At 73.2% G+C, this 56,766-nt stretch carries 51 protein-coding genes and 1 pseudogene (1 of these 52 only partly in view); 21 read left to right on the forward strand and 31 right to left on the reverse strand.

The window, feature by feature from the left end; genetic code table 11:
- The 4 genes from ABZ881_RS23700 to ABZ881_RS23715 form a co-directional block, all read left to right on the forward strand.
- Positions 1 to 522 carry the 3' portion of an ABC transporter permease gene (locus tag ABZ881_RS23700; protein ID WP_358487714.1) on the forward strand. The gene continues 336 nt to the left of window position 1, outside the view, so only the last 522 of its 858 coding nucleotides appear in the window; its start codon lies beyond the left edge, outside the window; it ends in the stop codon at positions 520 to 522.
- Complete coding sequence (locus ABZ881_RS23705) at positions 519 to 2,231, forward strand: ABC transporter ATP-binding protein (RefSeq protein WP_358487715.1); 1,713 nt, start codon at positions 519 to 521, stop codon at positions 2,229 to 2,231. The genes ABZ881_RS23700 and ABZ881_RS23705 overlap by 4 nt, the downstream gene beginning before the upstream one ends.
- 80 nt (positions 2,232 to 2,311) lie before the next feature.
- On the forward strand, positions 2,312 to 3,820 hold the full coding sequence (locus ABZ881_RS23710) for an ABC transporter substrate-binding protein (protein WP_358487716.1): 1,509 nt from the start codon (positions 2,312 to 2,314) through the stop codon (positions 3,818 to 3,820).
- A gap of 23 nt (positions 3,821 to 3,843) precedes the next feature.
- The gene (locus ABZ881_RS23715; RefSeq protein WP_358487718.1) at positions 3,844 to 5,178 is read left to right on the forward strand and encodes an NtaA/DmoA family FMN-dependent monooxygenase; all 1,335 of its coding nucleotides are present in this window, start codon (positions 3,844 to 3,846) and stop codon (positions 5,176 to 5,178) included.
- Positions 5,179 to 5,210: 32 nt separating this feature from the next.
- On the opposite strand, the gene ABZ881_RS23720 is transcribed toward ABZ881_RS23715, so the two are convergent.
- Positions 5,211 to 6,161, reverse strand: coding sequence for a zinc-binding dehydrogenase (locus tag ABZ881_RS23720; protein WP_358487720.1), 951 nt, complete (start codon positions 6,159 to 6,161; stop codon positions 5,211 to 5,213).
- 232 nt (positions 6,162 to 6,393) lie between these two features.
- On the opposite strand from ABZ881_RS23720, the gene ABZ881_RS23725 reads away from it, so the two are divergent.
- Positions 6,394 to 7,137: a MerR family transcriptional regulator gene (locus ABZ881_RS23725; RefSeq protein ID WP_358487721.1), complete on the forward strand. Its 744-nt coding sequence runs from the start codon at positions 6,394 to 6,396 to the stop codon at positions 7,135 to 7,137.
- Positions 7,138 to 7,147: 10 nt separating this feature from the next.
- On the opposite strand, the gene ABZ881_RS23730 is transcribed toward ABZ881_RS23725, so the two are convergent.
- The 3 genes from ABZ881_RS23730 to ABZ881_RS23740 all read right to left on the reverse strand — a co-directional run bounded on the left by ABZ881_RS23730 (position 7,148) and on the right by ABZ881_RS23740 (position 10,383).
- Positions 7,148 to 8,440 (reverse strand): acyl-CoA dehydrogenase family protein, encoded by a 1,293-nt coding sequence (locus ABZ881_RS23730; RefSeq protein ID WP_358487722.1) that lies wholly within the window; start codon positions 8,438 to 8,440, stop codon positions 7,148 to 7,150.
- Positions 8,441 to 8,506: 66 nt separating this feature from the next.
- Entirely contained in the window at positions 8,507 to 8,956 is a 450-nt protein-coding gene (locus tag ABZ881_RS23735) for an Rrf2 family transcriptional regulator (protein ID WP_344025857.1), read from the reverse strand.
- A 119-nt stretch (positions 8,957 to 9,075) separates the two neighbouring features.
- Positions 9,076 to 10,383: an acyl-CoA dehydrogenase family protein gene (locus tag ABZ881_RS23740; RefSeq protein ID WP_358487724.1), complete on the reverse strand. Its 1,308-nt coding sequence runs from the start codon at positions 10,381 to 10,383 to the stop codon at positions 9,076 to 9,078.
- 221 nt (positions 10,384 to 10,604) lie between these two features.
- On the opposite strand from ABZ881_RS23740, the gene ABZ881_RS23745 reads away from it, so the two are divergent.
- The 3 genes from ABZ881_RS23745 to ABZ881_RS23755 all read left to right on the forward strand — a co-directional run bounded on the left by ABZ881_RS23745 (position 10,605) and on the right by ABZ881_RS23755 (position 14,944).
- Positions 10,605 to 11,357: an FkbM family methyltransferase gene (locus ABZ881_RS23745; RefSeq protein ID WP_358487725.1), complete on the forward strand. Its 753-nt coding sequence runs from the start codon at positions 10,605 to 10,607 to the stop codon at positions 11,355 to 11,357.
- Between the two features lie 29 nt (positions 11,358 to 11,386).
- Positions 11,387 to 13,864, forward strand: coding sequence for a CDP-alcohol phosphatidyltransferase family protein (locus ABZ881_RS23750; protein WP_358487726.1), 2,478 nt, complete (start codon positions 11,387 to 11,389; stop codon positions 13,862 to 13,864).
- Positions 13,865 to 14,014: 150 nt separating this feature from the next.
- On the forward strand, positions 14,015 to 14,944 hold the full coding sequence (locus ABZ881_RS23755) for an SAM-dependent methyltransferase (RefSeq protein WP_358487728.1): 930 nt from the start codon (positions 14,015 to 14,017) through the stop codon (positions 14,942 to 14,944).
- Positions 14,945 to 15,134: 190 nt separating this feature from the next.
- Here ABZ881_RS23755 and ABZ881_RS23760 read toward each other — a convergent pair whose 3' ends face one another.
- Positions 15,135 to 15,590, reverse strand: coding sequence for a GNAT family N-acetyltransferase (locus ABZ881_RS23760; protein ID WP_358487729.1), 456 nt, complete (start codon positions 15,588 to 15,590; stop codon positions 15,135 to 15,137).
- Positions 15,591 to 15,668: 78 nt separating this feature from the next.
- Here ABZ881_RS23760 and ABZ881_RS23765 point away from each other — a divergent pair, with 78 nt between their 5' ends.
- Both ABZ881_RS23765 and ABZ881_RS23770 read left to right on the forward strand, forming a co-directional pair.
- Entirely contained in the window at positions 15,669 to 16,316 is a 648-nt protein-coding gene (locus tag ABZ881_RS23765) for a TetR/AcrR family transcriptional regulator (protein ID WP_358487730.1), read from the forward strand.
- Positions 16,313 to 17,572: a DUF418 domain-containing protein gene (locus tag ABZ881_RS23770; RefSeq protein WP_358487732.1), complete on the forward strand. Its 1,260-nt coding sequence runs from the start codon at positions 16,313 to 16,315 to the stop codon at positions 17,570 to 17,572. Before ABZ881_RS23765 ends, ABZ881_RS23770 begins: the two co-directional genes overlap by 4 nt.
- 109 nt (positions 17,573 to 17,681) lie before the next feature.
- On the opposite strand, the gene ABZ881_RS23775 is transcribed toward ABZ881_RS23770, so the two are convergent.
- Positions 17,682 to 18,659, reverse strand: coding sequence for a LysR family transcriptional regulator (locus ABZ881_RS23775; RefSeq protein ID WP_358487733.1), 978 nt, complete (start codon positions 18,657 to 18,659; stop codon positions 17,682 to 17,684).
- Positions 18,660 to 18,787: 128 nt separating this feature from the next.
- Here ABZ881_RS23775 and ABZ881_RS23780 point away from each other — a divergent pair, with 128 nt between their 5' ends.
- The 4 genes from ABZ881_RS23780 to ABZ881_RS23795 are packed head-to-tail and all read left to right on the forward strand — an operon-like array spanning position 18,788 to position 23,923.
- Positions 18,788 to 19,267, forward strand: coding sequence for an NAD(P)H-dependent oxidoreductase subunit E (locus ABZ881_RS23780; RefSeq protein WP_358487735.1), 480 nt, complete (start codon positions 18,788 to 18,790; stop codon positions 19,265 to 19,267).
- Positions 19,264 to 20,889 (forward strand): NADH-ubiquinone oxidoreductase-F iron-sulfur binding region domain-containing protein, encoded by a 1,626-nt coding sequence (locus tag ABZ881_RS23785; protein ID WP_358487736.1) that lies wholly within the window; start codon positions 19,264 to 19,266, stop codon positions 20,887 to 20,889. The genes ABZ881_RS23780 and ABZ881_RS23785 overlap by 4 nt, the downstream gene beginning before the upstream one ends.
- A 2-nt stretch (positions 20,890 to 20,891) precedes the next feature.
- Positions 20,892 to 23,711 (forward strand): formate dehydrogenase subunit alpha, encoded by a 2,820-nt coding sequence (gene fdhF, locus ABZ881_RS23790; protein WP_358487738.1) that lies wholly within the window; start codon positions 20,892 to 20,894, stop codon positions 23,709 to 23,711.
- Between the two features lie 2 nt (positions 23,712 to 23,713).
- Positions 23,714 to 23,923 (forward strand): formate dehydrogenase subunit delta, encoded by a 210-nt coding sequence (locus ABZ881_RS23795; RefSeq protein ID WP_358487739.1) that lies wholly within the window; start codon positions 23,714 to 23,716, stop codon positions 23,921 to 23,923.
- A gap of 188 nt (positions 23,924 to 24,111) precedes the next feature.
- Here ABZ881_RS23795 and ABZ881_RS23800 read toward each other — a convergent pair whose 3' ends face one another.
- From ABZ881_RS23800 to ABZ881_RS23840, 9 genes and pseudogenes are all read right to left on the reverse strand, one after another.
- Positions 24,112 to 24,522, reverse strand: a complete 411-nt coding sequence (locus ABZ881_RS23800) for a hypothetical protein (protein ID WP_358487740.1) — start codon at positions 24,520 to 24,522, stop codon at positions 24,112 to 24,114.
- Between the two features lie 63 nt (positions 24,523 to 24,585).
- Positions 24,586 to 24,891: a hypothetical protein gene (locus ABZ881_RS23805; RefSeq protein WP_358487782.1), complete on the reverse strand. Its 306-nt coding sequence runs from the start codon at positions 24,889 to 24,891 to the stop codon at positions 24,586 to 24,588.
- Positions 24,892 to 24,898: 7 nt separating this feature from the next.
- Positions 24,899 to 25,213, reverse strand: a complete 315-nt coding sequence (locus ABZ881_RS23810) for an STAS domain-containing protein (protein ID WP_358487784.1) — start codon at positions 25,211 to 25,213, stop codon at positions 24,899 to 24,901.
- An 82-nt stretch (positions 25,214 to 25,295) separates the two neighbouring features.
- Positions 25,296 to 26,153, reverse strand: a pseudogene (gene glsA / locus ABZ881_RS23815) (glutaminase A); the annotation flags it as partial.
- Positions 26,153 to 26,635, reverse strand: a complete 483-nt coding sequence (locus tag ABZ881_RS23820; RefSeq protein ID WP_358487742.1) for a hypothetical protein — start codon at positions 26,633 to 26,635, stop codon at positions 26,153 to 26,155. The pseudogene glsA and the gene ABZ881_RS23820, both read right to left, overlap by 1 nt.
- 63 nt (positions 26,636 to 26,698) lie before the next feature.
- Positions 26,699 to 27,367, reverse strand: coding sequence for an ElyC/SanA/YdcF family protein (locus ABZ881_RS23825; RefSeq protein WP_358487743.1), 669 nt, complete (start codon positions 27,365 to 27,367; stop codon positions 26,699 to 26,701).
- Positions 27,368 to 27,470: 103 nt separating this feature from the next.
- The gene (locus tag ABZ881_RS23830; RefSeq protein ID WP_358487745.1) at positions 27,471 to 29,123 is read right to left on the reverse strand and encodes an AMP-binding protein; all 1,653 of its coding nucleotides are present in this window, start codon (positions 29,121 to 29,123) and stop codon (positions 27,471 to 27,473) included.
- Positions 29,124 to 29,133: 10 nt separating this feature from the next.
- Positions 29,134 to 30,099, reverse strand: coding sequence for a cyclase family protein (locus tag ABZ881_RS23835; protein ID WP_358487746.1), 966 nt, complete (start codon positions 30,097 to 30,099; stop codon positions 29,134 to 29,136).
- A gap of 175 nt (positions 30,100 to 30,274) precedes the next feature.
- Positions 30,275 to 31,159, reverse strand: coding sequence for a TetR family transcriptional regulator (locus ABZ881_RS23840; RefSeq protein WP_358487748.1), 885 nt, complete (start codon positions 31,157 to 31,159; stop codon positions 30,275 to 30,277).
- A gap of 83 nt (positions 31,160 to 31,242) precedes the next feature.
- Here ABZ881_RS23840 and ABZ881_RS23845 point away from each other — a divergent pair, with 83 nt between their 5' ends.
- Entirely contained in the window at positions 31,243 to 32,898 is a 1,656-nt protein-coding gene (locus tag ABZ881_RS23845) for an AMP-binding protein (RefSeq protein ID WP_358487749.1), read from the forward strand.
- A 64-nt stretch (positions 32,899 to 32,962) separates the two neighbouring features.
- On the opposite strand, the gene ABZ881_RS23850 is transcribed toward ABZ881_RS23845, so the two are convergent.
- The 6 genes from ABZ881_RS23850 to ABZ881_RS23875 form a co-directional block, all read right to left on the reverse strand.
- Complete coding sequence (locus tag ABZ881_RS23850; RefSeq protein ID WP_358487751.1) at positions 32,963 to 33,151, reverse strand: hypothetical protein; 189 nt, start codon at positions 33,149 to 33,151, stop codon at positions 32,963 to 32,965.
- Between the two features lie 273 nt (positions 33,152 to 33,424).
- Positions 33,425 to 33,709 carry an MmpS family transport accessory protein gene (locus ABZ881_RS23855; RefSeq protein ID WP_358487752.1) on the reverse strand — a complete coding sequence of 95 codons (285 nt, stop codon included), beginning with the start codon at positions 33,707 to 33,709 and terminating at the stop codon, positions 33,425 to 33,427.
- 126 nt (positions 33,710 to 33,835) lie between these two features.
- Positions 33,836 to 35,014, reverse strand: a complete 1,179-nt coding sequence (locus ABZ881_RS23860; protein WP_358487754.1) for a helix-turn-helix domain-containing protein — start codon at positions 35,012 to 35,014, stop codon at positions 33,836 to 33,838.
- An 86-nt stretch (positions 35,015 to 35,100) separates the two neighbouring features.
- Complete coding sequence (locus tag ABZ881_RS23865) at positions 35,101 to 36,651, reverse strand: long-chain-fatty-acid--CoA ligase (protein ID WP_358487755.1); 1,551 nt, start codon at positions 36,649 to 36,651, stop codon at positions 35,101 to 35,103.
- 18 nt (positions 36,652 to 36,669) lie between these two features.
- Complete coding sequence (locus ABZ881_RS23870; RefSeq protein WP_358487756.1) at positions 36,670 to 37,662, reverse strand: LLM class flavin-dependent oxidoreductase; 993 nt, start codon at positions 37,660 to 37,662, stop codon at positions 36,670 to 36,672.
- A gap of 32 nt (positions 37,663 to 37,694) precedes the next feature.
- Complete coding sequence (locus ABZ881_RS23875) at positions 37,695 to 38,231, reverse strand: cupin domain-containing protein (protein ID WP_358487758.1); 537 nt, start codon at positions 38,229 to 38,231, stop codon at positions 37,695 to 37,697.
- A gap of 181 nt (positions 38,232 to 38,412) precedes the next feature.
- Between ABZ881_RS23875 and ABZ881_RS23880 the strand changes: the two genes are divergently transcribed.
- Genes ABZ881_RS23880 through ABZ881_RS23895 form a run of 4 tightly spaced genes read left to right on the forward strand, consistent with a single transcriptional unit; the run spans position 38,413 to position 43,172 of the window.
- On the forward strand, positions 38,413 to 39,558 hold the full coding sequence (locus ABZ881_RS23880; protein WP_358487759.1) for an acyl-CoA dehydrogenase family protein: 1,146 nt from the start codon (positions 38,413 to 38,415) through the stop codon (positions 39,556 to 39,558).
- Positions 39,555 to 40,466 carry an enoyl-CoA hydratase gene (locus ABZ881_RS23885; RefSeq protein WP_358487760.1) on the forward strand — a complete coding sequence of 304 codons (912 nt, stop codon included), beginning with the start codon at positions 39,555 to 39,557 and terminating at the stop codon, positions 40,464 to 40,466. Before ABZ881_RS23880 ends, ABZ881_RS23885 begins: the two co-directional genes overlap by 4 nt.
- Positions 40,463 to 42,055 (forward strand): AMP-binding protein, encoded by a 1,593-nt coding sequence (locus ABZ881_RS23890; protein ID WP_358487762.1) that lies wholly within the window; start codon positions 40,463 to 40,465, stop codon positions 42,053 to 42,055. Before ABZ881_RS23885 ends, ABZ881_RS23890 begins: the two co-directional genes overlap by 4 nt.
- Before the next feature lies 1 nt (position 42,056).
- Complete coding sequence (locus ABZ881_RS23895) at positions 42,057 to 43,172, forward strand: CaiB/BaiF CoA-transferase family protein (protein WP_358487763.1); 1,116 nt, start codon at positions 42,057 to 42,059, stop codon at positions 43,170 to 43,172.
- A gap of 273 nt (positions 43,173 to 43,445) precedes the next feature.
- Here the strand turns inward: ABZ881_RS23895 and pcaD are convergent, their stop codons facing one another.
- The 7 genes from pcaD to ABZ881_RS23930 all read right to left on the reverse strand — a co-directional run bounded on the left by pcaD (position 43,446) and on the right by ABZ881_RS23930 (position 49,286).
- A complete protein-coding gene (gene pcaD / locus ABZ881_RS23900; RefSeq protein ID WP_358487764.1) occupies positions 43,446 to 44,231 on the reverse strand; it encodes a 3-oxoadipate enol-lactonase in 786 nt (261 codons plus the stop codon).
- Positions 44,228 to 44,725: a nuclear transport factor 2 family protein gene (locus tag ABZ881_RS23905; RefSeq protein ID WP_358487766.1), complete on the reverse strand. Its 498-nt coding sequence runs from the start codon at positions 44,723 to 44,725 to the stop codon at positions 44,228 to 44,230. The genes pcaD and ABZ881_RS23905 overlap by 4 nt, the downstream gene beginning before the upstream one ends.
- Positions 44,722 to 45,009: a muconolactone Delta-isomerase gene (catC, locus tag ABZ881_RS23910; protein ID WP_358487767.1), complete on the reverse strand. Its 288-nt coding sequence runs from the start codon at positions 45,007 to 45,009 to the stop codon at positions 44,722 to 44,724. Before catC ends, ABZ881_RS23905 begins: the two co-directional genes overlap by 4 nt.
- A gap of 2 nt (positions 45,010 to 45,011) precedes the next feature.
- Positions 45,012 to 46,133, reverse strand: a complete 1,122-nt coding sequence (locus tag ABZ881_RS23915) for a muconate/chloromuconate family cycloisomerase (RefSeq protein ID WP_358487769.1) — start codon at positions 46,131 to 46,133, stop codon at positions 45,012 to 45,014.
- An 85-nt stretch (positions 46,134 to 46,218) separates the two neighbouring features.
- Positions 46,219 to 47,073: a catechol 1,2-dioxygenase gene (gene catA, locus ABZ881_RS23920; RefSeq protein WP_358487770.1), complete on the reverse strand. Its 855-nt coding sequence runs from the start codon at positions 47,071 to 47,073 to the stop codon at positions 46,219 to 46,221.
- Between the two features lie 19 nt (positions 47,074 to 47,092).
- Complete coding sequence (locus ABZ881_RS23925; protein WP_358487772.1) at positions 47,093 to 48,676, reverse strand: 4-hydroxyphenylacetate 3-hydroxylase N-terminal domain-containing protein; 1,584 nt, start codon at positions 48,674 to 48,676, stop codon at positions 47,093 to 47,095.
- A 52-nt stretch (positions 48,677 to 48,728) separates the two neighbouring features.
- A complete protein-coding gene (locus ABZ881_RS23930; RefSeq protein ID WP_358487773.1) occupies positions 48,729 to 49,286 on the reverse strand; it encodes a flavin reductase family protein in 558 nt (185 codons plus the stop codon).
- A gap of 151 nt (positions 49,287 to 49,437) precedes the next feature.
- On the opposite strand from ABZ881_RS23930, the gene ABZ881_RS23935 reads away from it, so the two are divergent.
- A complete protein-coding gene (locus tag ABZ881_RS23935; RefSeq protein ID WP_358487774.1) occupies positions 49,438 to 50,214 on the forward strand; it encodes an IclR family transcriptional regulator C-terminal domain-containing protein in 777 nt (258 codons plus the stop codon).
- Positions 50,215 to 50,549: 335 nt separating this feature from the next.
- Complete coding sequence (locus ABZ881_RS23940; protein ID WP_358487775.1) at positions 50,550 to 53,630, forward strand: DUF3427 domain-containing protein; 3,081 nt, start codon at positions 50,550 to 50,552, stop codon at positions 53,628 to 53,630.
- A gap of 22 nt (positions 53,631 to 53,652) precedes the next feature.
- On the opposite strand, the gene ABZ881_RS23945 is transcribed toward ABZ881_RS23940, so the two are convergent.
- The 3 genes from ABZ881_RS23945 to ABZ881_RS23955 all read right to left on the reverse strand — a co-directional run bounded on the left by ABZ881_RS23945 (position 53,653) and on the right by ABZ881_RS23955 (position 56,610).
- On the reverse strand, positions 53,653 to 55,170 hold the full coding sequence (locus tag ABZ881_RS23945) for an MmpS family transport accessory protein (protein ID WP_358487776.1): 1,518 nt from the start codon (positions 55,168 to 55,170) through the stop codon (positions 53,653 to 53,655).
- Between the two features lie 219 nt (positions 55,171 to 55,389).
- Positions 55,390 to 56,280 carry a MerR family transcriptional regulator gene (locus ABZ881_RS23950; protein WP_358487777.1) on the reverse strand — a complete coding sequence of 297 codons (891 nt, stop codon included), beginning with the start codon at positions 56,278 to 56,280 and terminating at the stop codon, positions 55,390 to 55,392.
- A gap of 33 nt (positions 56,281 to 56,313) precedes the next feature.
- On the reverse strand, positions 56,314 to 56,610 hold the full coding sequence (locus ABZ881_RS23955; protein ID WP_358487778.1) for a WhiB family transcriptional regulator: 297 nt from the start codon (positions 56,608 to 56,610) through the stop codon (positions 56,314 to 56,316).
- Between the last annotated feature and the right edge of the window lie 156 nt (positions 56,611 to 56,766).

Genomic DNA, 56,766 nt, shown 5'->3' on the forward strand with positions numbered 1-56,766 from the left:
GGGCTCATCGGCCGGGTCGCCGACGTCCAGCTGGCCGTCCCGACCATCCTGATCGCGCTGGTCGTGCTGTCCTTCTCCGGCTCCGGCACGATCCCGCTGATCGGCGTGCTGACCGTCGGCAGCTGGGTGCTGACCTTCCGGATCCTGCGCGCCCAGCTGGCGACCGTCGTCGCGCTGCCCTACATCGAGGCGGCGCGGCTGGCCGGGGCACAGGGGCCCACCCTGCTGCGCAGGCACGTGCTGCCGGCCGCCGCGCCGCTGCTCGTCGTCGCGCTGACCCTGAACTTCTCCACCGCGCTGGTCCTGGAGTCGAGCCTGGGCTATCTCGGGCTCGGCATCGCGCCGCCGCGGCCGGACTGGGGGCAGATCGTCGCCTCCGGGCAGGCCCAGCTCGCCGGGGCCTGGTGGATCTCGCTGGTGCCCGGCGCGTTCCTGGTCGCGACCGTCGTCAGCATCCAGATCGTCGGCGACCGGATCGCCGACCTGCTCACCCTCCCCGGCTCCCAGGACGGCACCCGATGACCCTCTCCCGTCCCCTCCCCGCCGGCCCCGGCACTGCGCCCGGGCCCGGGCCCGGGCCCGATCCGGACGCCGGTCCGCCGCTGGTCTCGGTGCGCGGGCTGCGGATCGCCACCACCGGCGGGACCCCGCTCGTGCACGGCGTCGATCTCGATCTCGTCGCCGGCGCGACCGTCGGCATCGTCGGCGAGTCCGGCTCCGGGAAGACGCTCACCGCGATGGCCGTGGCCGGCCTGCTGCCGCGCGGCGTCGCCGTCACCGGCGGGCGGATCGCCGTCGACGGCCGCGACGTCACCGTCCGCTCCCCCGCCGAGCGCCGTGCGCTGCTGCGCGACACCTTCGGCGTGGTCTTCCAGAACCCGGCGGTCTCGCTGAACCCGCGGCTGACGATCGGCCGGCAGCTGCGCGAGGCGCTGCCCGACGCCGACCGGCGCAGCCGCGCACGGGCTTGGCGCCGCTCGCTGGAGCTGCTCGAGCACGTCGGTGTCCCGCGCGCCGCGCAGCGGCTGCGGGCCTACCCGCACGAGCTGTCCGGCGGCCTCAACCAGCGGGTGGTTATCGCCACCGCGATCGCCCGCGATCCGCGGGTGCTGGTCGCCGACGAGGCCACCACCGCACTCGACGTCAGCGTCCAGCAGCAGGTGCTGGACCTGCTCGACCGGCTGCGCGACGAGCTGCGGCTCGGCGTGCTGCTGGTCAGCCACGACATCGGGGTGATCGCCGACCGGGCCGGGCAGGTCGTCGTCATGCAGGACGGCGCGGTCGTCGAACGGGGCGGCACCGGCGCGGTGCTGGACCGCCCGCGGGAGGGCTACACCCGGCGGCTGCTGGCCGCGGTCCCGCGGCTCGACGTCCCGTCGCCCGCCGGTCCGCCCGCCGACGCACCGGTGCTGCTGGCCGGCCGCGGCCTGGTCCGCGACTTCCCGGTCGCCGGCCGGCGCGGCACCCGGTTGCGCGCCGTCGACCACGTCGACATCACGCTGCGGGCCGGCCAGGCGCTCGGCGTGGTCGGCGAGTCCGGATCGGGCAAGACGACACTGGCCCGCATCCTGGTCGGGATCGATCCCGGGCACGGCGGCACCCTGACCGCGTTCGGCGGGCCGGTCACCGGGCGGGTCCCGGCGCGCCGGCGGCTGCTGCGCCGCGTGCAGTACGTGTTCCAGGATCCCTACGCCGCGCTCGACCCGCGGCAGACGGTCGCCGAGAGCATCGCCGAGCCGATCGAGCTGGCCGGTACCCGGGACCAGCGCGATCGCGTGCCCGGCCGGGTCGCCGAACTGCTCGACGACGTGCAGCTGGCCCGCGACCTGGGCGGCCGGCGCCCGCACGAGCTGTCCGGCGGGCAGCGGCAGCGGGTGGTCATCGCCCGGGCGCTCGCCCTGGAACCGGACGTGCTGATCGCCGACGAACCGGTCTCCGCGCTGGACCTGTCGGTGCAGGCCGGGGTCCTCGACCTGCTCGCCCGGCTGCGCGCCGAACGCGATCTCACCTATCTCGTCATCTCGCACGATCTCGCCGTCGTGCGCGGGCTCTGCACCGACGTCCTCGTGCTGCACGACGGCGTCGAGATCGAGCAGGGCCCGACCGACGACGTCTTCACGGCGCCGGCCGCCGGCTACACCCGCCGGCTCCTCGACGCCGTCCCCGGCCGCTCCCGGCAGGGCTCCCCGCCCGAGCTCCACCCCGCCATCCCCCGGAAGGACAACCCGTGATCCCCCGCCCCGTCCCCCGATCTCCCCGGACCCCCCGGTCCCCCGGATCCCGCCGCACGTTCCGCACCGTCGCCGCCGCCGTGCTCGCGGCGACCTCGCTCGCGCTCACCGCCTGCGGGGCGGTCACCTCCGGCACGTCGACCGGCGCCGAGGAGGACTCGTCGCTGGTCATCGGGATCTCCCGCAAGCTCACCTCGATCGACCCGGCCCAGGGCGGGTCGATCGACGGCGACGCCACCCTCGCCAGGGCGATCTACTCCGGTCTCACCTACTACGATCCCGAGCTGGAGCTGCGCGGCGAGCTCGCCGAGAGCTGGACCCAGGACGACGACACGCACTGGACGTTCGTCCTGCGCGACGGCGTCACCTGGTCCGACGGCAGCCCGTTCACCGCCGAGCAGGTCGTCTGGAACTTCCAGCGGTTCCTCGACCCGGAGTCCACCCTCGGCAACGCGGCCGCGACCCGGGCGATCATCAGCGGGGTCACCGCGCCGGACGAGGGCACCGTCGTCATCGAGACGAACGGTCCGTTCATCGACCTGCCGGACCGGCTCGCGCACTTCTTCCTGGTCAACCCGGACTTCGTGCAGGCGCACCCGGACGAGCTGGTCGCCCTGGGCACCGGGCCCTACGTGCTGGAGTCGGTCGACCTGGAGAACGGTGCGGTGCTGACCCGCAACCCCGGCTACTTCGGTGAGGCACCGGAGTGGGAGCGCGTCGAGTACCGGGTGCTGGAGACCGAGGCAGCCCGCGTGCAGGCCGCCCAGGCCGAGGAGATCGACGTCGCGATCCAGTACGAGCCGACCAGCCTGGAGCTGTTCGCGGGCAGCGACGTCTACGACACCGGCAACCAGTGGTCCAGCTGGAACAACACGCTGCGGATCAACGAGAACGTCGCCCCGCTCGACGACGTCCGGGTCCGGCAGGCGCTGAACTACGCGATCGACAAGGAGGCGCTGATCCGCGACGTCGTCGGTGCCGACGTCGAGCCGCTCGCCGGGCAGGTGCTGTCAGCGCCGTACGACCGGATCAATCCCGACCTGGCGGCCTACCCCTACGATCCGGAGCGGGCCCGGCAGTTGCTCGCCGAGGCCGGGCACGCCGACGGCGTGACGATCGAGCTCGGCCTGTCCACCGGCAGCTACGTCGCCCAGGACCCGGTGTCCCAGGCGATCGCCCGCCAGCTCGGCGAGGTCGGGATCACCGTCGAGATCACCAACCAGTCGTTCCCGAACTGGGTGGAGCGCACCCGCAGCGCGGAGGACGCCCCGGCGCTCTACTACATCGGCTACACCGCCGGGTACCGCGCGCCCGCCGAGCGGCTGCGGATCTACATCTCGGGCAACGGCCAGAGCCACTACGCCGAGCCGGACGCCGTCTACGACGACCTGGTCACCCAGGTGACCGCGGCGACCACCCCCGAGCAACAGCAGGAGCTGGTGAACCGGGCGACCGCGCACTACCGGGAGCAGGCGCACGCCGTCTTCCTGTGGCCGCAGCCGCTCACCTACGTCGTCCGCAAGGACCTGGAGTGGACCCCGCGCCCCGAGCACTGGCTGGTGCCGCAGGAGTTCCGGTCCCGGTCCTGACCCGAGCGAGAGGCGGAGCCATCATGACCAGTCCCGGAGACGATCGCGTCGCACGCGGCGAGCAGCTGGTGCTCGCCACCCTGATCGGCGGCGTCGGGAACCACGCCGGCGCCTGGCGCCGGCCGAACAGCCGGGTCGAGGAGAAGTACGACCTGCGGCTGTTCGCCGATCTCGTCGGCCGCGCCGAGGCCGCGAAGCTGCACGCGGTGTTCCTCGCCGACGGGCTGCGGCTGGAGACCGACACCCTGCGCAGCCAGCCCTTCGCCGGGCTCGAACCGGTCACCCTGCTCAGCGCCCTGGCCGCGGTGACCAGCCGGATCGGGCTGATCGGCAGCATCTCGACGACGTTCTCCGAGCCCTACACCGTCGCCCGCCAGCTGGCCTCGCTCGACCACATCTCGAACGGCCGGGCCGGCTGGAACCTGGTGACCTCGGCCTGGGGCGAGGAGAACTACGGGCGCGCGCTGCCCCCGCACGACGAACGCTACGAGCGGGGCGCCGAGTTCGCCGAGGTGCTGTTCGCGCTGTTCGACAGCTGGGACGCCGACGCGATCACCCTCGACCGGGCCACCGGGGTCTACGCCGACCCGGCGAAGGTCCGGACGATCGACCACGTCGGGAAGCACTTCGACGTGCGCGGCCCGCTCAACGTGGCCCGCCCGCCGCAGGACCGCCCGGTCGTCGCGCAGGCCGGGTCGTCGGAGATCGGGCAGGACGTCGCCGCCCGGTTCGCCGACGTCGTGTTCACCACCGGCCGCACCACCGACGAGGCCGGCGTGCGGTTCTACCGGTCGCTCAAGGAACGGGTGGCCGCCACCGGCCGCGACCCCGGATCGGTGAAGATCCTGCCCGGGATCTCGCCGATCATCGGGCACACCGAGACCGAGGCGAAGGCCGTCGAGAAGGAGCTCAACGGCTTCATCGACCTGGTCTCCGGGCGGGCGAAGCTGTCCCGCCAGCTGGCGGGCGTCGAGCTCGACGATCTGGAGCTCGACGAGCCGGTCCCGCTGGAGCGGCTGCCCCGGGAGTCCGAGGTGCAGGGGCGGCGGTCCCGGTTCGGGGTCTACCGGGCACTCGTCGAGGACGGCTGGACGCTGCGCAGGCTCATCCAGTGGGAGGTCGCCTCGGCCGGGCACCACGTCCCGGTCGGATCGTCCGAGCAGATCGCGGACCTGCTGCTGCGCCGGTTCGAGGCGGGGGCGGCCGACGGGTTCGTGCTGCTGCCGTCCTACGTCCCGGAGGGGTTCACGCTGCTCACCGACGAGGTGGTGCCGATCCTGCAGGAGCGCGGGGCGTTCCAGACCGAGTACGCGCACGGGACGCTGCGCGGGAACCTGGGGATCGGGCCGGTGGCCTGACCGGTCGCGGGCGCCGGCTCCGGCGCCCGCGATCAGCCCAGCTCGACGACCGCCTTGCCGTGCAGCGTCCGGCCCAGCAGCGCCGCCACCGCCTCCCCGGCGTCGTCCAGCCCGCCCCGCCAGGCCGGCTCGGCGTCCAGCGCCCCGGACCCGATCTGTTCGGCCAGCCAGCTGAGGTCGGGCCCGACGTCGCCGGTGGCACCGAGGAAGAACGTGACGAGCGAGCGGTCGTGCCCGCCGTCGTTGCCGAACAGGTCGCCGAAGGCGAACGACTCCCCCTCCCCCGACGAGTGCCCGACCGCGACCAGCGTCCCGTGCTCGCGCAACGCCCGGAACGCCTCGACCAGCACCCGGCCGCCGACCTGGTCGACGACCCCGTCCACCGGCGCGGACAGCGCGCCGGGGCCGGCCGCCACCTCGGCGGCGCCGAGTGCGCGCAGCGCGTCGCCGTGCGCGGCCGGGTCCGACGTCGTCGCGACGACGTGCGCACCGGCGCAACCCGCCAGCTGGACGGCGAACCGGCCGACGCCGCCGGACGCGCCGGTCACCAGCACCCGGCGCCCGAGCAGCGGACCGATCCGGCGCAGCGCCCGCAGCGCGGTGAGCCCCGCGACCGGCAGCGTGCTCGCCGCACCGAGGTCCACACCGGGCGGCACGGTGCCCAGCAACGCGGCCGGAACCGCGCGCAGCTCGGCGACCGCCCCGACCGGCCCGAAGGTGACGACCGGTGTGCCCACCGGCGGGCCGGAGCCGTCCGCGGCGGCCTGCTGCACGATCCCGGCCGCGTCCGAACCCAGCACCGTCCCCTCCGGCGGGGGCCCGAAGCCGGCCGGGACCGCGCCCGCGGCGAGGGCGACCTCGCCGAAGTTGAGCGACGCGGCCCGCACCCGGACCAGCACCTCCCCCGGGCCGGGAACCGGATCGGCGGTCTCCCCGACCCGCAGACCGGTCCCGGCGGAGCGGTCGAACAGCAACGCGCGCATGCGCTCCCCCTCCTCGTGGCCGGGCAGGTGCGCCCGGCCTCCGGCCAGCGCACACCCGGCCGTCGCGGCACGGTCAACCCCGGGCCGGCGCGACCTGCACCACACAACGGAATCAGCCCCGGTCAGCACGGCTTCACACCTGGTGACGGGCCGGGGTTGTCCGGTCCGTACCGCAACGGCACCATCCCGGGGCGGAACCGCAGGGCGCGGAAGCCCGGGAGAGGTGGGGGTCATGGCCTGGAGCACGCGTGAGATCGCCGAGCTCGCCGGCACCAGCCTGCGGGCGGTGCGGCACTACCACGAGGTGGGCCTGCTGGCGGAACCCGAGCGCCGCTCCAACGGCTACAAGCAGTACGGGGTCGCCCACCTGGTGCGGGTGCTGCGGATCAAGCGGCTCACCGATCTCGGCTTCTCACTCGCCCAGATCGCCGCGATGGGCGACGCCGACGATCATCCCGAGGAGGCGCTGCGCACCCTCGACGCGGAGCTGTCCGAGACGATCGAGCGGCTGCAGCGGATCCGGGCCGAGCTCGGCGTGATCATGCGCGACGGCACCCCGACCGACCTGCCGTCCGACTTCGCCCCGGCGACCGCGCAGGCGGAGCTGTCCGACACCGACCGGTCGCTGATCGTCGTGATGACCCGGGTGCTGGGCCCGCAGAGCCTGCAGGCATACGCGGAGCTGCTGCGCGACCTGCCGCCGGACCCGAACGCGGGCGCCTTCGAGAACCTGCCCGAGGACGCCGACGACCGGACCCGCCAGGAGCTCGCCGAGCGGATGCTGCCCTACGTCCGCGAGATGCACGCGGCGCACCCGTCGCTGGCGACGATGCGCGAGGACTCGCCGCGCGGGAAGGGCTTCGCCCGGCGGACCATGGGGGCCGCGATGCGCGACCTCTACAACCCTGCCCAGCTCGACGTCATGGGGCGGCTCGGGACACTGCTGCGGGAGGAGCCGGCGAACGACCGGGACTGACGGGAGCCGGTCACCCCGTCCCCCATCCCTCCATCGACCGGGAGAAGGCGAGGTACTCGTCGTCGACGAAGGTGTCCGGCCCGAACCCCCGGTCGGTCATCACCCCCCACGCCCGCCGGCGCTGCATGCCCAGGTTCCCGGCGTCGTAGAGGGAGAACACGGCCGCCTCCCGGTAGTACCGGGCCAGCGGGAACCTCCGGTCGAGCGCGTTCACCCCGACCAGCCGCATGCAGTCGGTGACGACGCCCTGCATCGACTCGGTGCAGTAGGTCTTGTTCATCCCGCCGAGCGCCTGGCCCTGCCCGGGGTGCCGGTCCAGGTAGTGCGCGGCCTTCCAGGCGAAGTAGCGGGCGGCCTCGATCCGGGCGGCGATGTCGGCCAGCAGGTGACCGACGGCCTGGTGCCGGATGATCGGGACGGTGCCACCGCCGGTGTAGGTCCGGGCCCAGTCCAGGGCGAACTCGTACGCCCCGCGGGCCAGGCCGACGGCGGCGATCGCCGCGATCGGGCCGGACCAGGTGAAGTTCCGGTTGACGAGCAGGTCGCCCTCGCCGACGGCGAGCACGTTCTCCTCCGGGACCCGGGCGCCGCGGAAGGTCATCGTGACGTTCTGGCAGGTGCGGTGCGCCATCGTGTCGATCACCTCGTGCTCGACGCCGTCGGTGCCGCGCTCGACCAGGATCGCGCTGAGCGCCCCGGTGCCGCCCGCGTCGCGGTCGGTCCGGACGACGCACAGGGTGACGTCGGCGCCGCGCAGGTCCCAGCCGCCGGCGTTGCACGGCCAGTGCTTCTCGCCGTACAGCACGTACTCGCCGTTGGCCCGGTCGTGGTCGGCGACCACCTGGATGCCGCCGCGCGGGCTGGGATGGTCGAAGTTGGCCGTCCCGCCGCGCTCGCTCACCGCGAACCCGGCGAGGAAGTCGACGTTGTCGCGGTCGGTCGCCCGGCGCAGCCAGCGGTCGCGCTGGGTCTCGGTGCCCGACCACAGGATCGGCATCAGGGCGAGGCCGTTGACCAGCAGCACGGTCGGGAAGCCGGGATCGACCGCGCACAGCTCCTCGACGACGAGCAGGAAGTCCACCGTGGACGCACCCCCGCCGCCGTACTCCCGGGGCAGGAACATCGTGCTCAGCCCGGATGCGACGGCCTGCTCGTAGACCGGCTTGATGAGGCGGAACGCCTCCTGCGGGTCCGGGTGGGCGTCAGCCCGCTCGGCCGCCGGACGCAGCACCTCGCGGGCGAACTCGCGCGCCGCGTACTTGAGCGTCCGCTGCTCGGGCGTCAGCTCGAAGTCGACAGCCATCCGTGTGCCCTCCTGCCGAGCCGAACAGAGCCGAACAGGGCCGGGCCGGACGCCGGCGGGTGGCGCTCAGCTGCCGGTGGCGCCCTGGATCATGCCGAGGGCACCGCGTAGTCCCTGGTCGTTGACGGCGACGTCCTCGATGGTCGAGGCGTCGAGCACCTCGAAGTAGGCGTCCAGCGCCTGGGCGAACACGCTGCGCGCGCCGCAGACACCGGCGATCCGACAGTAGCGGGCCGGCCCCAGGCACTCGACGACCGCGAAGTCGTTCTCCATCGTGCGCATCACTTCGCCGACGGTGATGGTGGCCGGATCGCGCACCAGGCGCACCCCGCCGCCGCGGCCGCGGCTGGTCTCCACCAGCCCGGCGCCGGCGAGCCGCTGGACGACCTTGTCCAGGTGGTTGCGCGACACCCGGTGCGCGGCCGAGATCTCGCCGACCGAGCCGCGCCGTCCCGGCGCCACCCGCAGGTAGAGCAGGACGCGCAGCGCGTAGTCCGCATGGCTGGTGTGCCTCATCGTGGCGCCGCTCCCGTCGCTGCACTGGCGCCTCGAACGGTACCTGTTGCCCGCCGCGGAACCCGGCCGACACCGCCACCGGCCCCGCGGGACCGGTGGCGGCGCGGACCGGGCGCGGATCAGGGGACGAGCGTCCCGATGCCCTCGTGCTCCTTGCCGAAGCGCACGTACTCGTCCTCCATGATCGCCCGCGGGTTGAACAGCGGATCGGCGAGGATGCCGTGCACGCGACGGCGCTGCATCCCCATGTTGCCGCCGTCGTAGATCGGCAGGACGGCCGCCTCCCGCAGGATCTTCCCGAACCCGTTCTGCAGCTCCAGGCTGTTCACGCCGACGATCTGCATGCACTTGTAGACGCAGTCGAACATCAGCTCGGTGACCTGGATCTTGTTCATGGCGCCGACCAGCTCCGCGTGCTGGTCGTGCTTGTCCAGGTAGTCCGCGGCCCGCCAGGAGAAGGCGCGGGCCATCTCGATCTTCGAGGCGACGTCGCCGAGCACGTAGCCGACGTTCTGGAAGCCGATGATCGGCCGCAGCGCGCCCGCGGTGTTGCCCTTGGCGAAGTCCAGCGCCATCTCGTAGGCGGCCCGGGCCATCCCGACCGCCGCGATCGCCGCGACCGGCCCGGACCAGGCGAAGTTCCGGTTGATGACCAGATCGCCGTTGCCCTCGGCTCCGGGCAGCAGGTTCGCCACCGGGATCCGGGCGTCGGTGAAGACGATCTCGGCGTTGGACGCCAGCCGGTGCCCGATCTTGTCGAGATGCCGGTAGGTGACGCCGGGGGTGTCCCGCTCCAGGACGAGCGCGGACAGGCCCTCGGTGCCGCCCTTCTCCGGGTCGGTGCGGACGATCAGGGTGCCCGCGTTCACGCCGCGCTCGTCCCACCCGGCCGACGACGGCCAGTACTTCCGTCCGTTGACGACGAAGTGGTCGCCGTCGCGCACCGCGGTCAGCCCGACGCCGGCCGGGCGCGGCAGCGGGATGTCGAAGTTCGCCGTGCCGGACGGGTTGCCGGGGGGCTCGCTGGCGGTCCAGCCGCCCAGGTACTCGCCGCTCGGGTCGGACGTCGCCGCGCGGAGGAACCGCTCCTTCTGCTCCTCGGAGCCGTACCAGGCGACCGGCATCAGGCCGAGCCCGTTGCACAGGACGGTGCAGGCGAAACCGGGATCCACGACGCAGATTTCCTCGGCCGCGACGACCAGATCGACGCAGGAGACCCCACCCCCGCCGTACTCCGCGGGGAGCATGCACATGGCGATCCCGGCGCGGTACGCCTCGACGTAGGCGGGCTTGGTCAGCTGGAAGCCCTTCAGCGGGTCGGGTTCCGCGTCCGCGGCCGCGACCACCGGCTTCAGCACGTTCTCGGCGAATGCTCGGACGTCGTACTGCAGCTTCTTCTGCTGGTCGGACATCGTGAAGTTGATCATCAAAACCTCTCCGGGACGAGCACGACAGGGACGGGATGCGCCCACGGACCGGTGACCGGTCCCCGCTCCACGAGCAGCGAGGAGAGCATCCATAATCGGTGTTTCAGATACTTGTTTTGTGAGTTACAGCACCATAACGACCCCGTCGATGCCCGACAATCCGCCGTACGTGACCGCCCGGCCCCGTGCCCGCCGGGCCGCGCCGACTACCCTCGGCCCGCGTGCTGACCCGTGCCTTCGGAATCGCCCGCTCCCTCGCGATGTACCACGGGATCCCCGGGCGGCAGCGCCGGATGCGCGAGTTCTACGCGCCGTTCCTCGGACCGGGCGATCTCGCGTTCGACGTCGGCGCGCACGCCGGCAACCGGGTCCGCGCCTGGCGGGCGCTCGGCGCGCGGGTGGTCGCCGTCGAGCCCCAGCCCGACTTCGTCCGGTTGCTGCGGCTGTTCTTCGGCCGCGACGACGGCGTGACCGTGCTGCCCACCGCGCTCGGCGCCCGCCCGGGCACCGCCCGGCTCGGGATCTCCCGGGCCACGCCGACCGTGTCGTCGATGTCGGAGGACTGGCGCAGCGCCGTCGCCGACGACTCCGGCTTCGCCCGGGTGCGCTGGGAGGACCAGGTCGCGGTGCCGGTCACCACGCTCGACGAGCTCGTCGCCACGCACGGGACGCCCGCCTTCTGCAAGATCGACGTCGAGGGCTTCGAGGCGGACGTCCTCGCCGGGCTGTCCCGGCCGCTGCCCGCCCTGTCGTTCGAGTACCTGCCCGCCGCGCACGACGCCGCGCTGGCCGCGCTGGCCCGGGTCGAGACCCTCGGGCGCTACGTCTACCGCTACTCGCCGGTCGAGACGATGCAGTGGGACGACACCGCCGGCGGGCACTGGCTGGACGCCCGCGAGCTCGTCGCGCTGCTGGAGCGCCGGCGGCCGCTCGGCCGCTCCGGCGACGTCTACGCGCGGGCCGCCACGGGGTGATCGTCCGGGTTCGGGCATCCTTGGCGGTCGTGATTCCCCGTCCCGTCCGGGCCGTCGCCACGGCGCCGGTCGCCCGGCAGCTCATCGCCGGCGCCGCGCTGCTGGCCGTCGTGCTGGCGCTGCTCGCGGCCTTCACCGACGTGGGCCTGGTGCGCGCGCTGCTCGGCGCGGCCCTCGGCGCCGCGGCCGCGGCGGTGCTCGCCCGGGCCGCCCGGCGGACCCCGGAGCCCGCCGGCACGGAGTCCGCCGGCACGGGGTCCGGCGCTGACCCCGCCGGCGCCACGGATGCGGATTCCGCAGCCGCACCCGGGCCCGGCCCGGCCGCGGCACCGGTGTCCGGCGGTGCGGTGACGCTCGGGCCCGCGGGCGTCGTCACGCTGGCCCGCGGCGTGCTGGTGGTCGCGGTCGCGACGCTGATCGGGCTGGACGGCCCTGGGCAGGTCGCGCTGGTGGCGCTGGCACTCGTCGCGTTCGGGCTCGACGCGGTGGACGGGATCGTCGCCCGCCGCACCGGCACCGCGAGCGAGCTGGGCGCCCGATTCGACATGGAGACCGACGCGCTGCTGCTGCTGGTGCTGTCGGTGCACGTCGCGATCGCCTCACACCTGTGGTGGGCGCCGGTGCTGGGCCTGCTGCGCTACGTCTTCGTCGGCGCGGCCCGGGTGCTGCCGTGGCTGCAGGGGTCGCTGCCGGTGCGCCGCTCGGCGAAGGTGGTCGCCGCGCTGCAGGGTGTCGTGCTGATCGCCGCCGCCGCCGGGCTGCTGCCCGGCACGATCGGGCACTCCGTGCTCGCGGTCGCGCTGGCGGCGCTGCTCTGGTCGTTCGGGACGTCGGTGGTCTGGCTCTGGCGGACCGCCGACGAGCACCCGGTCCGCTGGCGGGCGGCCGGTGCCGCGCTGCTCACCACGGTCTGTGCGGCGCTGGTCGGGCTCATCCTGGTGCTGCCCGGCGACCCGGTGAACATCGTTCCGGCGGCGTTCCTGCGGCTGCCGATCGAGATCGTGCTCGGCGTCGCCGTCCTGGCGCTGCTGCCCGGCCGGGCCCGCCGGATCACCGGTGCGGTGGCCGGGCTGCTGCTCGCCGTCGTCGGGCTGCTGAAGCTGTTCGACCTCGGCTTCGTGATCTTCCTGGACCGCCCGTTCGACCCGGTCGCGGACTGGGTGCTGATCGGCAACGCGCAGGAGTTCCTGCGCGGCACCCTCGGCCCGGCCGGCGCGGTGCTGGTCGCCGTCCTGGCCGGGGTGCTGGCCGTCGGGCTGCTGGTGGCGACGGCGCTGGCGGTCGTCCGGCTCGCCGGTCTGGCCGCCCGGCACCACCGGGTCGCGTTGCCCGGCACGGCCGCGCTCGGCACCGTCTGGCTGGTCGTGTGGGCGGTCATCGGGGCACAGCTGGTGCCCGGCGTCCCGGTCGCCGCGGCCGACGGCGTCACCCAGCTGCGCGACCGGGCCGTCGGCATCCCGGCCGCGATCGCCGACCAGCGGGCCTTCGCCTCCGAGCTCGCCGACGACGCCTACGCCGATGTCCCCGGCGACCAGCTGCTCGGCGCGCTGCGCGGCAAGGACGTCGTGTTCGCCGTCGTCGAGAGCTACGGGCGGACCGCGTTGGAGGACCCGGAGATGGCCCCGCGCACCACGGCGGTGCTGGACGACTCCGATCGCCGCCTCGACGCCGCCGGGTTCGACTCCCGCAGCGGGTTCCTGACCTCCCCGATCAGCGGCGGCGGCAGCTGGCTGGCGCACGCGACGCTGTTCTCCGGGCTCCGGATCGACGACCAGCGCCGGCACGACGCGCTCGTCACCTCCGACCGGCTGACCCTGGTCCGGGCGTTCCGCGACGCCGGCTGGGAGACCACCGCCGTCATGCCCGGCACGACGCGGGCCTGGCCGGAGGCCGACTTCTACGGCCACCAGCGGGTGCACGCCTTCGACGGGCTGGACTACCGGGGGCCGCCGTTCAGCTGGTCCCCGATGCCGGACCAGTACGCGCTGTCGGCGTTCTCCCGGCTCGAGCACGACCGCACCGACCGAGGGCCGCTGATGGCCGAGATCGCGCTCACCTCCAGCCACGCGCCGTGGGCACCGGTGCCGCCGATGCTCGGGTGGGACGAGGTCGGCGACGGCTCGGTCTACGCCCCGTACGCCGATGACCAGCGCACCTTCGAGTCGATCTTCGCCGGGGCCCCGGACGCGATCCGCGAGGACTACCTCCGCTCCACCGAGTACGCGCTGGAGGCCACCCTCGGCTGGATCGAGCGGTTCGGCGACGACGATCTCGTCGTCGTCATGCTCGGGGACCACCAGCCCGCCTCGGTGGTGACCGGCGCCGCGGCGAGCCGGGACGTCCCGGTCTCGATCATCACCCGGGACCCGGAGGTGCTCGACCGGATCGACGACTGGGACTGGTCGGCCGGGCTGCGGCCGCCGCCCGCCGCGCCGGTCTGGCCGATGGACGCCTTCCGCGACCGCTTCCTCGACGCCTACGGGCAGCCGACTCCGGCCGGACGGTGAACGTGCGGCGCCTCCCGCACGTTCACACCCGTAGCGGCCCCACGACGGCGCGACGCCCGGAGGAGACACAGTGATCGGCAGCACCCGGACCAGCAGCACCGGGCCCCGTAGCGGCGGGAGCCCCGGTGCCGGCCGAGAGCGCGGCCTGGCGTGACCGCCCCGCTGCAGGGTGCGGCCGGATCGCAGAGCTGCCCGCCGGACTGGCTGGCGCTGCGCGAACCCGCCGACGCCGACGCCCGCTCCGCGGCGCTCGCCGCCGCCCTGCGGGACGCGCTGCCACCCGGGCCGCTGCTGGTGCGCGACCTCGGCTGCGGCACCGGCTCGATGTCGCGCTGGCTCGCGCCGCTGCTGCACCGGCGCCGCGACGACCGTCCCGCGCAGGCGGACCGGCCGGCTCCGCCGGACCACCCCGCGCACCCGCACCGGTCCACCCGGCCCGCGCCGCCGGACCAGCCCGCGCAACCGGACCAGCACTGGATGCTGCACGACCGCGACGCCGAGCTGCTCCGCCACGCGGTCGCCGATCTGCCCGCCGGGGTCACCGGCGAGGCCGCGCCCGGCGACCTGACCACGCTGGACGCCACCGCGCTGGCCGGCACCTCCCTGGTCACCGCGTCGGCGCTGCTCGACATGCTGACCGCCGACGAGATCGAGGCGCTGGCCGATGCGTGCACCGGCGCCGGTGTCCCGGCCCTGCTGACGTTGTCGGTCACCGGCCGGGTCCGGTTCGATCCGGCCGATCCGGCCGACCGCGAGCTCGCCGCCGCGTTCGACGACCACCAGCGACGTGTGACCGGCGGGCGGCGCCTGCTCGGCCCGGACGCGGCCGCCGCCGCCACCGACGCGTTCACCCGCCGCGGCGCCCGGGTCCGGACCGCGGAGACACCGTGGCAGCTCGGACCGGACCGCCCCGGCCTGCTGGGCGAGTGGCTGGCCGGCTGGCTGGACGCGGCCTGCGAGCAGCGCCCGGAGCTGAACGGGCCGGCCGGGGCCTACCGGGACCGCCGGGACCGCGAGCAGGCGGCGGGGACGCTGCGGGTGACCGTCGGCCACGCGGACCTGCTGGCACTGCCCGCCTGACCGGCACCGCACCGACAGACGCACCCGGCCCACCCGGCCCACCCCGTTCACGGGCTCACCCGGCGCGATCCAGCACGCCATCGCGTCCGCACGGAATCGGCCCATCCGCACGGGATCGGATCCCGTGCGAACGCAGCGAACCCGTGCGAACCGCGGCCGGCGCTGCACTGCCCCGGGCCGGTCGCGTGGGTCAGCGCGTCCGCGCGTCGTCCGGACCGGGGCCGGTCTCCCAGGTCACGAAGACCGAGCGGTCGTCGACCTCCGCCCCGAGCGACCGGTAGGTGGCGAGCGCCGCGACGTTGTCCCGCCCGGTCCCGGTCCACATGCCCGTGCAGCCCCGGCGACCGGCCTCCTCCCCCAGCGCACGCAGCAGCGCCGCTGCCACCCCGCGGCGGCGCCAGGGCTCCTCGACGCCCAGCTCGTAGACGAACATCTCGGGATCACCGTCCGGATGGCGCATCTCGATCCCGGACACGAAGCCGATGCCGGTGCCGTCGGCGGCCCGGGCGAGCAGCAGCAGGTGCCCCTCGCGGCGCAGGAAGTCGGCCGCGCCGTGCGCTGTCACCGGCCGGTCGAACAGGGACGCGTTCGCGACGAGCAGATCGGGATCGCGCACCCGCTCGATCGTCGGCGGACCCTCTCCCATCGGTCACCCCCTCGGTACGACGACCGCTCCCGACCCCGATCGTTGCACAGGACTGACCGAGCGTGCTATTTCTAATCCATGCGGTCAGAAAATAGCCCGACCGGTCAGAAGCGGCGCTCGGTCATCGAGGACGTCCGGCGCGCGCAGATCATCGACAGCGCCGTCGCGACCATCGCCGAGCTCGGCTACGCGAACGCCTCGCTGGCTCGGATCGCCGAGCACGCCGGCATCAGCAAGGGCGTGATCGCGTACCACTTCGCCGGCCGGGACAACCTGATCGACCAGCTCGTCGAGCACCTGTACCGGGAGATCACCGAGTTCGTGGTGCCGCACATCCAGCGGGAGACGACCGCGGTCGGGCGGCTGCGCGCCCGGATCATCGCCGTCGGCGGCTACGTCGGCGCGCACCGGGCCGAGATGGTCGCGCTGGCCGAGATCCTCAACAACCTCCGCGATGCGCAGGGCCGGCTGCGCTACGGCGACGAGTTCAACGAGCCGCTCTACCGCGGCATGGAGGAGATGTTCCGGGCGGGCCAGGAGTCCGGCGAGCTGCGCCGGTTCGACACCCGAGTGATGGCGGTGACCGTCCAGGCCGCCATCGACTCGATGGTCGCCTACGCCGACAGCTATCCAGATCACGACGTCGACGCACACGCCACCGAGCTGGCCGACCTGTTCGAGCACGCCGTCGGCGCCACACCGCACCGGCCCAGGGGGGAACCATGACCACCGACCACGCACGTTCGCCCGCACCGCCCGGCGCGGCCGGGCCCACCGGCCGGATACCGGGGCCGGACCTCGCCCGGGGGATCATGCTGTTGCTGATCGTCCTGGCGAACACCCCGTACCACCTGTACGGTCGACCGTCCGGCGGGATGGGCGCGCACCCGGCGGACGGATCGGTCGCCGACCGGGTCGTCCAGGCCGTCCTGATCACCACGGTGGACCTGCGGGTCTATCCGATGTTCGCCTTCCTGTTCGGCTACGGCCTGGTGATGATCCTGCGACGGCAACGCCGCGCCGGACTCTCCGACGACGAGGCACGACGGCTGCTGCGCCGCCGCAACCTGCTGCTGGTCGCGTTCGGCGCGGTGCACGCCCTGCTGCTGTGGGGCGGCGACGTGCTGGGTGCCTACGGCCTGTGCGGGCTGGTGCTGGTGTGGCTGTTCCTGCGCCGGTCGGACCGGACGCTGCTGGTCTGGGCCGGCATCGGAACCGGGCTGCTCGCGCTGCTCGCGGCATTGTCGGCGCTGGAGGGGCTCGCCGTGCTGGCCGGGGAGCAGCCGCCGAACGACCTGGGTTCCGTGGTCACCGTGCTGGCGCGGGCGAGCGTGTCCGACCCGGACGTCCTCGGCGCCGCGCTGGCACGGATGACGATGTGGCCGCTGCAGGTGCTGGTGATCCAGGGCCTCGTCGGGATGGTCGTCCCGGTGTCGATCCTGCTCGGGTTCTGGGCCGCCCGCCGCGGCGTGCTGGAGCGCCCGCAGGAGCACCGGCGGTTGCTGTGGATCACCGCGGTCGGTGGCATCTCGATCGGCTGGCTCGGCGGGCTGCCGCTCGCGCTGGCCCACATCGGGGTGCTCGACGCGCTGTCGCCGGCGATGTCGTCGTTCGCGATGCCGCAGATGCTCACCGGTCTGGCCTGCGGCCTCGGTTACGTCGCGGTGTTCGGGCTGGTCGGCGGCCGGTTGGCGGACCGGCCGCTCGGGCCGCTCGGTGGCGCGCTGACCGCGGTCGGGAAGCGGTCGCTGAGCTGCTACCTGGCCCAGTCGGTGCTGTGCGCCCCGCTGCTCACGGCCTGGGGCCTGGGTCTCGGCGAGATCCTCGGCAGCGCGGCGACGGCCGCGTTCGCGATCGGGGTCTGGCTGCTCACGGTGCTGTGGGCGGTCGTGCTGGAACGGCGCGGCGCTGCCGGTCCCGCCGAGGCGCTGCTCCGGCGCCTGGCCTACGGTCCCCCGGCGCCGGCGCCGGCCACCACCTGATCGGTCCGCACGGGTTCCCGGTGTGTCCGCACGGCACCGGATCCCGTGCGGACTCGACCGGCAGGGCGCGGCGGGGACGGTGCGGGTGGGGCGCGGCGCGGGCGGGCTGCTACCGGAGGTCCGGCGCCAGGACGGTGTCCCGCGGCCCGACCGAGCCGGTCGCCGCCGCGACCGAGCGGTCCAGCTCGCCGGCGACGTCGAGCCCACCGACCACCTCCAGCAGCGCGTTCGCCGCGATCGAGTTCGGCTGCCGGCCCGGGATCACGATGCCCACCGCGGGCTGCGGGCTCGGCTCGGCCAGCGGGATCGTCGTCATCCCCTCCGGGATGCCGAACGCGTGCAGCCAGGTGTGCGCGATGATGCTGGAGCACGCCCCGCCGGCGGCGTGCGCGTAGAGGCCGTCGACGGTGTTCGTCTCGACGGCCGGGGTCAGCCGGGTGCCCGCCGCGGCGGCCGCGTGCTCCAGGATCCGGCGGTTCTGCATGCTGGTGTCGAGCATGCACAGCGGCAGCGCCGCGATGTCGCTCCAGCGCACCGTCGGCCGCCCGGCGGCCGGCCCGTCGGCCGGGGTGAGCAGCAGGTAGTGCTCGCGGTAGAGCAGGACGGCCGCGGTGGCCTCCGGGGTGTGCGGGTCGAGGTAGGTCAGTCCGACGTCGATCTCGAACTCCTCCAGCTTGCGGAGGATCTCGGTCGACGACAGCGCCTCGATCCGCACGCCGGCCTGCGGATGGCGCTCCCGGAACGGCGTGGTCACCAGCGGGCTCGGCGGCACCGCGGTCGGGATCGCGCCGATCCGCAGGGTGCTGGTCAGCTCGTCGCGCATCCGGTCCAGGTCGTTCCGGAGCCCGTCGCGTTCGGCAAGGATCCGGTGCGCCCATGCGACGACCCGGCGGCCCTCGTCGGTGAACCCGGCGAACCGGCGGCCGCGCTGCACGATCGTGACGCCCAGCTCGCGTTCCAGCTTCCGGATCGCCGCGGACAGCGCGGGCTGGCTGGCGTGGCTGGCCGCCGCGGCCCGGCCGAAGTGCTGCTCGCGGGCCAGTGCCACCACGTACTCCAGCTGGCGGATCAGGATGTCGGGCGGCATCGCACGAGTCTAACCAGCTGTGATCGACGTTACTTATCAACGGATCGACAGGTCGACTCACAGGACTCTTGTCGATGCGCCTCCCTCTTGACAACGTGTGAGGAGCATCACTGGCGATGGGGAGGCACATGTCTGACGTGGCACTGGACACCGGACGGGCCGCCGCCGTCCGGGAGATCGCCGCGGGCCTGTCCGGCGAGCGCGGCGCCCTGATGCCGATCCTGCACCGGGTGGTCGAGGAGATCGGCCACATCACGCACGCCGACACGGCGGTGATCGCCGAGGTGCTCAACCTCTCCGAGGCCGAGGTGCACGGCGTCGCCACGTTCTACAAGGACTTCCGGCGCACCCCCGCCGCGGAGTGCGTCGTGCAGATCTGCCGCGCCGAGGCCTGCCAGGCGGTCGGCGCGAACGAGCTCGTCGAGCACGCCACGGGCACGCTGGGCATCGCGATGGATGCCCGCACCGACGACGGCACCTACGAGCTGGAGCAGATCTTCTGCCTCGGCAACTGCGCGCTCGGCCCAGCCGTCACCGTCGACGGCCGGCTGCACGGCCGGGTCACCCCCGACCGGTTCGACGCGCTCCTGCGGGAGGCGGACCGATGAGCGCCCCGGTGACGGTGTACGTCCCGGCCGACTCCGCGGCCCGCTCGGTCGGCGCCGACGAGGTCGCCGACGCGCTCACCGCGGCCGCCGCCGGCGCCGGGCGGGAGATCCGGATCGTCCGCAACGGCTCCCGCGGCATGCTCTGGCTGGAGCCGCTGGTCGAGATCGACGCCGACGACGGCCGGATCGCCTACGGGCCGGTGGCCGCCGCCGACGTCGCCGGGCTGGTCGACGACGGGATGCTCGACGGCGCGGCCACCCGGCTCTGCCACGGCCGCACCGACGACATCGACTGGCTGTCCTCCCAGCAGCGGGTCACCTTCTGCCGGGTCGGCGTGATCGATCCGCTGAACATCGAGGACTACCTCCGGCACGGCGGGTTCGCCGGGCTCGACCGGGCCCTGCAGATGTCGCCGGCCGAGGTCGTCGACACCGTCACCGAGTCCGGCCTGCGCGGCCGCGGCGGCGCGGGCTTCCCGGCCGGGATCAAGTGGAAGACCGTGCACGACGCCCCGGCCGGCCTGAAGTTCGTCTGCGCGAACGCCGACGAGGGCGACTCCGGCACGTTCGCCGACCGGATGCTGATGGAGGGTGACCCGTTCACCCTGATCGAGGGCATGACCATCGCCGCGTACGCGGTGGGCGCCACCGAGGGCTACATCTACCTGCGCTCGGAGTACCCGGACGCGGTCCGCGTGATGCGCCAGGCCATCGAGATCGCCTACTCCCGCGGCCGGCTGGGCGAGCGGATCGCCGGCAGCGACCTGTCGTTCGACCTGTTCGTCCGGGTCGGCGCCGGTGCCTACATCTGCGGCGAGGAGACCTCGATGCTGGAGAGCCTCGAGGGCAGGCGCGGCACGGTCCGGGCGAAGCCGCCGATCCCCGCGCTGGAGGGCCTGTTCGGCAGGCCGACGGTCGTCAACAACGTGCTGACCCTGGGCTCCGTCCCGATGATCATGGCCGACGGCCCGGCCGCCTACCAGGAGCTGGGCGTCGACCGGTCCCGCGGCACCCAGGTGTTCCAGCTGGCCGGCAACATCCGCCGGGGCGGGATCGTCGAGACCGTGTTCGGCATCACGCTCGGCGAGCTCGTCGAGGGCTACGGCGGCGGCAGCGCGTCCGGCCGGCCGGTGCGCGCCGTGCAGGTCGGCGGCCCGCTGGGCGCCTACCTGCCGACCACCCGGTTCGACCTGCCGATGGACTACGAGGGGTTCGCCGCGGCGAACGCGATGATCGGGCACGGCGGCGTGGTGGTGTTCGACGACACCGTCGACATGGCCCGCCAGGCCCGGTTCGCGATGGAGTTCTGCGCGATCGAGTCCTGCGGAAAGTGCACGCCGTGCCGAGTCGGCGCGGTGCGCGGCGTCGAGACCATCGACAAGATCATCGGCGGGGTCGACCGGGAGCGGAACCTGCTCCTGCTGGACAGCCTCTGCGACACCATGACCAAGGGCTCGCTGTGCGCGATGGGCGGCCTCACCCCGATGCCGGTGCGCAGCGCCGTCACCGACTTCGCCGAGGACTTCGACCGGCCGCCGGTGCACACCGGACTGCCGGTTCCCGACAAGTTCGCCGCCGACACCGCCGCCCGCAACGCGGCACTGATGGGCACGGAGGAGTAGCGATGGCCCTGCTCAAGGAGACCGACCACGGCACCCCGGCCCGCACCTCGGACACCACGGTCACCGTCGAGATCGACGGCCACACCGTCGAGGTCCCGGCAGGTACCTCGGTGATGCGCGCGGCCGCCGAGGCCGGCATCACCATCCCGAAGCTGTGCGCGACCGACTCGCTCGAACCGTTCGGCTCCTGCCGGCTGTGCCTGGTCGACATCGAGGGCGGCAAGGGCACCCCGGCCAGCTGCACCACCCCGTGCGCGGACGGCATGACGGTGTCCACCCAGACCCCGGAGCTGGCCGAGCTGCGCCGCGGCGTGATGGAGCTCTACATCTCCGACCATCCGCTGGACTGCCTGACCTGCCCGGCCAACGGCGACTGCGAGCTGCAGGACATGGCGGGTGTCGTCGGGCTGCGCGACGTCCGCTACGGCTACGAGGGCGCGAACCACCTCGACGAGGGCAAGGACACGTCGAACCCGTACTTCGACTACGACCCCAGCAAGTGCATCGCCTGCTCGCGCTGCGTCCGCGCCTGCGACGAGGTGCAGGGGACCCTGGCGCTCACCATGGAGGGCCGCGGCTTCGACAGCCGGATCGTGCCCGGCGGCGCACCGGACTTCCTGTCCTCGGAGTGCGTCTCCTGCGGTGCCTGCGTGCAGGCCTGCCCGACGTCGACGCTGCAGGAGAAGTCGGTCGTCGATCTCGGCATGCCGAACCGGACGGTCCTCACCACCTGCGCCTACTGCGGCGTCGGCTGCTCGTTCAAGGCCGAGCTGCGCGGCGACCAGCTGGTCCGGATGGTGCCGTACTCCGGCGGCGGCGCCAACGAGGGGCACAGCTGCGTCAAGGGGCGGTTCGCGTTCGGCTACGCCGACCATCCCGACCGGCAGCTGTCGCCGATGATCCGCGACTCGATCGACGACGAGTGGCGGGTGGTCGACTGGGACACCGCGCTCGGCGAGGTCGCCCGCCGGTTCTCCGCGATCCGCGACGAGGTCGGCCAGGGCGCGATCGGCGGGATCACCTCGTCCCGGACGACGAACGAGGAGGTCTACGCGGTCCAGAAGATGGTCCGCGGGGCGTTCGGCAACAACAACGTCGACACCTGCGCCCGGGTCTGCCACTCCCCCACCGGCTACGGCCTGAACCAGACCTTCGGCACCTCGGCCGGCACCCAGACGTTCGCCTCGGTCGAGCACAGCGACGTGCTGCTGGTGATCGGCGCCAACCCGACCGACGCGCACCCGGTGTTCGCGTCCCGGATGAAGCGCAGGCTGCGGGCCGGCGCGCAGCTGATCGTCGCCGATCCGCGCCGGATCGACCTGGTCCGCTCGCCGCACATCGAGGCCGCGCACCACCTGCAGCTGCAGCCGGGCACCAACGTGGCGCTGGTCAACGCGATGGCGCACGTGGTGGTGACCGAGGACCTGACGGACCGGGAGTTCCTCGACGCCCGCTGCGAGGGCCTCGACGAGTATCTGGAGTTCATCTCCTCGCCGGAGAACTCGCCGGAGATCCTGGAGGAGGTGATCGGCGTCCCCGCCGAGGAGATCCGGGCGGCGGCCCGGCTGTTCGCCACCGGCGGCAACGGCGCGATCTACTACGGCCTCGGTGTCACCGAGCACTCGCAGGGCTCGACGATGGTGATGGGCATGGCCAACCTGGCGATGCTGACCGGCAACATCGGCCGCGAGGGCGTCGGGGTGAACCCGCTGCGCGGCCAGAACAACGTGCAGGGCTCCTGCGACATGGGCTCGTTCCCGCACGAGCTGCCCGGCTACCGGCACATCGGCACCGAGTCGGTGCGCGACATCTACGAGCAGCTGTGGGGCACCACCCTGGACCCGCACCCCGGGCTGCGGATCCCGAACATGTTCGACGCCGCCGTGCGCGGCACCTTCCGCGGGCTGTTCGTGCAAGGCGAGGACATCGCCCAGTCCGACCCGAACACCCGGCACGTGGAGGAGGCGCTCACCGCGCTGGACTGCCTGGTCGTGCAGGACCTGTTCCTCAACGAGACGGCCCGGTTCGCGCACGTCTTCCTGCCCGGGACGTCCTTCCTGGAGAAGGACGGCACCTTCACCAACGCCGAGCGGCGGATCAACCGGGTGCGGCCGACGACGGCGCCGCGCACCGGCAAGCACGAGTGGCAGGTGGTCAGCGAGATCGCCGGCCTGATGGGCTTCGACATGGGCTGGGCGAGCTCGTCGGACATCATGGACGAGATCGCCGCGACCACCCCGACGTTCGCCGGGGTCAGCCACCGGCACCTCGACGAGGTCGGCTCGGTGCAGTGGCCGTGCAACGACGCCGCCCCGCTGGGCACGCCGATCATGCACGTCGACGGCTTCGCCCGCGGCAAGGGCAAGCTCATGCCCACCACCTACGTGCCGACCCTGGAGCGCAGCACCCGGCGCTACCCGCTGATCCTGACCACCGGCCGGATCCTCAGCCAGTACAACGTGGGCGCGCAGACCCGGCGCACCGCGAACTCGTCCTGGCACGCCGAGGACGTGCTGGAGATCCACCCGCACGACGCGGAGGACCGTGGGATCACCGGCGGCGAGTTCGTCGAGATCAGCTCCCGGGTCGGTTCGACGCGGCTGCGTGCCCGGCTGTCGGACCGGATGCCGGTCGGCGTCGTCTACACCACGTTCCACCATCCGGTCTCCGGGGCGAACGTGGTCACCACGGAGAACTCCGACTGGGCGACGAACTGCCCGGAGTACAAGGTCACCGCGGTGCAGGTGGCGCTGCGGGTGGCGGCCGAGGCCGGGACCGAGGACACCGGGCACACCGCCGCCGTCGCCGTGGCGGGTGACTGACGATGTCCGGCACCACCACCCCGGAACTGCGGATGGCGCACGAGATCGCCCGCCAGTTCGCCGGCCGCCCGCACGACGAGGCGGTCGGGACGATCGCCGGTCACCTGCGCAAGTTCTGGGCACCGGCGATGATCGCCAACCTGGTCGAGGAGGCGGACCGGGGCGCGGACCTGGACCCGCTGGTGGCGGAGGTCGTCGCGGAGCTGCGGTGACCGACGTTCGGCGCCCGACGCTGTCGCGCCGGTCGTTCCGCCCGGCCCGTCACGGCGTGAACCGGTCGGTGAGCTGCAGCCGGATCCCGGCCGGCGGACCGCCGACCTGCTGGAGCCGCCCGCCGCCCGCCGACGGCGGCGTCCCGAGATCGACCGCCGCGAGGCCGATCTCTCCTCGATCAGCCCGGTCACCAGGGCCTGCGGCCCGGCGTGGTCGCCGGGGACGAACAGCACGGTGCGGGCTTCCCGGCAGGCGGATCGGCGAGCCAGGCCAGCGGCGCCGAGGTGAACGCCCTGACCACCCTGGGCCCGGGCGCGAGATCGGCGACGATCTCGCTTGAGGTGCGCCCGGAGATGTCGCCCAGCGCGAGCGGCGCGGTGCCGGTGAAGCGGCCGGTGGCGTCGACGAGCACGCGATCGGCCCAGCTCGGCATCGTCGCGCTCGGCCGGACCGGGATGGATCCCGGCGCGCTCGGGGCGACGGCCGGATCCGCCCTGGCGCGGCTGCTGCCCGCCGCGCCGTAGCCGAGGGGCACACCGGCGCGGGTGGACCGGCCCCGGCCGACGATCCGCGCCTGCAGCACCGGCTCAGACAGCACCGACTCAGACAGCACCGACTCGGGCCGCGGCGGACGGCGGGAGGTCGCCCAGCAGGTGGGCGGTCAGCCGGAGCCGGTCCGCCAGGCGGCGACCGCGTCGCTCACCCGGCGTCCGTGCGTCGCCGACAGGTCGCGCTCCCGGTACGGCGACCGGCTGCCGCGGGCGATCGGCGCGCTGTCCTGCACCGCGTCGGCGAGCCGGTGCAGGTACTCGCGCCCCTGCTCGTGCAGGCCGCGGATCTCGGTCCCGTCCAGCGCCAGCAGCACCGAGTACCCGACCGGGCCGTGGTTGCAGTGCACGTCGAGCAGCAGCCGGCCGTCGTCGTCGAGCAGGAACCAGTGGTGCGGCTCCTGATCGACGACCTGCATCGCGGGATCAGCCGCCGGCGGCCGGCCGGGACCGGACCTGCGGCCGGGTCCCGTCGCCGAGGTCCGGATCCGGAAGGACGCCGTCCGGGTCGACGACGGCGACGGTGTGCCCGTCCAGCGCGAGCCGGCGCAGGCCCTCCAGCGTCATCCGCCGCCCGACGTCGGAGAACCGGTCGACCCGGGACAGGTCGAGCACGATCTCGGAGTCGTCGACCGGCGTCTCGGCGAGCCGGTGCAGCACCGCCTCCGCCCCGGAGAACTGCACGACGCCCTGCAGCGCGACGACCGTCGTGTCGCCGTCCGGCCGGATCCCGCGCAGCACGGTCGAGCCGTACGGCTCGCATCAGGTGCATGCCCATGTCGCGGGAGAGCCGCTCGCAGATCGCGACGCCGCGCACGCTGTTGCCGTGCCCGTCCAGCCGCGGGGACACGGTGGCGAGCCCGAGCTGGCCGGGCAGCGCGCCGATCAGCCCGCCGGCGACGCCGCTCTTGGCCGGGATGCCGACCCGGACCAGCCAGTCCCCGGCGCCGTCGTACATGCCGGAGCCGGCCATCACCGACAGCGTGCGGCGGGCCACGTCGGCGGGCACCACCCGTCGTCCGGTGACCGGATGGACGCCGGCGTTGGCCAGCGTCGCGCCCATCACCGCCAGGTCGCGGACGGTCACGTTCACCGCGCACTGGCGGGTGTAGCCGTCGACGACCTCGGCGGCCGGCTCGCCGAGCACCCGGTAGTTGCGCAGCATGTGCGCGATCGCGAGGTTGCGGTCGGCGGTGTCCATCTCGGACCGGTACACCGACTCGTCGACGGACAGCCGCCGCCCGGCCAGTTCGGAGAAGAAGTCCACGATCCGCTCGACGCGGGCGGCGCCGGTGGCGTCCGGCCCCACCAGCAGGTGGTGCACTGCGATCGCCCCGGCGTTGATCATCGGGTTCTTCGGGCGGTGCGTCCCGCCCTCCAGCGACAGCTCGTCGAACGCCTCGCCGGACGGTTCGACGCCGACCGTCGCGTCCACCACCTCGGTGCCGCGGTCGGCGAGCGCGGCGGCATAGGCGAACGGCTTGGAAATCGACTGGATGGAGAACTCGACGTCGGCGTCGCCGGCCGCGTAGGTGCGCCCGGCGACCGTCGTGACGGCGACGCCGAGCACCTCCGGATCCGCCTGCGCCAGGTCCGGGATGTAGTCGGCGACCGCGCCGGAGCGGTCGCCCGCGACGCCGTCGAGGACCTCGGCCAGGTAGTCGGGGACGGGCGTGCGCATCAGCTGCCGCCCGATCCGGCGGCCGCGCTCTGCTGCTCCCACAGGGACAGCACGACGGCGACCACGAACAGCTGCACCGGCAGGCTCAGGCCGGGCAGCTCGGCCTCGGCACCGCCGCGCCACCAGCTCAGCCTGCGGACGGAGCCGAGGGTAAGCTCGCCCTCGACGAGCAGCTGCTCGGAGCGCCAGATCGAGGCCCGCCGGAACTCGTACGACCGGCCGTCGGCGGTGACCGTCCAGCGCTTGCGGGCGACCCGCTCGGCCGTGGCGACCACCGCGCCCGGCCCGGCCGCGCCGCCGGTCTCGTCGGTCAGGGTGTAGGTGCTGCGGAAGGCCCGCGTCCCGATCCGGTACTCGCGCCCGTCGACCGTCATCCGGCCGCCGGATCGCCACCAGTGCGAGCTGAACGTGGTGACCGGTGTGCCGTCCACGGTGAACGCATAGGCGCTGCGCCACGGACTGGTCTTCTCGGCGCGCAGCACGTCCGGTATCGAACCACCGGCGCCGGCCGGAGCACCAGCGGGCGCGCCGTCCCCGCGCCCGGCTCAGGAACGCGGCGGCGCCCACGAGGAGCGCCCGTCACCGTCGATCGGGATCGGCGGCCCGCCGGTCACCGCGGGCCGGACGACGGTCTCCACCACGCCCCGGACCCGGGCCGCCACCTCGCGCCCGGCCCGGCCGCCGTCGCCCACCACGAGGCCCTGGGCGTCGAGGCCCGCGGCGTGCGCGAGATCGACCGCGCGCGGCGCGTACAGCTCCTGGGTGACCACGACGGCCGTCCCGACCTCGAAGATCTCGTGCGCGCGGCGCATCGTCTGCCAGGTGCTGAAGCCCGCGTAGTCGGTGAAGACGTCCTCCGGCGGCACCCCGAGCGCGAGCGCGGCGTCGCGCATCGCACCCGGCTCGTCGTAGGAGATCCGGCTGTTGTCGCCGGACATCAGCAGCGCGTCCACCGTGCCGCTGCGGTACAGCTCGACCGCCGCGCCGACCCGCTCCCCCACGATGGTGCCGAGGGTGCCGTCGTCCTCCACCAGCGATCCGGGCACGATCACCACCTGCGCCGGGCGCAGCTGCGCCGGGTCGCGGAGCACGTCGTCGGCGGTGCGCCCGAGGACGACCAGGTTCGCCGCCGCGACGGCCAGCGCCCCGAGCAGGACGGCGGCGCCGACGGCCAGCGGCGCGCGGGACCGCGGGCGCCGGACGGACCGGCTCACGACGGAGGGTGGAGCGGGGCCGGCCGCTGCATCGTCACGTTCCCCGATGCTAGCGGGACCGGCCGCCGCCCCGCCGCGCGCTGCGTGGGTGCTGCGCGGGCGCCTACCGGGTCCGCAGCTCGCGGCGCAGGACCTTCCCGCTGACCGTCTTCGGGATCTCGTCGAGGATCTCCACCTGCCGCGGGTACTTGTAGGCGGCCATCCGCTCCCGGGTGAAGGCGACGAGCTCCTCGGGCGTGACCGTGGCGCCGCCCCGCAGCGATACGAACGCCTTGACCGTCTCCCCGCGGTACTCGTCGGGCACCCCGACGACGGCGGCCTCCCGCACCCCGGGATGCTCGTAGAGGACGTCCTCGACCTCGCGCGGCCAGATCTTGTAGCCGCCCGCGTTGATCTGGTCCTTCTTGCGGTCGACGATGTAGAACCAGCCGTCGGCGTCCATGTACCCGACGTCGCCGGTGTGCAGCACGCCCCCGGGCAGCGCGGTCGCGGTCTCGTCCGGCTTGTTCCAGTAGCCGGCGACGACCTGGGGCCCCTCGGTGACCAGCTCGCCGATCTCGCCGGCCGGCAGCTCCCGGCCGTCCTCGTCGACGACCCGGACCATCGTGTTGTAGGTGGGCACGCCCACCGACAGCGCCCCGGACGCCGGATCGACCGGGGCCTCGGCGTGGAAGGGCACCCCGTGCGAGGGGGACGTCGTCTCGGTCAGTCCGTAGATGTTGTGGATGTAGTGACCGAACGTGGCCCGGAAGGCCTCCACGGTGCTCGGCGGGATCGGCGCGCCACCCGAGTAGATCTTGGTGAACGACGCCAGCTTGGCCGGGTCGACGTCCGGCACGTTCATCAGCGCGATGAAGACGGTGATCGAGCCGACGGTGAACGTCGCCCGCTCCGCCGCGATGGTGTCGACGGCCAGCGCCGGGTCCAGCCGGTACATCAGCACCAGCGGCGCCCCGGTCAGCAGCGAGATCGCGATGTGCCCGACCAGCCCGGTGATGTGGAACAGCGGGGCGACGCCGAGCACCACGTCGTCCGGGCCGATGCCGATCCAGTCCCGGTAGGTGCGGGCGTTGAACACCACGTTGCGGTGGGTCGTCATCGCGCCCTTCGGCGGGCCGGTCGTCCCCGAGGTGTAGGTCAGGAAGGCGATGTCGTCCGGCCCGAGCTCGACCCGGGGCGGCGCGCTGCCGGCGTACCGGTCGAGCAGCCCGGCGAGGTCGAGGGTGCCCGGGCACTCGATGCGCTGCACACCGGCGAGCACCGCGGGCTCGTCGCGGGACTGGTACTCCAGCTCCGAGGTGGTGATCACGGTGCGCACCGCGGTGCCGCCGACCACCGCGGCCGCCACGTCGCGGTACAGCGACTGCAGCGCCACCAGCACGGTCGCCCCGGAGTCGGTGAGCAGCTCGGTGAGCTCGCGTTCGCGGTTCATCGGGTTGATCGACACGGCGATGCCGCCGGCCTTCCAGGTCCCGATCTGGGCGATGACGAACTGCGGGACGTTCTGCGCGAAGATGGCCAGCCGCTCGCCGGGGGCGAACCCCTCCGCGGCCAGTGCGGCCGCGAAGGAGTCGGTGAGCCGGTCGAGCTCGGCGAAGGTGATCCGGCCGTCGAAGTAGCGGATCGCGTCGGTGTCCGGTGTCCGGGCCGCGGTCGCCCGGAACATCTCCAGCGCGTTGTCGTACTCCGGTTCGATCGCGGCCGGCTGGCCCGGGTCGTACCGGGCCAGCCAGGGCTTGTCGTCGTACACGCTCATCGGATCGGGCTCACCGGATCACGACGGGATTGACCGGGGCGCCGGTGCCCTCGACGACGTTCAGCGGGGCCGCGGTGTAGAGGAAGTCCCACCGGCCGTCGGCCGCGCAGGCCTCGGCGAGCTTGTCCAGCAGGACGATCTCGGTGAGCACGATGCCGAGGTTGCGCATCAGGGCGCAGTGCAGCGGCAGCATCACGCCCGACACCGGGTCCTTGGTGACCTCGTTGGCGATGGTGTCGGTGACCAGGTTCGGGATCTCCCGGCGGTGGAACCACTCGACGAGCCCGCGCGAGTAGGTCAGGCCCGGCTCGACGAAGTCGGCGTAGAACTCCTCCGCCGGGACCGAGTAGAAGTAGGCCAGGAAACCGGTGCGGATCAGCAGGACGTCGCGCTGCCCGATCTCCACGCCCTGGGCCTTCGCGGCCGCCTCCAGATCCTCGTGGTCGAAGGTCTCGCCCTTGTCGAGCCACGGCTTGCCGCGGTGGCGCGCCATGTCGATCAGCACCCCGCGGCCCGCCACCCCGCGCTCGGCGATGGCCTGCACGGACGCCTTCTTCATGCCGTCGACGGTGTCGCGCGCGTCGTAGCCGTTCCAGATCTTGCCGTCGTACCAGACGTGCCCCAGCGCGTCGTACTGCGTGGAGCCCTGCAGGAAGATCTCCGCCTTGTCGTCGGCGTAGTGCAGGCCGCCGGGGAACGCCGGGGCGCCCTCCTTGCCCTCGTCCCACGACGACTCGTCGAGCACGTTGGTGCGGTTGATGCTCTCCCGGCCGGGGAAGACCGGATCGCCGTGCGGGTGTCCCATCGGCGCCTGCAGCGGGAAGACCTCGCCGGACCGGACGTACCGCACCCCGCGCAGGACCTGCTCGGCGTCGAGGTAGTTCAGGGCGCCCACCTCGTCGTCGGGACCCCACCGGCCCCAGTTGCTGAGGGCGTCGTCGCCGAGGAGTTCCCGCATCGTGGGCACGTCGGACATACCGTCTCCTTCTACGCTGAAGTGATCACCGAGAACCAGAACGATCGGTCGGTGGATGTTCAGGATGATGCAGAGCACGGCAGGCGGCGTCAAGAGCGACACCCGACCAGCGGCAGAATGACCCGGACGGGCCCGGAGGGGGTGCCCTGCGCTGCAACCGGTCGGGACGACCGGTTCAGCTGAGCTGAACTTCGGAGGGGGTCGGCGGGACGTGCCGCATCATGTCCAGCGCGAGCGAGGCGTAGCGGCGGGCGAGCTCGGCCGGCCCGGTCGCGGCGGCCTCCGGGGACCCCGGGAACCAGTACGGCAGCGCCAGGCACATCGTCGTGATCGCCCTGGTCGTGGTCCGCACGTCGGCCGCGGTGAACCGGCCGAGCCGGACCGCGACCGCGGCCGCCTGCTCCAGCAGGTCCGGCACCCGGCGCTGCAGGGCCACCAGCCGCTCACGGTTCGGTTCCTCGACGCTGCGCAGCTCCGACAGCACGAGCGAGGCGAGCTCGGCGCGCTCGGAGTGGAACAGCGCGAGCGCCTCCACCATGGCGGCGAACCGCCCGGCCGGATCCGCGGTCTCCCGGCCGGCGGCGGCGACCCGCCACTCGAGGTCCTGCAGGGCGATCTCGAGCAGCGCCACCAGCAGCCGCTGCTTGCTCGGGTAGTGGTGGTACAGGCCGGGGACGCTGATGTCGGCGCCGGTGGCGATCACCCGCATGGTGGCGCCGTGGTACCCGGTCTCGTTGAGGACCTCGACCGCCGAGCTGAGCACCGGATCGAGCTCGAGCGGGGCGAAGACCCGCCACTGCCCGGCGCCCGGCGCCTCCGGTGGCGCGGCGCGGCCGGTCCCGTCGTCGGGGGGCGGTGCCTCGAGCAGCCGCGCCGCGGGCACGTCCAGGCAGCGGGCGATCTGCTGCAGGCGTTCGATCGTGAGCCCGACCTTGTCGTTCTCGATCGCGCTCATGGTCCCGACGCTGACGCCCAGCTCGGCGGCCAGCCGGCGGAGCGTGATCCCGGCACGCCGGCGGGCGGCTCGGACCGAGCCGCCCCCCGCCGACGGTTCAGGCATGCTGAACAGCATACGGGTGGTCCCCGTCGTACACTGCGGGCCGTGCGACCCGGCCCGGTCGATCCGCCCTCCGGTCGTGGACGGTGAGCGTCTACGAGCGGCGTCCCTGGCTGGCCAGGTACCCGCAGGGGCTGCCGCGGACGCTGCGCCGCGAGCACGACTCGCCGGCGGCCGCGTTCGCCGCCGCGGTGCGGGCCGCGCCCGGCGCCGCGGCGATCCGCTACTTCGGCACCACCCTCAGCTGGTCCGAGCTCGATCACGCCTCCGACGCCGTGGCCGCGCTGCTGGTCGCCCGCGGGTTCGCCCCCGGCGACCGCCTCGCGCTGTGCCTGCAGAACGACCCGGCGTTCGTGATCGGGCTCCTCGGCGCGTGGAAGGCCGGCGGGGTGGCCGCGCTGGTCAGCCCGATGAGCAAGCAGCGCGAGCTGGAGTTCGCCGTGGCGGACTACGCGCCGACCGCGCTGCTGGCGCTCGACGACCTCTACGAGGAGGTGATCCGCGCCGTGCTGGCCCGCCCCGGGAACACCGTGCACACGGTGATCACCGCCTCCCCGCTGGACGGTCAGCCGCAGCCGGACGGCCGGCTGTTCGACGGCGCCGTCGCGCGCCGCCCCGGTGACACCCTCGATCTCGGCGCGCTGGTCGCCTCGTACGCCGGATCCCCGCCGGTTCTCGTCCCGCCGCGGCCGGACGAGGTCGCGGTGCTCGCCCCGTCGTCCGGCACGACCGGCGCCCCGAAGGCCGCCATGCTGACCCACGGCTCGCTCGCCCACAACGCCCAGACCTACCGGGACTGGACCGGCCTGCGCCCCGGCGAGCCGATCCTGGCGACGGCGCCGCTGTTCCACGTCACCGGCCTGGTCGGCGCGGTGCTCCTGGCGTTCGTGCTCCGCTCGCCGCTGGTGCTGACCCACCGCTTCCACCCGGGCGTCGTGCTCGACGCCGTCCGCGCGCACCGGCCGGCCTTCACGGTCGCCGCGGTGACCGCCTACATCGCCCTCGCCGACGAGCCGGGGACCGGCCCCGCCGATCTCGCCTCGCTGCGCCTGCGCCTGTGCGGCGGGTCCCCGCTCCCGCCCGAGGTCGCCGACCGGATCGAGGCCGAGCTCGGCGGCTACCTGCACAACGTCTACGGACAGACCGAGTCGTCGTCGCCGACGCACATGGTCCCGCCCGGGCTCCGCGCCCCGGTCCACCCGGACACCGGGGTGCTGTCGGTCGGGCTGCCGGTCTTCGACACCGCGGTGACCGTGCTGGACGAGGGGCGGCCGGTGCCGGTGGGCGAGATCGGCGAGCTGATGACGTCCGGGCCGCAGATCGCGCCCGGCTACTGGCGGCGGCCCGACGAGACCGCCGAGGTGTTCACCGCTGCCGGGATGCGGACCGGCGACGTCGGCCTGATGGATCCCGACGGCTGGTTCTACGTCGTCGACCGCAGCACCGACCTGATCAACGCCGCCGGCTACAAGGTGTGGCCGCACGAGGTCGAGCAGGTGCTCACCCAGCATCCGGCGGTCCGCGAGGCCGCCGTCGTCGCCATCGCCGACGACTACCGGGGCCAGTCCACCCGCGCCTACGTGGCCCTGCAGCCGGGCACCGGCGCGACCGAGGTCGAGCTGATCGAGTACTGCCGGCGGCAGATGGCCGCCTACAAGTACCCGCGGGAGGTCGAGATCGTCACGTCCCTGCCGCGGACGGCCACCGGCAAGCTGATGCGCCGCGCGCTGCGCGGGCGGTGAGCCGGGCGGCCGGCGCGGTGGGAGACCTGCCGTCCGGTGATCGGGTGCCGAGCGGGCGACGCGATCAGGGTCGGTCCTCCGGCCGGTCGTCGGGCTCGGCCGCGCGCCACTTGTCCGCCTTCGCCTGGACGGCACCACCGGCACGACTGACACCCGCGAGACCGCTGTCCACGATCGTGCCACCGAGCTCCCGGATCGAGCGTCCGGAACCGGCGGCGACGAGTGTCCCACTCGTCTCTTCGATGTCGGGCACGGGCGTACGTCTCCTCGTACTGATGTCGGTTCGTGCGCCGGGCCGTGCCGCGGGCGCCACGCCCTGCCGATCCGCCCCGGGTCACACTTGCCGTGTGCGATGCGGTCCTGGTGAAACGACCGTCACCCGCTAGGGGATACCGGATTTCCGACCGGGAATCGCATCGGCATGCGGTAGCAGCGACGCAGCCGGCTGGGGACATCGCCTCGATCGGTGCGGAGCCGACCTCGCGAGTGACGTGGCCCCGACCCGGTGCACCGTTGCCGCCGGCCGTCAGCGATTCCCGCTGCACGACACCGCCGAGAAGTCACCCTCCGCCGACTCCTCGGAGATGACCGCACCCTCGACGAGGATCCGGCAGGAGATCTCACCCGACCCGCCGGCAGCGCTCACCGAGTAGTCGGTGGGCCCGGACTCGGCGGGCAACGTCCGCTCCCACGGCAGCTCCGCGCCGGAGACCTGGGAGACCGCCGTCCCCCGCCGGGTCCCCTGCCGCCGGGATCCTGGCTGCCGGCCGGTGTCCCGGACGCGACCGACCTCAACCAGCGATCCGGGCACGATCACTACCTGTGCCGGGCCGCAGCTGCGCCGGGTCGCGGAGCACGTCGTCGGCGGTGCGCCCGAGGACGACCAGGTTCGCCGCCGCGACGGCCAGTACCCCGAGCAGGTCGGCGGCGCCGACGGCTACCGGTGTGCGGAACCGTGGTCCGCCGGTGGAACTCCCTGCGGCGGCGCCGGGACGGGGGCCCGCTGCAGTTCCGCGGCGAGCACGACACGGGTGATCTCGACCAGCTGCGCGCCGATCCCGGCCCGGCGCAGGTGCGGGATCCGGACGAGGTCGTCGACCCCCGCCCTTGCCGCCCGGACCAGGGTGGCGGCCGCGGCCTGGTCCAGCTCCGGCCGGGCCGCCCGAAGGAGCTGCGTCCAACCGGCCAGCAGGCCGTCCCGGTCTCGCCCGTCACGATCGGAGTCGGCGAGATGGATCGACTCGGTCAGCGCCACCGAGACCAGGTCCGGGAAACGCAGAGCCAGTCCAACGTAGAACTCGCCGAACAGCCTGAGCACGTGCGCCGGATCGCTCCCGCGCCCGTGCGCGTCGAGCAGGCCGAGGGTGACCCATTCGTCGAGCCTGCCGAGCAGCGCGGCGAGGATAGCCATCTTGCTCGGGAAGTGGTGGTAGATGCTCGGCCCGTGGATACCGGCCCGCTCGCCGATCTCCTCGAGCGTGACGCCGAGGTAGCCGCGCGTGCGGAACAGCGCCGCCGCGTGGTGCAGCAGCCGTTCCCGCCGGGAGGTCAGCTCCGGATCCCGGCGGTACGGCTGCGGGCCCAGGTCGTCCGGACCGGGGAGGGGCAGCCGGCCGATGTCGCGGACCGCGGCGGTGAGCAGCTCGTCGTCGTGCAGCGGACGGGTGTCGGCGACAAGACTCTGCCCCTGACTTGCGGCGACGGCGAGCACCGCCCAGGCGAGGGGCTCCGTGTCGGCCCGGCTGCCGCGATCGTCCCGGTCCGCGGTGAGGACGGCCTCGACCCCCCGGGCGATCTCGACGACGCGCCGCTGGACGGATCGGCGTTCAGCCTCGTCGAGGTGGCGTGCCTCGCGCTGCCACAGCAGGGCGTGTGTCGGGTCGTCGAGGTTCATCCGGACGATCCGGCCGACCAGATCGTCCCATCCCGGATCGGCGTGCAGCGCCGTGAAGTAGGCGTCCTGCCCGGTGACGGAGACGTGCGCCAGCAGGGCGTGCTTGTTCGGGAAATGCCGGTAGAGCGCGCGGGCGGTGACGCCCACGGCTCCGGCGATGTCCTCCATCCGGACCGCGTGGAACCCCCGCTCGGCGAACAGGATGCGGGCGTGCCGGGCCACGTGCTCGCGCCGGTCCCGGGGTCGACGTCGGGGTGCGGCGCCATCGGGGGCCGCCCCCGACGCGGAGGCAAGGTCGTGTCGGGACACTAAGCGGGGACCTCGGCACTTCCGTCGGTGAGCTGGGCTCGCAGTTCGCGCTTGAGGACCTTACCGGCGGCCGACAACGGCAGCGCATCGGCGAACGACACCGACCGTGGCGCCTTGTACCCGGCGATCCGCGTCTTCGCGAACTCCCGCAGCTCGCCGTCGGCGACCGTGCTGCCGGGACGCAGGACGACCACGGCGTGCACCCGCTCGCCGTAGGTGTCGTCCGGGACGCCGACGACTGCACAGGTGGCGACGGCCGGATGGGCGGCGAGGACGTTCTCCACCTCGGTGGAGTACACGTTCTCCCCGCCAGTGATGATCATGTCCTTGATCCGGTCGACAAGGTACAGATAACCGTCCTCGTCGAGCCTGCCGCCGTCGCCGGTGTGCATCCACCCGTCCCGCAGCGCCTCGCGCGTCTCCTCGGGCCGGTCCCGGTAGCCGCACATCACGTGCCCGCCCCGCACGAGGACCTCACCGACACCGCCGGTGGGGACCGCGTTCCCCTCGGGATCGACCACGCGCAGCTCACTGTGCGCGGTCACCCGCCCGGCCGAGCGCAGCCGGGGCGACCCCGGCCGGTGGTCCTCGGGCGGGAGGATCGTCGCCACCGGGGACAGCTCGGTCATCCCGTAAGTCTGCACCAGCTCGATCTGCGGCAACCTGGCCATCAGCCGCTCCAGCACGGCGTCGGAGATGGGCGCCGCGCCGTAGATCATCCGGCGCAGGCTGGTGAGGTCGGCGTCGGCGGCACGCGGGTGGTCGATCACCATCTGGGCCATGGTCGCGACGAGCAGGACGTCGGTGACCCGGTGCCGCTCCACGGTCTCCAGGAACTCGACGGGACCGAACTGCGGGATCACGACCTGGGTGTTGCCGGCGACACCCTGGGCCACCCAGCCGGCCAGGTCACCGAGGTGGAACATCGGGGCCGCATGCAGCATCGATCCGCCGGGCGTCACGAACCGGGTTGTCGCCATGCACCCGTAGGCGGACGTGAGCAGGTTGGCGTGGCTGAGCACGACGCCTTTGGCCCGGCCGGTCGTGCCACCGGTGTAGAAGATCGCGGCGGCGGCGTCGCCGCCGCGCCGGGAGTCCGCCACCGGCTCGTGGGCGGCGATCAGGTCCTCGTAGGCGTGGGTTCCGTCCGGTACCGGCCCGTCCCCGCAGTGGACCACGTGCTCCAGTTGCGGACAGGCCCCACGCAGGTCGTCGACGACGGACAGGAAGGTGTCGTCGACGAACAGGACCCGGGTGTCGCAGTCGTTGAGCGAGTCCGCGATCTCGGTCGGGCTCCACCGGATGTTGACGGTGTTGATCACGCCGTCCGCCCAGCAGGTCGCCCACAGGTACTCGAGATAGCGGTCGGAGTTCAGCGACATCATCGCCACCCGCGCCCCGTCGCGGACGCCGAGGCCTCGCAGCGCGCCGGCGAGGCGGGCGATCCGGTCGGTGCTCTCGGCGAACGTGCGGATCCGGTCGGAGTGGATCGTCGCGATCCGCTCGGGGGCACGCTGGGCGGCCCGGTGCAGTCCCTGCGTCAGGTACATCGTCCCGTTGCCTCCCGCTCAGCCCGCAGCGACGGCGGCCGGCGCCAGGCGGGAGAAGGCCTCCAGCTCGCGCGGGATGTCCGGGCCGGCGGGCTGGAAGACCACCTCGGTCACGCCGGAATCCGCCAGCTCCGCGAGGCGGGCCCGCAACGTGTCCGCCGTGCCGGTGAAGGTCAGCGCCTCGACCGTCTCCCGGGGGATCATCCGGTCGTCGTGCTCGGAGACCTCCATCAGGTGCCCCTTGTGCAGCAGGACGTGGCGCTCGTCCTCGGTCAACCCGTCGATCACCTTTCCCCAGTCCGGGCCGTTGGGCAGGGCGGCCAGGTCGTAACCCGCCTCGTAGTACAGGTGGTAGATCACCGCGGCCGCGTGCCCCGCGGCGAGCCACACCCGGTCGGAGGTGACGCTCTCGCCCTCGTCGAGCACGGTCCCCAGCGCCCAGCGCGCGGCGTTCGCCCAGCCCGATCCCGGGTCGGCGTTCACGGTCAGGATCCCGTCGGCGTGCTCGCGGGCCGCCGCGATCCCCTTCGGACCCTCGGCCGCCATGTACACGTCGAACTCGACGGGCAGCGGGGGCAGGTACCCGGTCGCATGCATGAGTTGCATGCTGCGGCCCTCCCATCGGACCGCCTCGCCGCGCAGCAACGCCCTGAGCGCGGCGACGTACTCGGCCACGTCGGCCCACTTCATCGGCTTGTGCCCCAGCGCGCGCAGGCCGGTGAACCCGGTACCTACGCCGAGGGTGAACCGCCCGGGTGCGATCGACTCGATGGTCGCGATCGCGGACGCCGTGGCCATCAGGTGCCGCAGCCTGGGGACCGCCACCCCGGTCGCCAGCCCGATCCGGTCGGTGCGGTCGGCGGCCCGGGCGAGGGCGATCCAGGGATCGAGGCAGAGGGCGGGAGAGTCGTAGACCCAGGCCCGGGTGTAGCCGAGCTGCTCAGCGAGCTCGATGTGGTCGGGGGTCGCGGCGCCGGTGTAGAAGGCGCAGGAGAGCTTCGGTACGGGCATCGTCGGCCGCCTCCGGTGTCGTCGGATCGGGATCAGGACTGCGTGGCGCCGCAGAGGGCAAAGGCGACGACGAAGGGTTCCGTGCCGTCGTTGAACCAGGCGTGCGGGGTGCCGTTCTGGATCAGCGTGTCGCCGTGTGACACCCGCACCTCGACGTCGTCGAACCGCAGGACACCCGCGCCGGCGACGACGACGATGTAGTCGACCGTCTGTGTGACGTGCGCACCCGGCTGCTCAGGGAACGCGAATGTCGCAGCCGCACCGGGCAGCTTCTGCTCGATCTCCGCGGCGGCCACCGCCAGGTCCGTCGACTCGTCCGGGACGTAGGTGATCCCCGGCGGGACGGACAGGAGCCCGAACCGCAGCCCCGGGTGCGGGGGGAAGAACGTCGCCTTGTGGTCACCGGCCGACGCGTCGGTCACCGGCAGGGCCGCCCCATCGCTCTCCCAGACCCGCACGATCTCCACGCCCGGCAGCAGCGCGACCGTGGTGGGCTCGACGGGCCCGTCGTCCAGGACGGCCGTCCGCCCTGCCGTGTCGGACCCCATCACGACCCTGCGCACCTTCATAGCCCGGTCCTCCCTGCGCCGACCGTCGCCGAACCTGCTGGACAGCGGGCCGGATTCGATCGATTGTCCATCAACATTATTATGATCTGAGCAACAGCGCGATCATATCAGCAGGCAGCATCATCTTGTGTCAAGTATGTCCATGATGATTTGATCGAGCCAGAACGCGTTAGGAGAGACCATGAGCGCCAGACCTGCCGTCGACGACCGGAAGCACTTCATCGAGGCCGTCCGGACCTTCGCCCGGCGCGAATGCGGCACGCGCGAGCAGCGCGCTGCCCTGACCAACGGCGGGACCGAGGCTCACAACCAGGCCGTCAACCGCACGCTCGCCGAGCTGGGCTGGAGCGGCGTCGCCATGGATCCCGAGTGGGGCGGCGCGGGCGGCGGCGTCACCGACGCGTGCCACCTGCTCGAGGAACTCGCCCACGGCAAGGTCCCGGTGTTCGGGCTGGGGATCTCCATGATCGTCGCCCGGACGGTGCAGGAGTTCGGCACCGACGCCCAGCGCGCGGAGATCGTCGGTGGCTTCTGCCGCGGCGACGTGTTCTCGGTGGCGATGAGCGAGCCCGACTCGGGGTCCGACGTCGGCTCGCTGACCTGCCGTGCCGAGCCGGTCGAGGGCGGCTACCGGATCAACGGCCAGAAGACGTGGATCTCCTGCGCGCACTACGCGGAGAAGATCCTGCTGGTCTGCCGCACCGAACCCACGGGCGACAAGCACGAGGGCATATCCATGCTGCTGGTCCCCACGGACACGCCCGGCCTGTCGATCCGTCCGATCGAGACGCTGGGTGGCCGCGAAGTCAACGACCTGTACTTCACCGACGCGGTGGTCCCGGCCGACGCCCTGGTCGGAACCGAGGGCGGCGCCTGGCGACAGCTCATGGCCGGGCTGAACTTCGAGCGGGTGCTGTGCGCCGCGATCTTCCTCGGCAATGCCGGAGCGGCCTTCGACGACGCGCTGGACTACGTCGGCACCCGGGAACAGTTCGGCCGTCCGATCGGGTCCTTCCAGACGATCAAGCACCGCGTCGCCGATCTCGCCACCGAGCTCGAGTGCTGCTCGCTGCTCGTCTACGACGTGGCCCGCAAGGTCGACGAGAACCCGGGCGGAGCGCTGTCCCGGGAGGCGTCCATGGCGAAGCTCAAGGTCACCGAGACCGCGAAGCGGATCAGCATCGAAGGGATGCAGATGATGGGCGGGGCGGGCTACACCACCGAGTACGACATGGAACAGCACCTGCGACGCAACATCGTCTCGACCGTCTTCGCGGGGACCAGCGAGATGCAGCGGGAGATCATCGCGAAGGCGTACCGGCTGTGACCGCGGCGCAGCCCGACACCGGCGGGCCGATCCGGTACGAGCGACCGCTCCCACACGTCGTGCGGATCGTGCTGGCCCGGCCGAACACCCGCAACGCCCAGAACCGCGAGATGCTGCACGCACTCGACGACGCCTACGCCCGCGCGGTCGGCGACCCGGACACCCGGGTGATCGTCCTGGCCGCGGATGGCCCGGACTTCTCCTCCGGGCACGATCTGACCGAGACCTGGGACATGACCGGGGCGTCACCCCGGACGCTCACCGGCGGGTTCACCGCACCGGGCGCCGAGGGCTGGTTCGCGACCGAGGAGGAGCTGTTCGCCGGGCTCTGCCTGCGCTGGCGGGACCTCCCCCGGCCGGTGATCGCGCAGGTCCAGGGCCGGGTCATCGCCGGCGGGCTGATGCTGGTCTGGCCGTGCGACCTGGTGGTCGCCGCCGACGACGCGACCTTCGCCGATCCGGTCGGCGCCTTCGACGTCAATGGCGCCGAGTACTTCACCCACCTGTGGGAGCTCGGTGCACGCCGAGCGAAGCAGCTCCTGTTCACCGGCGAGGCGATCACTGCCAGCGAGGCACAGACGATCGGCATGGTGAACGAGGTCGTCCGGCCCGACGAGCTCGAGGCGGCGACGCTCGACCTCGCGGCACGGATCGCGCAGCGGCCGCCGTTCGGGATCCGGCTGGCCAAGCGCGCGATCAACCAGGGCCTGGACCTACAGGGGCAGCGCTCCGCGATCGAGGCGGCGTTCGGGCTGCACCACCTCGCCCACGCCCACAACCGGGTACTCCACGACGGGCTCGTCGATCCCGCCGGGGCCGCCGTGATCCGTGCGTCGACGTCCCGTGCCGCCCCGCCTGGCGGCACCCCCGACCCGATTCCCGAGCGCCCGGAGGGCGACAGCCGATGACCGACCCGCGCACCCGCGTGGACGAACTCGTCCACCGCTTCACCCGCCCCGGCTCGTCCGCGGCCGATCTTCTCTGTGACAGCCATCCCGCAGACTCCGTGGCGTTCACCGTCATCGAGCCCGACCTGAGCTCGCGGGACATCACCTACGGTGAGCTGCGGGCGGAGTCCACGAGGTTCGCGGCGGGCCTGGCCGGGCTGGGCGTCGGACCCGGCGACGCAGTCGCGGTACTGATGGGCCGCTCCGCCGAGCTCGTCGTGGCCCTCCTGGGGATCTGGCGTCGCGGTGCGATCCACGTCCCTCTGTTCACCGCGTTCGCACCGCAGGCCATCGAGCTGCGGGTCGGTTCCAGCGGGGCGAAGGTCGTCGTCGCCGACGCCGACCAGTGCGGCAAGCTCGACGGGTTGCCGGGCACGCGGGTGGTCGTCGCCGGGGCCGGCGGGCACGGTCACGACGACTTCCACGAGCTCCTGGCCCGGCACGACGGTGCCGGAGACCCGCCCGCAGCCCTCGGGCCGGACGGTGTGCTGATCGAGCTGTTCACCTCCGGCACCACGGGCGCACCCAAGGCCGTGCAGGTCCCGGTGCGGGCGCTCGCGGCCGTCCTGGGCTACCTGGAGTTCGGGCTCGACCTGCGTGACGACGACGTCTACTGGAACGCCGCCGACCCCGGCTGGGCCTACGGCCTGTTCTACGCGGTGCTCGGCCCGCTCGCCGCACGGCGCCGCAGCCTCCTGCTGCACGCCGCCTTCGACCCGGTGACCACCTGGGGCGTCCTCGAACGGTTCGAGGTCACCAACTTCGCCGCCGCACCGACGGTCTACCGCAGTCTCAAGGGGGCCGACCATCCGGTCCCGTCCAGCCTCGCGCTGCGGTGTCTGTCGTCAGCCGGCGAGCCCCTCACCCCGGACATCCCGGCCTGGACCGGGCCGGTGCTCGGCGTGACCGTGCGGGACCACTACGGTCAGACCGAGCAGGGCATGATCATCGGCAACGGCTGGGCGGACACCGTGCGCGAGCCGATCCGCGCGGGGTCGATGGGCCGGCCGCTCCCCGGCTGGAGCGCCGCCGTGCTCGCCGACGGCGGCACCACCCCCGCACCGGCCGGAACGGTCGGCCAGGTCGCGGTGGACACGGCGAACAGCCCGCTGGCCACCTTCGGTGGCTACGCCCGGGCGTCCGGGACGTCCCGGTTCAGCGACGACGGTCGCTGGTACCTGACCGGCGACACCGCCACCCAGGACGAGGACGGCTTCTTCCGGTTCTCGGCGCGGGACGACGACGTGATCATCATGGCCGGCTACCGGATCGGGCCCTTCGAGGTGGAGACCGTCCTGCTCGGGCACCCAGCGGTGGCCGAGGCCGCGGTCGTCGGGCGGCCGGACGAGCTGCGCGGCGAGGTGCTGGAGGCCCACGTCGTGCTCGCACCGGGCGCCGAGGCCACACCGGATCTCGAGCGCGAGCTGCAGCAGCTGGTCAAGGACCGGTACGCCAGGCACGCCTACCCACGAGCCGTGCACGTCGTCGACGGGCTGCCGAAGACCCCGAGCGGCAAGATCCAACGCTTCCTGCTGCGGCAGGGCGGCTGACGTGGGCGTCCGCCGCGGCCCCCTCGCCGGGACCCGGGTCGTCGAGCTCGCAGGCATCGGTCCCGGCCCGCACGCCGCGATGGTGCTGGCCGATCTGGGCGCCGACGTGGTCCGGGTCGAGGCGCCGGATGACCGGCCGTTCCTCGACCCGGACATCGATCCGGTCCTGCGGGGCCGCAGCAGGGTCACCGTAGATCTGAAGGGCACCGCCGGACGCGACGCGGTACTCGCGCTCTGCGCACGGGCGGACGTGCTCGTCGAGGGCTACCGCCCAGGGGTCGCCGAGCGGCTCGGGGTGGGGCCGAAGGACTGCCGGGCGACCAACCCGAGACTGGTGTACGGCCGGATGACCGGCTGGGGACAGGACGGGCCGCTGGCCCGGCAGGCCGGGCACGACATCAACTACATCGCGCTGACCGGTGCACTGCACGCCATCGGTCGCGGCGGTGGTGAACGGCCGGTGCCACCGCTGAGCCTGGTCGGCGACTTCGGCGGCGGCTCGATGCTACTGGTCACCGGGGTCCTCGCCGCACTCGTCGAGGCCGGTACCTCCGGCCGGGGCCAGGTCGTCGACGCCGCAATGGTCGACGGCACCAGCCTGCTGCTGCAGACGGTGTGGGCGATGCGCGGCCAGGGGCTGTGGAACGACGTCCCCGGCGGCAACCTCATCGACGGTGGCGCACCGTTCTACGACACCTACACCTGCGCCGACGGACGGTTCGTCGCCGTCGGGGCGATCGAGGCCCGGTTCTACGCGCAACTGCTGCACGGCCTCGGCATCGACCCCGCCGGGCTCGGTCCGCAGCTCGACGCCCGGTCGTGGCCGGAGACCAGGGCCACGATCGCCGAGGCCTTCCGCTCCCGGACCCGTGACGAATGGACGGCCACCTTCACCGGCACCGACGCCTGCGTCACGCCGGTGCTGAGCTTCGCCGAGGTCACGGCCGATCCGCACATGGCCGCACGCCGGACCGTCGTCGACTCCGCGGCCGGGCCGCAGGCGGCGCCGGCGCCACGGTTCTCCCGCACCGAGACGGATCCGCAGCCGGGCCCCGCCGCGATGGCCGGTATCGACGCGATCCTCGCCGGGTGGGACGACGCCGGTTCGCCCGGCTGAGCCCGCGGCCCTGACGCTGTTCGGCACCGGACCGCAGGCCGCCACGCTGCGGGAGGCGGCCGACATCCGCGACGCGCCGGTCTCCGGGCGCTCGCCGACGTCAACCCGCTGCATGCCGTACCGGCCGGGGATCCACCGGTCCGTCGTGACGGGCGGCGGGTGTTGCCATCGGCCGGATGGCGTGGGAGGACCTGGCCATCGCCTCGGCGCTGCGGAACGCGGTTGCGCCGGCGGCCGGTTCCCCAGGGGGCCGGTGCCACGGACCGGGCCGGCTCACCCCGCGCGCCGCGCCCCGGACGCTGCGAGCTGCGCGCCGAGCAGGGCGTTGAGCTGCTCGGGCTTCTCCACGTTGAGCAGGTGCGCGGCGCCGTCGACGATCTCGAAACGGCCGTCCCGGACGCCGTCGGCGATCACCCGGACCATCTCCGGCGGAGTCGCCGGATCCTCGGCTCCGGCCACGGCGAGAACGGGGACGCCGATCTCGGGGAGCCGCCCTCGCACGTCGAAGCCGGCGATGGCCTCGCAGCAGGCGGCGTAGCCCTCATCACCGGTCGCGCGCAGCATTCCCAGCAGCCGTTCCGCCTCGTCGGTGCCGGCGAACGAGTGCACGAACCAGGTACCGGGGCGGCTGTCGAGCATGGCCTCGGTCCCCTCCTTCCGGACCGTGGCGGCCCGCTGCGGCCAGCTGTCCGGATCGGCGAAACGGGCCGCCGACGCGATCACGGTGAGGCCCGTTGCCCAGCCGGGGTGGTCGAGGGCGAGTTGCAGTGCGATCGCACCGCCGATGGACACACCGACATGGTGAGCGCGCTCGATGCCGAACCGGTCCAGCAGGGCGACGACGGCGTCCGCGAGATCGGCCATCGTGCGCGGGCCGTCCGGAGCGGCGCTCCCGCCGTGGCCGGGCAGGTCGTAACGGACGATCCGGAACCGGTCGGCGAACGCGGCGACCTGGGCGTCGAACAGGTGCAGGTCGGTGCCCAGCGACGGGCCGAGCACCAGTACGGGCGCGTCGTACGGGCCGTCGATCCGGTGGTGCAGCGCGATGCCGGTGGTCATGCGAACTGTCTCCCCGGGTAGGTGGCGGCGGCCGCGGCGACGGTGAACCGGCCGTGGTCCCAGCCGTCGGCGAGCGGGACGAAGTAGTCGAACGAGACCTGCTTGCTCAGGTAGCGCCAGACGCCGCCGTCACGGCGAAGCCGGTCGGTGTAGCGACCGGCCGCGATGTGCGGAACGCCGTCCTGAACGCACGGTTGCCAGAGGAACGACCGTGCCCGGGCGACGTCCGGACCCTCGAGTTCGATCTCGAGGTTGGTCACGTGGTGCCAGAACGCGGTGAGTCCGGAGTCGGCGAGCCCCGCGAAGAAGGCGCGGAGCCGATCATGGCCCTGGGCGCGGGACAGCCCGACGAACTCACCGTCGACGGTGAACAGCGAGACCAGGGTCGCCCAGTCACCGTCGTCGAGAGCCCGGCAGTACCGGGCGTCCAGATCCCGGATCGCCTCGAGCGCCTCCAACCGGACGACCCGCTGCTCCAGCTCCGCTGCGGTCACCGCTGCACCTGCAGGTCGGAGGGATGGGTGGCCAGCGGGGTGACCTTGATCGTCATGTACGGGAACAGCGGCAGCGACGACAGCAGGTCGTGCAGCTCGTCACCCGACCCGACGTCGAAGATGCTGATGTTCGAGTACTCACCGACCACCCGCCACAGGTGCGGCCACACCCCGGAGCGCTGCAGCTCCAGCGCGCGGGTCTTCTCCGTCGTGACGATCTCCGTACGCAGTTCGGGATCGAGGTCGTGCGGGATGGCGACATCCATCCGGACGTGGAACAGCATGGTCACTTCCTCCGGTACGCGCGGACCCTGGCGGGATCGAGCTCGACACCGAGTCCGGGGCCATCGGGCAGGTGCAGTCCGTCTGCGTCGTAGACGAGGGGTTCGACGAGCATCTCCTCGGCCATCAGCAGCGGGCCGAACAGCTCACTTCCCCAGGGCGTGGCGGGGCTCGCACAGGCGGCGTGCAGCGACGCCGCCGTACCGACCGGACTCTCGATCGAGGTCGCCGCGTAGCAGGGGATCCCGGCCGCGGCCGCGACCTCGGCGATCGCACGCCCGGCCCGCAATCCACCGGACTTGGTGGTCTTGACGGCGAAGATGCCGGCCGCACCGGCCGTCGCCAGCCGGATCGCGTCGGCCGGGGTACGCAGGCTCTCGTCGGCCATGACCGGGATCGGCAGGGCGGCGGCGACGGCCGCCATCCCCTCGACGTCGTGGCCGGGGAGCGGTTGCTCGATCATCTCGATGCCGGCCGCGGCCAGTCCGGGCAGGTGGGACAGCGCGGTCAGCCGATCCCACCGGGCGTTGATGTCCACCCGGACGCCGGCCACCCCGGCCAGCTTCTCGGCGACCTTCACGATCCGGGTGACGTCGTCGGCGGGGTCCTGCTTGCCCATCTTGAGCTTGAACGAGCTGTGCAACCCGGAGTCGAGCTTGACCAGGGCCTCCTCGACGACTGCGTCAGCGGGTTCGGTCCCCAGCGCCCAGGTGACGGGCACCGCGGTGCGGGCGGCACCACCGAGCAGCACGTGTACCGGGACGCCGAGGTGCCGGGCCCAGGCGTCGTGCAGGGCCACCTCGACGGCCGTCTTCGCGAACAGGTTCGCCGCCACGACGTCCGCGATGTCACGCAGGATCATCGGGATCTCGTCGACCCCGCGACCGAGCAGGACCGGGCCGAGGTAGCGCTCGACGATCAGCTGCATGGTCTCGACGGACTCGCCGCCCCACCACGGGCCGCCCGGGACGACGCCCTCCCCCACGCCCGTCACGCCGCCGGCGGTCCGGACGAACACGTAGAGCACCGGCTGGGCGTTCATGCCGGCCCGGGCGAACCGATGGGCACGACGCAACGGGATGTCGACGATCACGGTCTCGACCTGGTCGATCCGCATGTCGCTCATGGACCTTCTCCGTTCTCACGGACGGTGGGCACGGCGGCCGGGCCGGTACCGGGGCCGGACGTCGACCGTCCCCGGTACCGGCCCGTCACGCCGGTTCCAGCGTGAAGTCGTACTCGACGGTGCAGGTCCCGTCGCCGGCATCGACCGGGTCGAGGACCAGCTCGGGCTTGGTCGCCGAGGCGACGTCGCTGTCGAGCCACTCGCCGCCGCGGAAGTAGAGCTGGGTGGTGACGGTCCGGTACCCGGGAGCGCGGACGAGCAGGTGCAGGTGCGCGGGCCGCCAGGGGTGCCAGCCCGCGGCTTCGATCAGCGTGCCGGTGGGGCCGTCGGTCGGGATCTGGTACGGCGCCGGCTCGATGGTGTGGATCTCGAAACGGCCCTGTCCGTCGGCCACGACGACACCGCGCAGGTTCCCGTCGGGCAGGTGCGGGGCGAAGCCGGAGTAGTAGCCCTGGTCGTCGGCCTGCCAGATGTCGATCTCGGCGCCCGGTAGCGGGTCGCCATCGGTGCCGCGGACCTGCCCGCTGAACACCAGCCTGGTGCCCGGCTCGTCCGCGCGCTGCGGGAGCGTCGCCGGTGAGGTCGACCGGGCCTGGCCGGGCAGGTAGTACGGGCCGAGGATGGAACCCTTGGTTCCGTCCTGGTCGGCGGCGGCCACCTCCTCGACGACGTGCTCGACGAAGACGTCGAGCAGCAGCGGCCACTCGCCGCCCTCCCCGACGTCGATCAGGTACTGCTTGGCCGCCTGGAACTCGTCGTAGGTCACCGACTCCGTGCGGATCGTCCGGTGAATGCCCGCGAGCAGGGACGACACGACAGCGGAGACCCGCTCGGGCGGGACCGCAGGCGCACCGGGCGTCGGGGCCCGTCCGGCCCGGAACGCCTCGGTGGCCGAGCTGCCGGAGCCGGCGGCGGTGGGTGAGGACTGGGTGGTGGTCATGGTGGGTTCCTCTCCGCTGTCAGCGGTGACTGAAGATCGACACGTCGTCGTTGCCGATCAGGTCCGGGACGGTCCAGCCCTTGAGGTCGTACTCGGCCAGACACTGGTCGGCGAGGCCCTTCATCGCGTCCGCTGCGCCGGACATCTGGGCGTCCATCAGCATCTCGGCGCGGACGCCCTCGTGGTTGCCGGCGTAGTTGCGTTCGTAGAGCTCGTGGCGGCCACCGAACTCCGAGCCGATCGAGTCCCAGATCAGCTTCATCAGCTTGACCCGGTCGACGGCGTCGTAGCCGTTCGACCCTCGCACGTACTTGTCCAGGTAGGGCCGCACCTGGGCGGAGGCGAAGTCGGCGGCGTGGCTGGGCAGGTAGATCAGCGAGGACCCCAGGTCCTGCATGATGATCTCGCGGACCCGCGGGTAGCCGACGGTCATGAACCAGCGGTAGGCCATCCCGTACTCGTGCCTGGGCAGCAGGGTCCCGTCGATCCACTCCTCGGGGTTGCCGATCATCCCGTCCGAGAGGCCCCAGAACAGGTTGCGCCAGGCGATGACCTCGCCGACCCGGGTCTGGACGCCGCGGAAGTCCTGGGTGCCGGTGACCTCGAGACCCTTCATCAACAGACCCGCGATGAAGTCGAGCTTCACCGCCAGCCGGGTGACGCCCTGGAAGGTGAAGCGGTGCAGGAAGCCCGATGCGGGGACGAAGCTCGACGCCTTCTCCGTGTCGCCGTGGACGAAGACGTTCTCCCACGGGATGAGGACCCGGTCGAGGACGAAGATCGTGTCGTTCTCGTCCAGCCGGCTCGACAGCGGGTGATCGAACGGGCTCCCCGTCACCGCTGCCGTGTGCGAGTACGACGAGCGGCAGATCAGCTTCATGCCGGGCGCACCCATCGGGACGGTGCAGACCAGGGCGTACTCCCGCTTCTTGATCGGCAGGCCGTAGTGGGCCAAGAAGTTGAAGTGGGTGATCGCCGACCCGGTGGCCACGACCTTGGCACCGGAGACGATCAGTCCGTTGTCGGTCTCCTCCTCGACGTGCATGAACACGTCGGAGACGTCGTCCGGGTCGCGGTGCCGGTCCACCGGCGGGTTGACGATCGCGTGGTTCCAGTAGAGAACCTTCTCCTGGGACTCGCGGTACCAACGCTGGGCGTTGTCCGAGTGCGGTGCCCAGAAGTCGGGGTTGGCACCGAGGGTGCCGAGGAACGCAGCCTTGTAGTCGGGGCTGCGCCCCATGAAGCCGTAGGTCATCCGGGCCCACTCGGCGATCGCCGCCTGGTCCTTCCGCATGTCCTCGATCGAACGCGGCGCCCGGAAGTAGGGATGTGTGACGCCGCCGCTGCCGGTGTCGGTCGGGACCGTGAGCACGTCCCGCTTGTCCGGATCGTGCAACGAGTCGTAGAGGCGGGCCGTCATCCGGACCGCGTTGCGGAACGCGGGGTGGGTGGTGACGTCGTCGACCTTCTCCCCGTGGAGGTAGATCTCGCGGCCGTCGCGCAGGCTCTCGATGTACTCCTCACCGGTCAGCGGCCGGGTGACCGCGCCGTTCCTGCCGTTCGTGCCGGTCGGTACCGCGGTGTGGTCCTGCTGCAGGGTCATCGTCGACTCCGTCGTCTGTGAAGGTGGATGAACGGTCGGGCCGGGTGGGCGATCAGGACCGGCCCGCGGTGGGCCGGGCCGCGAGGAACGAGACTCCCCCGTCCGGCCCGTCGGCCGAGTCGTCCCAGAGCAACGGGTTGTGGTCGCCACCCAGGTGATGGAACTGCCCGGAGTGGAACAGCAGCGGCCGCCCCCCATGGATATGGAACTGCTGGACCTCGCCCAGGTAGAGGACGTGGTCGCCACCGTCGTAGGCCCGCCACGGCGTACAGGAGATGTGCGCGAGGGTCCCGGCGAGCCGTGGCGCACCGCAGTCGCTGTCCGTGGCCCAGCGAACCTCCTGGTTCGGTCGGCCGGCGAAATGCAGCGCCAGTTCCTTCTGCGCGGACTCGAGGACGTTGACCGTGAACGGCCGCGATTCGATCACCCCGCACAGCCGGGAGCGACGGCCCAGGGACACCAGTACCAGCGGCGGATCGAGGGACACCGCCGTGAACGCGTTGACCGTCGCCCCGTGCGCGGCACCGTCGGGGGCGTGACAGCTGATGACCGTGACTCCGGTGGTGAAGTGTCCCAGGCACCGGCGCAGCTCGGCAGGATCGATCGACATTGACTCACCTCCATGTACGCACTGCGTGCAGATTGCACGCTGTGCGTACGTCGAGCAAGGGTGCCGGGTTCCGGGCGATCCGTCAACCCTCGACGCGGGCGCCCGCCGTGCCGCACATCGAGGCGAGACGCCGATGCGGGAGGATGCGCAGGTGGACGACGCCGACACCGGGCCCAGGGACCGGATCCAGAGCATCGAACGCGGTTTCGCCGTGTTGCTGGCCTTCGACGACGAGCACCGGAACCCGAGCCTGATGGAGATCGCGCACGCGACCGGACTGTCCCGGCCGGCCGTGCGCCGGATCCTGCTGACCCTGCGGCACCTCGGTTACGTGGAGCCGACGACCGGCAGCCACTGGCGGCTCACGCCCCGGGTGCTGACCATCGGCCAGCACTACGTCACGTCGAGCACGGTGGTGGCGGTGTCCGAACGACACATGAGCCGCCTGGTCGAGGAGACCCAGGAGTCGGCCTCGCTGTCCGCACTGGACGGTGACGAGGTGGTCTACCTGGCCCGGGTGCCCGCGAAGCGGGTGCTGAACGTGAGCGCGACCGCCGGGACCCGGGTACCGGCACACGCGACCTCCATGGGCCGGGTGCTGCTCGCGGCAGCACCGTCCGACTTCGTCGAGCGCTACCTCGTCGAGCCGGGCCTGGCGCCGCTGACCCCGCGCACGATCACCGACCACGGCCGCTTCCGCGCGGAGCTCGCTCGGGTGCGCGAGCAGGGCTGGTCACTCGTCTCTGAGGAACGCGAGCGCGGGCTCATCGCGGTGTCCGCGCCGATCCGGGACCACACCGGCCAGGTCGTCGCAGCGCTGTCGTCGTCCAGCTCGACCGGCCGCACGAGCCCGGAGCACGTCGAACGACATGTCGTGCCGGTGCTGACGCGGATCGCGAAGGAGATCAGCGCCGAGCTGGGCGCCTGATCCCCCGCCGACCGGACTGATCGCCTCCGGCGGGGCGGCCAGCACCGTCGCGGTGCGTGGCCGGCGGCCACCGCCTCCTGGTGCCGACCGCCGAGCTGATCGCGCCGTGGGACGGCAGGCCCACGTGCGGGGCCGCAGGCTCGACAGCGATGCTAGGGCATGCGGTCCGTACGTCCCGGGTCCCTCGGGCCCGCCACGACGATCTCTCGCCGTGGCGCTCCCATACGGGCCCCACGACACGCCGGCCCGCCGGCGACGCGCTGCGGCAGGCCCGAATTGTCGGTCCCGGGCGGCATCCTGGTCGGTGATCGTGAACGACGACCGACGGGACGACCGTGACCGAACCCCTGCGCGCCGGAGCCCACGAGAGCCTGCGCACCACGGCTCTGGACGCGGCGCTCGATGCCTCCGGGTCCGGCCTCGACCCCCGCTGGGCACCGGTCGGGAGCGCCGAGCAGCCCCGCGTGCTGGCCCGGCACGTCGCCGCGGCGGTCGAGCGGGCGCTCGCCGACCGGTCCCCGGAGCAGCGCGTCGCGCTGGTCAACCGCCTGGTCGAGCTCGCCGAACGGGCGCCGGAGGACAGCGTCCACGAGGAGCTCGAGCAGCTCATCGCGCTCACCAGGGAGGTGGCGGTCGGGCACTGGGAGGTCCGGGCCCCGATCACCCCGCTGTCCGAGGCCGCGCTGTTCACCAACGCCGCCGGGGAGCCGACGCTGCACACGGCGCTGCAGTCGGAGCTGTCCAGCGTCGACCGGGTGGACCTGCTGTGTGCGTTCATCCGCTGGCACGGCATTCGGTTGCTGGAGCGCGAACTGGATCTGCTGCACGAGCGGGGCGTCCCGTTCCGGGTCATCACGACGACCTACATGGGCGCGACCGAGCAGCGCGCGGTCGACGAGCTCGTCCGCCGGCACGGCGCCCAGCTCAAGATCAGCTACGCGAGCGCGACCACCCGGCTGCACGCCAAGGCGTGGCTGTTCCGCCGGGACACCGGTTTCGACACCGCGTTCGTCGGCAGCTCGAACCTGTCCCGGTCGGCGCTGGTCGACGGCCTGGAGTGGAACGTGCGGTTGTCCTCGGTCGCCACACCGGACCTGATCCGCAAGTTCACCTCCACGTTCGACAGCTACTGGTCCGCGGCGGACTTCGTCTCCTACGACCCGGCGATCCCCGCCGACTCCCGGCGGCTCGCCGACGCGCTGGGCCGGGACCGCACCGACAGCACGCCGCTGACCGGCCTGGAGGTGCGGCCCTATCCGCACCAGGAGCAGATCCTCGAGGCGCTCGACGCCGAGCGGACGGTGCACGACCGGCACCGCAATCTCGTCGTCGCGGCGACCGGGACCGGCAAGACCGTCGTCGCCGCGCTGGACTACCGGCGGCTGCGCGAGCGGCATCCCCGGCTACTGTTCGTCGCGCACCGCACCGAGATCCTGGAGCAGTCCCGGCGCACCTACCGGGCGGTGCTGGCCGACGGCGCGTTCGGCGAGGTGTTCGTCGGCGGGGCCCGGCCGCAGCGCTGGAACCACGTGTTCGCGAGCATCCAGTCGCTGGCCGCGTACGGCGTGCACAACATCCCGCCGGACCGGTTCGACGTCGTCGTCATCGACGAGTTCCACCACGCCCAGGCACGGACCTACCGGGCGCTGCTCGACCACCTGCGTCCCGCGGAGCTGCTCGGCCTCACCGCGACCCCGGAGCGGTCCGACGGCGTCGACGTCCGGGACCGCTTCTTCGACGGCCGCAGCGCCGCCGAACTGCGCCTGTGGGACGCGCTGGCCGCCGACCTGCTGGTGCCGTTCCACTACTTCGGCATCGCCGACGACGTCGACCTGCGCGGCGTCGAGTGGAAGCGCGGCAGCTACGACGTGACGTCGCTGGACGGCATCTACACCGGCAACGACGCCAGGGCCGCCAAGATCATCCGGGAGACGAGGGCGAAGGTCGCCGACGTGACCGCGATGCGTGCGCTCGGCTTCTGTGTCTCGGTCGCGCACACCGAGTACATGGCCCGGGTGTTCACCGCGGCCGGGATCCCCAGTGAGGCCGTCACCGGGCGGACCACGGCCGACGACCGGGACAGTGCGCTCCGCCGGCTGCGGGACGGGGAGCTCGGCTGCCTGTTCGCCGTCGACGTGTTCAACGAGGGCCTGGACGTCCCGAGCGTCGACACCGTACTGCTGCTGCGCCCCACCCAGAGCGCGACCGTGTTCCTGCAGCAGCTCGGCCGCGGTCTGCGCCGCGCCCCGGGCAAGGCCGTGCTGACCGTGCTCGACTTCATCGGCCAGCACCGCCGCGAGTTCCGCTTCGACCTCCGCTACCGGGCGCTGACCGGGAGCAGCCGGTCCGGTGTCGTGCGGGACGTCGAGGAGGGCTTCCCGTTCCTGCCGTCCGGTTCGGCGATGGTGCTCGACGCGGTCGCCCGCGAGATCGTGCTCGACAACGTCCGCAGCCGGGTCCGGCTCCCCCGCCGAGCTCTGGTCGCCGACGTCCGCGCGCACGGCGAGACCGCGCTGGGCCGCTACCTGCGCAAGTCCGGCGGGGAGCTGTCCGACGTGTACCGCGGCAAGGGTTCGTGGGCCGCGCTGCGCCGCGACGCCGGGTTCACCGTCCCGGCGCCCGGCCCGGACGAGACCGCGCTGCTGCGCCGTCTCGCCACCCTCACCCACATCGACGACCCGGAGCGCGCCGAGGTCTACGCCCGGATCGCCGACCCGGACGGACCCGCCTACGCCCGGCTGACCGACCGGGACCGGCGGCTGGCCAGGATGTTGTTCTTCCAGCTGTGGCCCGACCGCGGCGGGTTCGACGGCTACCAGGACGGCCTCGACCACCTGCGCCGGCATCCGGCGGTGTGCGCCGAGATCGGCGAGCTGACGGCGTACACCCTCGACCGGGCACGGCACCTGCCGCGCCCGCTCGGCGAGGGTCTGCAGCACGTCCCGCTGCGCAGCCACGCCCACTACCGGCGCGAGGAGATCCTGGCCGGGCTCGACTGGGCCTCGATGCGCCGCAAGGCGGCCGGTCACGCGAGCGGCGTCGTGTGGGCGGACGTACCCCGGGTGGACGCGCTGCTGGTCAACCTGCACAAGAGCGAGCGCGACTTCTCCCCCACCACCATGTACCGGGACTTCGCCGTGACCCCGGAGCTGTTCCACTGGGAGTCGCAGAACGCGACGTCACCACAGAGCGGGACCGGGCGCCGCTACCTCGGGCACCGCGCGCAGGGCAGCCACGTCGTCCTGTTCGTCCGCGACGCACCCTCCGACGACATCGGCGAGGGCGCACCGTTCCTCTGCCTCGGCGCCTGCGAGTACGTGTCCCACCAGGGCAGCAAGCCGATCGCGATCACCTGGCGGCTGCACCGGGCAATGCCCGGCGATACGTTCCGGGCGGCGAGCGTCGTCGCGTCGTGAGCCGGATCCGCACACTCCGCCGTCAGCGGTTCCCGCTGCACGACACCGCCGAGAAGTCGCCATCCGCCGACTCCTCGGAGATGACCGCACCATCGACGAGGATCCGGCAGGAGATCTCACCGGACCCGCCGGCAGCGCTCACCGAGTAGTCGGTGGGCCCGGACTCGGCGGGCAACGTCCGCTCCCACGGCAGCTCCGCGCCGGAGACCTGGGAGACCGCCGTCCCCCGGCCGACGGTGATCGTGCCCGCCGATCCCGATCCGTTCACCTCGAAAATCACCTCGGTCGCGGCGGGTTCGGTGACGGCGTCGACGGCCGGTTCGATGCCGGGATCCTCGCCGCCGGGCTCCCCTCCTCCGGCTTCCTGGCCGCTCGGTGTCCCGGACGCGACCGCCTCCTCGGTCGGCGCGGTCCGGGGCTCGTCGTCCGAGCCACCGAGGACGGCGACCCCGATCGGTACCGCGGCCGCGACCGCTGCGGCGGCGGCCAACCACGGCCATCGCCGGCGGCCCGCCGGGGCGTCGTCATCGCCGCCGTCCCGGGCCGGCCGGCGCCGGGTGCCGCGGGTCGGCGGTTCTCCTCCGGTGCCGTCGGATGCCGCGGTCCGGGCGCGCACGGAGGCGTGGACCCTCGTGTCGACGGCGTCGGCGGGCTCAGCGAGGTCCGCGGCGTCGGTGCTGTCGGTGGCGGGCCCGGGGTCGTACCAGGGATCGTACGCGTCGCGCCGGTGGGCAGGCGCGCCGTAGCCGGACGGGGGCCGGACCGGATCGCCCGGGTCACGATCGGGGTGGCCGGGAGCCCCGGATGCGGGGCCGGCCGGGCCGGCGTGGGCCGGTCCGCCACCGAGGCCACCGAACCCGGCGGGACCGGCCGGGTCGTACCCGGGCTCGGCCCAGCGGTCATCGGAGCCGGCCCGACCGGATCCGCGCCCGGTCAGGTCGTCATCGCGCTCGGCCGGCCCATAGCCGTGCTCGGCCGGCTCGTAGCCGCGACCGGCGGCGGTGCCGCCGTGCCGCCCGCGGACGGGGACCTCCGCGGTGGGCGGGGTCGGGTCCTCGGCGCGGCGGCGCCCGCCGCGGTGGGCGCCCACCGGGCGGTCGTCCCCCGGCGGCACCACGTCGGCCGCGCGCCGGCCGCGCGTCCCCGGACGGTGCGGCAACCGCGGGTGGGGCGGGGTCGCGTCGGACGGCTCCGGAGCACGACGCCGCCCGCGCCGTGGACCGTCATCGTCCCGGGCCTCGTCCATCGGCCCGGAACCGTGACGCTCAGTGATCAACTTCGGTGGTGCGGACGCCTCGCCGGCCGGCTCCGGTCGGCGGTCGCGCAGCGGCGCAGGCCCGGCCGCGGCCCCCCGGCCCGGCGCGAAGACGACCCCGGCGGCGAGCTCGTCGGGCGAGCGATGCCCGGCCGGCGGCCCGGCTCCATCGTCCGGCGGGTCGATGACCTCGGCCGACCGGCGCCGGCCGTGTCGTGGCGCCGGAGCCCGCTCGTCGTCGAGCAGCCAGCGGCCCTCGTCCGGGTCCCATCTCGGTCCTGGCACGACGCCCCCCTCGGTTGCCGTGCCGATTCAACGATTCGGCCGCGCGCCGGTTACGGAACGCGGTCGCAGGGCCGGTCGTCGGCATCGTTCGGCCCCGCCCGCCGACCCGTTCGGACGCGCCGGGGAAACACCGGCCGTCCCGTCCGGGCCCACGCGCGCAGCCGAACCAGGATGCGGTGCCGTGCGATCCGCTCCTGCCCCCGGCCCGGCGTCGTCGGGTCAGGCCGAGCCGCCGGCGACCCCCGCGACCGGGTCCCGGCGGTGCTGCGCCGTCCGCCCGGTTCCGGTCCCGGCGATCCCGCGGCCCCACCGGGCCCAGGGTTCACCGAGCCGGTCCGCGCCGGCCGTCGTGCCGTCGTCGAGCGCAGCCACCCCGAGGGCCCGCCCCGCCGGTTCCGGGCCGGCCCGCAGCCGGCGCCCGATCCGGCACAGGACGTCGAGCTGGGCCGGGTTGTAGAGGTCGAGCACGGCCTCCCGGACCGCACGGGCGGCCGCGGTCGGTCCCGTGACGGCGCTCCACAGCCCGGGGACCATCGCCAGCACCCTCCTGATCCGGGAGAGCAGGCGGTCGGCGATCTCCTGCCGGGTCGCCTCGTCGGCGTCGGCGGACAGCTCGTCGAAGCCCGACGTCGCCGGGCTGCCGGGGAGCTTGTGCAGCGTGTCGACCAGTGCGACGACGACGGCCGGATCGAGCACCCGGCTCATCACCACCACCAGGGACCGGTCGGCCGCGGACAGATCGGCGCCGGCGATCCTGGCCGCCAGCGCGGGCGGCAGATCGGTGGGCGCGCACAGCTGCAGGATCTGGCGGACCTCGACGCGCGCCCGGTGCACCCGTTCCAGGGTCCGGGTGAGCTGGGCGTCCAGCGCGCGGAGCGCCTCGCGGGGATGCTGGTCGGCGTCGCCCAGCTCGGCGATCTGGGTCAGGCTGAACCCGAGATCGGCCAGCCGCTTGATCCGCAGCGTCCGCACGAGGTGGGTGACGCCGTACTCCTTGTAGCCGTTGCCGCGGCGTTCCGGCTCCGGCAGCAGCCCGACGTCGTGGTAGTGGCGCACCGCCCGCGCCGTGGTGCCGGCGAGTTCGGCGAGCTCACGTGTACTCCAGGCCACGATCGTTCCTTCCGTGTAGCGGTCCGGCACCGGTCAGAGGTGGCTGCTCAGCCGTTCGCGGTCGGCGGGCGAGAGCCCGCCCCACACCCCGTGCGCCTCGCGGTTCACCAGGGCGTGCACGGCGCACGGCAGGCGCACCGGGCACCCGGCACAGATGGCCTTGGCCGCCCGCTCGCGTCCCGGTTCGTCCTCCGGCGGGAAGAACACCTCGCACCCCATGGCGCGGCACGACGCCTCCCGGCGCCACGACCGGAACGACTCGGACGACGTGGCCGGACCTGCACCATCACGACGGACGACGAGGGCCGGATCGGCCTGGGCTGCTGGCATGCGGTCAGCGTGGCCGCCCGGACGGCGTCGTCGCGTCGGTAGAGGTCCCTGATCCCGCCCGGCCCGTCCGGACCGGGCGGACCGCCGGCGGCGGCCCGGTCCGGCATCGGACCGGGCCGCCCGCGCACCCGCCGGGGACGCCGTTGGCCCAGGCCG

This window comes from Pseudonocardia sp. NPDC046786 (genome assembly GCF_040645415.1).
Lineage (GTDB): Bacteria > Actinomycetota > Actinomycetes > Mycobacteriales > Pseudonocardiaceae > Pseudonocardia > Pseudonocardia kongjuensis.

What these genes read in the sequence shown, in the direction of transcription:
- ABZ881_RS23785 (WP_358487736.1), top strand. Translation starts at nt 19,264, where the DNA reads ATGAGCGCCCCGGTGACGGTGTACGTCCCGGCCGACTCCGCGGCCCGC.
- ABZ881_RS23725 (WP_358487721.1), top strand. Translation starts at nt 6,394, where the DNA reads ATGGCCTGGAGCACGCGTGAGATCGCCGAGCTCGCCGGCACCAGCCTG.
- ABZ881_RS23705 (WP_358487715.1), top strand. Translation starts at nt 519, where the DNA reads ATGACCCTCTCCCGTCCCCTCCCCGCCGGCCCCGGCACTGCGCCCGGG.
- ABZ881_RS23765 (WP_358487730.1), top strand. Translation starts at nt 15,669, where the DNA reads ATGCGGTCAGAAAATAGCCCGACCGGTCAGAAGCGGCGCTCGGTCATC.
- ABZ881_RS23720 (WP_358487720.1), bottom strand. Translation starts at nt 6,161, where the DNA reads ATGCGCGCGTTGCTGTTCGACCGCTCCGCCGGGACCGGTCTGCGGGTC.
- ABZ881_RS23925 (WP_358487772.1), bottom strand. Translation starts at nt 48,676, where the DNA reads ATGACCCTGCAGCAGGACCACACCGCGGTACCGACCGGCACGAACGGC.
- ABZ881_RS23915 (WP_358487769.1), bottom strand. Translation starts at nt 46,133, where the DNA reads ATGAGCGACATGCGGATCGACCAGGTCGAGACCGTGATCGTCGACATC.
- ABZ881_RS23740 (WP_358487724.1), bottom strand. Translation starts at nt 10,383, where the DNA reads ATGATCAACTTCACGATGTCCGACCAGCAGAAGAAGCTGCAGTACGAC.
- ABZ881_RS23865 (WP_358487755.1), bottom strand. Translation starts at nt 36,651, where the DNA reads ATGTACCTGACGCAGGGACTGCACCGGGCCGCCCAGCGTGCCCCCGAG.
- ABZ881_RS23780 (WP_358487735.1), top strand. Translation starts at nt 18,788, where the DNA reads ATGTCTGACGTGGCACTGGACACCGGACGGGCCGCCGCCGTCCGGGAG.
- catA (WP_358487770.1), bottom strand. Translation starts at nt 47,073, where the DNA reads ATGACCACCACCCAGTCCTCACCCACCGCCGCCGGCTCCGGCAGCTCG.
- catC (WP_358487767.1), bottom strand. Translation starts at nt 45,009, where the DNA reads ATGCTGTTCCACGTCCGGATGGATGTCGCCATCCCGCACGACCTCGAT.
- ABZ881_RS23890 (WP_358487762.1), top strand. Translation starts at nt 40,463, where the DNA reads ATGACCGACCCGCGCACCCGCGTGGACGAACTCGTCCACCGCTTCACC.
- ABZ881_RS23880 (WP_358487759.1), top strand. Translation starts at nt 38,413, where the DNA reads ATGAGCGCCAGACCTGCCGTCGACGACCGGAAGCACTTCATCGAGGCC.
- ABZ881_RS23870 (WP_358487756.1), bottom strand. Translation starts at nt 37,662, where the DNA reads ATGCCCGTACCGAAGCTCTCCTGCGCCTTCTACACCGGCGCCGCGACC.
- ABZ881_RS23840 (WP_358487748.1), bottom strand. Translation starts at nt 31,159, where the DNA reads ATGCCTGAACCGTCGGCGGGGGGCGGCTCGGTCCGAGCCGCCCGCCGG.
- ABZ881_RS23770 (WP_358487732.1), top strand. Translation starts at nt 16,313, where the DNA reads ATGACCACCGACCACGCACGTTCGCCCGCACCGCCCGGCGCGGCCGGG.
- ABZ881_RS23775 (WP_358487733.1), bottom strand. Translation starts at nt 18,659, where the DNA reads ATGCCGCCCGACATCCTGATCCGCCAGCTGGAGTACGTGGTGGCACTG.
- ABZ881_RS23930 (WP_358487773.1), bottom strand. Translation starts at nt 49,286, where the DNA reads ATGTCGATCGATCCTGCCGAGCTGCGCCGGTGCCTGGGACACTTCACC.
- ABZ881_RS23730 (WP_358487722.1), bottom strand. Translation starts at nt 8,440, where the DNA reads ATGGCTGTCGACTTCGAGCTGACGCCCGAGCAGCGGACGCTCAAGTAC.
- fdhF (WP_358487738.1), top strand. Translation starts at nt 20,892, where the DNA reads ATGGCCCTGCTCAAGGAGACCGACCACGGCACCCCGGCCCGCACCTCG.
- pcaD (WP_358487764.1), bottom strand. Translation starts at nt 44,231, where the DNA reads ATGACCACCGGCATCGCGCTGCACCACCGGATCGACGGCCCGTACGAC.
- ABZ881_RS23835 (WP_358487746.1), bottom strand. Translation starts at nt 30,099, where the DNA reads ATGTCCGACGTGCCCACGATGCGGGAACTCCTCGGCGACGACGCCCTC.
- ABZ881_RS23875 (WP_358487758.1), bottom strand. Translation starts at nt 38,231, where the DNA reads ATGAAGGTGCGCAGGGTCGTGATGGGGTCCGACACGGCAGGGCGGACG.
- ABZ881_RS23805 (WP_358487782.1), bottom strand. Translation starts at nt 24,891, where the DNA reads ATGCAGGTCGTCGATCAGGAGCCGCACCACTGGTTCCTGCTCGACGAC.
- ABZ881_RS23795 (WP_358487739.1), top strand. Translation starts at nt 23,714, where the DNA reads ATGTCCGGCACCACCACCCCGGAACTGCGGATGGCGCACGAGATCGCC.
- ABZ881_RS23760 (WP_358487729.1), bottom strand. Translation starts at nt 15,590, where the DNA reads ATGGGAGAGGGTCCGCCGACGATCGAGCGGGTGCGCGATCCCGATCTG.
- ABZ881_RS23715 (WP_358487718.1), top strand. Translation starts at nt 3,844, where the DNA reads ATGACCAGTCCCGGAGACGATCGCGTCGCACGCGGCGAGCAGCTGGTG.
- ABZ881_RS23830 (WP_358487745.1), bottom strand. Translation starts at nt 29,123, where the DNA reads ATGAGCGTGTACGACGACAAGCCCTGGCTGGCCCGGTACGACCCGGGC.
- ABZ881_RS23735 (WP_344025857.1), bottom strand. Translation starts at nt 8,956, where the DNA reads ATGAGGCACACCAGCCATGCGGACTACGCGCTGCGCGTCCTGCTCTAC.
- ABZ881_RS23955 (WP_358487778.1), bottom strand. Translation starts at nt 56,610, where the DNA reads ATGCCAGCAGCCCAGGCCGATCCGGCCCTCGTCGTCCGTCGTGATGGT.